The sequence below is a fragment of the Thermocatellispora tengchongensis genome, from assembly GCF_014202315.1.
GTDB classification, from domain to species: domain Bacteria; phylum Actinomycetota; class Actinomycetes; order Streptosporangiales; family Streptosporangiaceae; genus Thermocatellispora; species Thermocatellispora tengchongensis.
Genome location: NZ_JACHGN010000003.1, coordinates 1 through 56,020, shown reverse-complemented (window position 1 = coordinate 56,020; position 56,020 = coordinate 1). Strand labels below are relative to the sequence as shown.

Genomic DNA, 56,020 nt, shown 5'->3' with positions numbered 1-56,020 from the left:
CAAGGTTATCAGCCGCTCGCACACTTCTTGGACCGACGTGTTGACAAGCGTGAGATCGAACTCCTTCTCGGCGGCCATCTCGATCCGGCCGGCCTCCAGCCGGCGGGCGATGACGTCCTCGGGCTCGGTGCCCCGCCCGCGGAGCCTGCTCTCCAGCTCCTCCCACGTGGGCGGGGCCAGGAACACCAGCAGGGCCTCGGGCATGCTCTCACGGACCTGCCGCGCGCCTTGCAGGTCGATCTCCAGCAGGGTGGGGACCCCGGCGGCGAGGTGGTCGAGCACCGGTCGCCGGGGCGTGCCGTAGCGGTTGCCCGCGAACTCGGCCCACTCCAGCAGCTCGCCTTCGGCGACGAGCCGGTCGAACTCGGCGTCGTCGACGAAGAAGTACTCCACGCCGTGGGTCTCCCCCGGCCGGGGCTTCCTGGTGGTCACCGAGACCGACAGCCACACTTCCGGGTGTGCCTGGCGGAGCTCGGCGACGACCGTGGACTTGCCGACGCCGGACGGGCCGGAGAGGACCGTCAGGCGCCGTCCGGATCGCCGCGAGAGGACGTCGATCCCCCCGAAGGTCTCCGCGGACGGCGTATCCGCAGAAGGCATGGAGTCACCGCCACGCGTGCCCGGCCCGCCGCGGACGGCTGCCTCGCGGGACCGGTCCTCGCCGGACCAGGACGTACCGGTCACTCCATACCCCCCGATGAATCCGCCGTTCGACGCCGAGATCAGCTCTCGGCGCCGCCGAACTCGCGCTCCAGCGAAGCCCGCTGGTTCGCTCCGAGCCCGCGCACTCGGCGGGACTCGGCGATACCGAGCCGCTCCATCAACTGCTTGGCGCGCACCTTGCCCACGCCAGGGAGCGACTCCAACAGCGCCGACACCTTCATCTTGCCGATGACGTCGTCGGTCTGACCATCCTTCAGCACCTCAGCCAGAGAAACCGCGCCGTGCTTGAGCCGGTTCTTGACCTCGGCACGCTCACGACGGGCCTTGGCAGCCTTCTCCAGGGCTGCGGCGCGCTGCTCGGGGGTCAGGGGAGGAAGAGCCACGCCGGGTCACCTCGAATTTCTGTCGATGTACTCGGACGGGAAGGGAAACTAGCTGGTCATTGACCTTCAAGCAACGTCAAGGGCCGTTTCTGCCCTCACAAAATCGTCTTCTTCACTCCCGGTGACAAGAAGATCACTCTCGGTGTATCAAAACGCCCTCACCACCGCCATTTCAGGGGGTGGCGATCTTCCGCCGGAGCTGAGCCGCTATGGTTGCGGCTGCGGCTCCCGGATCGGCGGCGGCGGTGATCGGCCTGCCGATCACGAGGAGGTCCGCGCCGTCCGCGAGGGCCTGCTCCGGCGTGGCCACGCGCGCCTGGTCCTGGCTGTCCGCGCCCAGCGGGCGCACCCCTGGAGTGATGAGAACGATGTCGTCGCCGACCTCCTGGCGCACCGCCGCGACCTCCTGCGGCGAGCACACCAGCGCGCCCGCGCCCGCGCCCACGGCCAGGACGGCCAGACGGCGCACGGCGTCGGGGGCGGGCCCCGACAGGCCGATCCCGCCGAGATCGGCCTCCGAGAGCGACGTGAGGACCGTCACGGCCGCGATCCGGGTGTGCGGGGCGGCCTCCACCGCGGCGCGGATCATCGCGGCGCCGCCCGCGGCGTGGACGGTGAGGATGGCGGGACGCAGCCGGGCGACGGCCTTGGCGGCGCCGGCGACGGTGTTGGGGATGTCGTGCAGCTTCAGGTCGAGGAAGACGCTGACCCCGCTGGCCCCGCGCACGGAGGCGATCACGTCGGGCCCGTAGCGAAGGTAGAGCTCCAGCCCCACCTTGACGGTGCTGACATGCGGGGTCACGAGCGCTGCCCAGTGGGCGGCGGTCTCCAGGTCGGGCGCGTCGAGCGCGACGGCTATAGGCGCGGGAGTCACAACGAACTCTCTTCCATGTTCAAAGGATCTGGCGGCACGGTGAAATCGGGCGCGCCCGGCCCGGGTGCCAGGTCGGCGCGGTGCCGGGCGGCGCTCCCCGGCGGCCGGTGCGCCAGGCCGACGGCGTCGGCCAGGCGCTGGAACCCGCGGGCCTGCAGGAGCTCCTCAAGCTCGCGCAGGATGCGCAGGCACGAGTACGGGTCGTGGAACAGGGCCGTGCCCACGCCGACGGCGCAGGCGCCGGCCAGGATGAGCTCGAAGGCGTCCCTGCCCGTCAGCACGCCGCCCACGCCTACGATGGGCACGCCGGGCAGCGCGGCGTGCACCTGCCAGACGCAGCGCACGGCCAGCGGGCGCACGGCCGGGCCGGACAGGCCGCCGGTGACGGCGGCGAGGGAGGGACGCAGGGTCTCGGTGTCGATGCTCATGCCCAGCGGGGTGTTGATCATGGACAGGGCGTCGGCGCCGCCGTCCACGCACGCCCTGGCCACCGCCACCACGTCGGCGACGTCGGGCGAGAGCTTGGCGATCACGGGCACGTCGTAGCGCATCAGCGCGCGCACGGAGGAGATGACCTCGGCGGAGGCCGAGGGATCGCGGGCGAAGACCCGGCCGCGGTCCTCGATGTTGGGGCAGGCGAGGTTGACCTCGACGCCGGTGACGCCGGGCGCGTCGGTGAGGCGGCGGGCCAGCGCGCCGTACTCGTTGACGGTGCCGCCGGCGATGGACACGACGGTGCGCACCGAGCGCTGGGCCAGCCAGGGCAGGTCGCGCTCCAGGAAGGCGTCGATGCCGGGCCCTTGCAGGCCGATGGCGTTGAGCATGCCGGAGGGGGTCTCGGCCATGCGGGGGGTGGGGCGGCCGGCGCGGGGGGCCATGGTGATGGACTTGGTGACGAGCGCGCCGATCCGGTTGAGGTCGAAGAACTGCGACAGCTCCTTGCCGGTGGCCGCGCATCCGGCGGCGGTGGTGATCGGGTTGATCAGCTCCACATGCGCCAGATATGTCCGCATATCAACTGACATTTCGTGTTCCGCCACCCCCGCTCGGCGATCCGGGCGCCCCCAGCGCGTCGAACGGGATCGTCCCCACGTCCTCGAACCTCACCCGCTCGCCCCGGAACACCGGGCCCTCCGCGCACGCCCGCACCATGCGGGTCACGCCGTCCTCGCCGATGACCGGCAGCACGCACGTCATGCACATGCCGATCCCGCACGCCATGGCCTCCTCCACGGCCACCTGCACCGGGATGTCGAACTCGATGGCCACCGCGGTCACCCCGCGCAGCGTCTCCATCGGCCCGCACGCGTACACCACGTCGGCCCGGGTGTCGGCGATCACGCCCGGCAGCACGTCGGTGACCTTGCCGCGCATGCCCAGCGAGCCGTCCTCGGTGGTCAGCGTGGTGGTCTCGCCCATGCGGCGCGCGCGCAGCGCGCCGAACACCCGGTCGGCGGACGCCCCGCCCAGCACGAAGTCCACCCGGCAGCCCCGCTGCTGCAACGCGTCGGCCAGCCCGAACAGCGTGGCCGAGCCGTACTCGCCGCCGACCAGCACACAGGTCACCGGGTCGCGCGGCAGCGGGAACGGCCGCCCGAGCGGGCCGACCAGATCCAGCGTGTCACGCGCGCGGCGCTCGGCCAGCCACGCCGTGCCGGGGCCGCGCACGGTGAAGACGAACTCCACCGTGCCGCCGTAGTCGGGCTTGACGTCGTGGATGGAGAAGGCGCGGCGGGTCAGCATCGACGACTGCGGCCCGCCGACCGCCACCGCCACGAAGTGACCGGGCCGGAACCGCTCGGCGATCCCGGGCGCCACCACCGTCAGCGCATGGTAAGCCTCGACCCGGCGCGTGGTCAGCACCGTGCCCGTCACCTGTACCGGGGTGGTGGCCAGTCTCCTTCACCTCCGCGGGACCGTCAGCCCCTCAGCGCCCGTGCGTGCTCCTGAAGGGACCGTACGCCCACATCACCGCGCACGATGGCCTGTATGCCCTGGACGGCCGCGGCGAGTCCCTGGACGGTCGTGATGCACGGGATGCCGCGCAGCACCGCCGCGGTGCGGATCTCGTAGCCGTCGAGCCGCGGCCCCGACTGCCCGGGGCTGCCGAACGGCGTGTTCACGATGAGATCCACCTCCCCCTCCAGCACCCGCCCGACGATCGTCGGCTCGCCCTGCGGCCCGGGTCCATCGCTGTGCTTGCGCACGATCTTGGCATGTACGCCGTTGCGGCGCAGCACCTCGGCCGTGCCCTCGGTGGCCAGGATCTCGAACCCGAGGTCGGCCAGGGCCTTCACCGGGAAGATCATCGCCCGCTTGTCGCGGTTGGCCACCGACACGAACGCCCGGCCCTTGGTGGGCAGCGAGCCGTACGCCGCCGCCTGCGACTTGGCGTAGGCCGTGCCGAAGACCTCGTCGATGCCCATCACCTCGCCGGTGGAGCGCATCTCGGGCCCGAGCACGGTGTCCACGCCGCGGAAGCGGTCGAAGGGCAGCACGGCCTCCTTGACCGCGATCGGCGAGTCGAGCGGCAGGGTGCCGCCGTCGCCCTCGGCCGGGAGCATGCCCTCGGCCCGCAGCTCGGCGATCCTGGCCCCGGTCATCACCCGGGCCGCCGCCTTGGCCAGCGGCACCGCGGTGGCCTTGGACACGAACGGCACCGTACGGCTGGCGCGCGGGTTGGCCTCCAGGACGTACAGGACGCCGGCCGACATGGCGTACTGGACGTTGAGCAGGCCGCGCACGCCCACGCCGCGGGCGATGGCCTCGGTGGCCGCCCGGATGCGCTTGATGTCGAAGGAGCCCAGCGTGATCGGCGGCAGCGCGCACGCCGAGTCGCCGGAGTGGATGCCGGCCTCCTCGATGTGCTCCATCACGCCGCCGAGGTAGAGCTCCTCGCCGTCGAACAGCGCGTCCACGTCGATCTCGATGGCCTCGTCCAGGAACTTGTCCACCAGGACCGGGTGGTCGCTGGCCGCGCCCGCCCGCTCCATGTAGGTGGTCAGGGTGGCGTCGTCGTAGACGATCGCCATGCCCGCGCCGCCCAGGACGTACGACGGGCGCACCAGGACCGGGTAGCCGATCTCGGCGGCGATCTCCAGCGCCTCGTCCACGGTCACGGCGGTGCCGTGCTTGGGCGCGAGCAGCCCCGCCTCGGCCAGCACCCGGCCGAACGCGCCGCGCTCCTCGGCCAGGTGGATCGACTCCGGACTCGTGCCGACCACCGGCACGCCCGCGTCCTTCAGCGCCTGCGCCAGCCCCAGCGGCGTCTGCCCGCCGAGCTGCACGATCACGCCGACGACCTCGCCGGTCTGCTGCTCGGCGTGCACGACCTCCAGCACGTCCTCCAGCGTCAGCGGCTCGAAGTACAGCCGGTCGGAGGTGTCGTAGTCGGTCGAGACGGTCTCGGGGTTGCAGTTGACCATGACGGTCTCGAACCCGGCCTTGGACAGCTCGAAGCAGGCGTGCACGCACGCGTAGTCGAACTCGATGCCCTGCCCGATCCGGTTGGGCCCGCTGCCCAGGATGATCACCTTGGGCCGGTCGCCCGGCGGGACCTCGGTCTCCTCGTCATAGGTGGAGTACAGGTAGGGGGTCTGCGCGGCGAACTCGGCGGCGCAGGTGTCGACCGTGTTGTACACCGGCCGTACGCCCAGCGCGTGGCGCAGGTCGCGCACCCGCGCCTCCTCGATCCCGCGCAGCTCGCCGATCTGGGCGTCGCTGAAGCCCATCCGCTTGGCCCGGGTCAGCGCCCCGGCCGTGAGCTCGGTGGCCGCGGCCAGCTCGCCCGCGCACGCGTGGATGGCGTAGAGCTGGTCCAGGAACCACGGGTCGATCCTGGTGGCCTCGTGCAGCCGCTCGGCGCTCGCGCCCGCCCTGATCGCCCGCATGACCGTGGCCAGCCGGCCGTCGTGCGGGGTGCGGCAGCGCTCCAGCAGCTCCTCCAGGTCTCCCGGCTCGCCGGCCCAGGAGAAGGACGAGCCCTTCTTCTCCAGCGAGCGCAGCGCCTTCTGCAGCGCCTCGGGGAAGGAGCGGCCGATCGCCATCGCCTCGCCCACCGACTTCATGTGCGTGGTGAGGGTCTGGTCGGCGCCGCGGAACTTCTCGAAGGCGAAGCGCGGCACCTTGACCACGACGTAGTCGAGCGCGGGCTCGAAGGACGCCGGGGTCTCGCGGGTGATGTCGTTGGGGATCTCGTCCAGCGTGTAGCCCACCGCCAGCTTGGCCGCGATCTTGGCGATCGGGAAGCCGGTGGCCTTGGACGCCAGCGCCGAGGACCGCGACACCCGCGGGTTCATCTCGATCACGATCATCCGCCCGGTGGCGGGATCGACCGCGAACTGGATGTTGCAGCCGCCGGTGTCCACGCCGACCTCGCGGATCACCGCGATGGCGACGTCGCGCATGTTCTGGTACTCGCGGTCGGTCAGGGTCATCGCGGGCGCGACGGTGATGCTGTCGCCGGTGTGCACGCCCATCGGGTCGAGGTTCTCGATGGAGCACACGATCACGACGTTGTCGGCCTTGTCGCGCATGACCTCCAGCTCGTACTCCTTCCAGCCGAGGATCGACTCCTCAAGGAGCACCTCGGTGGTCGGCGAGGCGTCGAGCCCGGCCCCGGCGATGCGGCGGAGCTGGGCCTCGTCGTGCGCGAAGCCGGAGCCGACTCCGCCCATGGTGAAGGAGGGCCGCACCACGACCGGGTAGCCCAGGTCGGCGGCGGCGGCCAGGCACTCGTCCATGGTGTGGCAGATCACGCTGCGCGCCGACTCGGCGTTGAGGCCGTGCTCGGCGGCGGTCTTGGCCACGATCTCCTTGAACCGCTCGCGGTTCTCGCCCGCCTGGATCGCCTCGACGTCGGCGCCGATCAGCTCCACGCCGTAACGTTCCAGCACCCCGGCCTCGTGCAGGGCGATGGCGGTGTTGAGCGCCGTCTGGCCGCCCAGGGTGGGCAGCAGCGCGTCGGGCCGCTCCTTGGCGATGATCTTCTCTACGGTGTCGGGCGTGATCGGCTCGATGTACGTGGCGTCGGCGAACTCGGGGTCCGTCATGATCGTGGCGGGGTTGCTGTTGACGAGGATGACCCGGAAGCCCTCCGCGCGCAGCACCCGGCACGCCTGGGTGCCCGAGTAGTCGAACTCGCACGCCTGCCCGATCACGATCGGCCCGGAGCCGATCACCATGACCGACTGGATGTCCGTGCGCTTAGGCACCCTTGTTCCCCTTCGTGCTCGCTCGCTCCATCAGTGCGCAGAACTCGTCGAACAGTCCCGCCGCGTCGTGCGGCCCCGCGGCCGCCTCGGGGTGGTACTGCACGCTGAACCCCGGGTAGTCGAGCAGCCGCAGCCCCTCCACGCAGTCGTCGTTCAGGTTGACGTGGCTGACCTCGGCCCGGCCGTAGGGCGTGTCGAACGGCCGGTCCACCGGCGCGTCCACCGCGAAGCCGTGGTTGTGGGCGGAGATGTCCACCTTGCCGGTACGCCGGTCCTGCACCGGCTGGTTCACGCCGCGGTGCCCGAACCTCAGCTTGTAGGTGCCCAGGCCGAGCGCCCTGCCGAAGATCTGGTTGCCGAAGCAGATGCCGAAGAACGGCTTGCCCGCGGCCAGCACCCCCTGCAACGCCTTGACCTGCGTGTCGGCGGCGGCCGGGTCGCCGGGCCCGTTGGAGAAGAACACGCCGTCGGGCGCGAGGCTCAGGATCTCCTCCGCGGTCGCCCACGCGGGCAGCACGTGCACCTCGCAGCCGCGCTCGGCCATGCGGCGCGGCGTCATCGCCTTGATGCCGAGGTCCACGGCCGCGACCGTGAACCGCTTGGGGCCCAGCGCCGGCACGACGTACGGCTCGCGGGTGGAGACCTCGGCGGCCAGGTCGGCGCCGACCATGCCGGGCGAGCGCAGCACCCGCTCCAGCAGCTCCTCCACCGGCGCCAGCGCGTCGCCGGAGAAGACGCCCGCGCGCATGGCGCCGCGCTCGCGCAGGTGGCGGGTGAGCGCGCGGGTGCCGGGCATGGCGATGCCCACCACGCCCTGGTCCCTGAGGTAGTCGTCCAGGCTCCGGGTGGCCCGCCAGCTCGACGGGACGCGCGCGGGCTCGCGCACGACGTAGCCCGCCACCCAGACGCGGCGCGACTCGGGGTCCTCCTCGTTGACCCCGGTGTTGCCGATGTGCGGCGCGGTCATGGCGACGATCTGGCGGTGGTACGAGGGGTCGGTGAGAGTCTCCTGGTAGCCGGTCATGCCGGTGTTGAAGACGATCTCGCCGAAGGTCTCGCCCGTCGCGCCGTAGGGGGCGCCCTCGAACACGCGCCCGTCTTCGAGCACCAGCAGGGCGGTTGCGTCGGTCACGCGAGCTTCCCTTCGAGAACGGTCGGCCGGCCGCGCAGGAACGTCGCCACGACGCGGCCGGGCAGGGTGAGTCCTTCGTACGGGGTGTTGCGGCTCTTGGAGGCGAACCCGCGCGGATCGACCTCGGTGCGGGCCGCGGGGTCGTACAGGGTCAGGTTGGCCGCCTCGCCCGGCTCGACCGGCCGGCCCTGGCCCGCGACCCTGCCGATGCGCGCGGGGCGGTAGGACATGCGGTCGGCCACCGCGGCCCAGTCGAGCAGCCCGGTCTCGACCATCGCCGCGTGCACCACGGACAGCGCGGTCTCCAGGCCGATCATGCCCATCGCCGCCGCGCTCCACTCGGTCTCCTTGCTCTCGACCGGGTGGGGCGCGTGGTCGGTGGCCACGCAGTCGATGGTGCCGTCGGCGAGGCCGGCGCGCAGCGCCTCGACGTCCTCGCGGGTGCGCAGCGGCGGGTTGACCTTGTAGATCGGGTTGTAGGAGCCCAGCGGCGAGCGCTCCACCAGGTCGTCGGTGAGCAGCAGGTGGTGCGGGGTGACCTCGGCGGTGACGTTCCAGCCCTTGGACTTGGCCCAGCGGATGATCTCCACCGAGCCGGCCGTGGAGACGTGGCACACGTGCAGCCGCGAGCCGACGTGCGCGGCCAGCAGGCAGTCGCGGGAGATGATCGCCTCCTCGGCGACCGCGGGCCAGCCGGTCAGGCCGAGCCGCCCCGACACCGCGCCCTCGTTCATCTGGGCGCCCTCGGTGAGCCGGGACTCCTGGGCGTGCTGGGCGATCACGCCGTCGAACGCCTTGACGTACTCCAGCGCGCGGCGCATCAGCACCGCGTCGGAGACGCACATGCCGTCGTCGGAGAAGACCCGCACCCCGGCCGCGGAGTCGGCCATCGCGCCCAGCTCGGCGAGCTGCCGCCCGGCCAGGCCCGCGGTGACCGCGCCCACCGGGCGCACCTCGCAGTAGCCGGCCTCCTGGCCCAGCCGCCACACCTGCTCCACGACGCCCGCGGTGTCGGCGACCGGGGAGGTGTTGGCCATCGCGTGCACGGCGGTGAACCCGCCCAGGGCGGCGGCCCTGGTGCCGGACTCGACGGTCTCGGCGTCCTCGCGGCCGGGCTCGCGCAGGTGGGTGTGCAGGTCCACCAGGCCGGGCAGGGCGATCAGCCCGTCGGCGTCGATCACGGCGGCGCCGGCGCCGCCGAGGCCGCCGCCGACCTCCGCCACCAGCCCGTCGCGGATCAGGATGTCTCTCGGCTCGCCGCCGAGTATCCGCGCGCCCTTGATGAGGTAGTCGGTCACTGGGTCTCTCCCCCGAGAAGCAGGTACAGGACGGCCATGCGGATGGTCACGCCGTTGGCGACCTGCTCGACGATGGTCGAGCGGGCGCAGTCGGCGACCTCGGCGGCGATCTCCATGCCGCGGTTCATCGGCCCCGGGTGCATCACGATCGCGTCCTCGGGCATGCGGGCCAGCCGGTCGCGGTCGAGCCCGTAGCGGCGGCTGTACTCGCGGGCGCTGGGGAAGTAGGCGGCGTTCATCCGCTCCGACTGCACCCGCAGCATCATCACGACGTCGGACTTGGGCAGCGCGGCGTCGAGGTCGTAGGAGACCTCGCACGGCCAGGACTCCACGGTGACCGGGAGCAGGGTCGGCGGCGCGACCAGGGTGACCTGGGCGCCCAGCGTGTTGAGCAGCAGCACGTTGGACCGGGCGACCCGGCTGTGCAGCACGTCGCCCACGATCGTGACCCGGCGGTCTTCGAGGGTGCCCAGCCTGCGCCGCATGGTGAAGGCGTCGAGCAGGGCCTGGGTGGGATGCTCGTGGGTGCCGTCGCCGGCGTTGACCACGCTGCCGTCGACCCAGTTCGCCAGCCGGTGCGGCGCCCCGGAGGCGCTGTGGCGGATCACCACGGCGTCGGCGCCCATGGCCTGCAGGGTGAGCGCGGTGTCCTTCAGGCTCTCGCCCTTGGACACGCTCGACCCCTTGGCGGAGAAGTTGATCACGTCGGCGGACAGCCGCTTGGCCGCCGCCTCGAAGGAGATGCGGGTGCGGGTGGAGTCCTCGAAGAACAGGTTCACCACGGTGCGCCCGCGCAGCGTCGGCAGCTTCTTGATCGAGCGGTCGGACACCCGGGCCAGCTCGTCGGCCGTGTCGAGGATGAGGGTCGCGTCGTCGCGGCTCAGGTCGGCCGCGGAGATCAGGTGGCGCCTCACTGGTCCTCCTCCCTCTTGATCAGCACGACGGCGTCGCGCCCGTCGATCTCCTCCAGGTAGACCTTCACCTGCTCGCTCTTGGCGGTGGGGAGGTTCTTGCCGACGTAGTCGGCGCGGATGGGCAGCTCGCGGTGCCCCCGGTCGACCAGGGTGGCGAGCTGCACGGCCTTGGGCCTGCCGACGTCGTTGAGCGCGTCGAGCGCGGCGCGGACGGTGCGGCCGGAGAACAGCACGTCGTCCACGAGCACCACGACCCGGTCGTCGATGCCGTCGGGCGGCAGCTCGGTGCGGCCGAGCGGGCGCGCGGGCCGAAGGCGCAGGTCGTCGCGGTACATCGTGATGTCGAGGGAGCCGACGGGCGCCTTGACCTCGCCGAACTGCGCGATGCGCTCGCCGAGGCGCGCGGCCAGGGTGGCCCCGCGGGTGGGGATGCCGAGCAACACGATGTTGCCCGCGCCCTTGGTGCGCTCGATGATCTCGTGCGCGATCCGGGTCAGGGCCCGCTGGATGTCGGGGCCCTCCAGGACCGCCCGGCTGACGTTCCGGGCTTCGGACATGAAAAAATCACCGCCTTTCCCGCCTCACTGGACGGGTCTTAAAGGTTGACCGGCGACCTCACATTACCAGGCACGATTCGCTGCCCCCGGCACCCCCGCCCGGTGCCGTCACCGTCCCCACCAGGCCGTACGCCGGGCACGCCGGCCCGGGTTTAGCCGGTTCCGCACCGGGGACCTCCCCCATGTCGCGCAATAGGGGGTTAAAGGGGGCTAGATGGTTTTCCGCGTGGACTCTGAGGTCGGACGCCTCCGCGAGGTGCTCGTGCACCGTCCCGACCTGGCCCTCAAGCGGCTCACCCCGGGCAACAAGGACGGCCTGCTCTTCGACGACCTGCTGTGGGTGCAGCGGGCGCTGGAGGAGCACGAGGAGTGGCAACGGCTGATGCGCGAGCGCGGCGTCGTCGTACGGGTGCTCAACGACCTGCTGCGCGAGACGCTGGACATCCCCGAGGCGCGCAAGCACATCCTGGACTCCGTCACCGACGAGCACTGGGTCGGCCCGCTGGCCGCCGACGCGATCCGCGCCACGCTCGACGCCATGGACTCCGCCGACCTGTGCACCCACCTGACCGGCGGCATCACCAAGCGCGAGCTCCTGGAGCGCGGCTGCGCCCCCAAGAGCATCGCCTTCCACTCCCTGGGCCTGGACGACTTCGTCCTGCAGCCCCTGCCCAACCACATGTTCACCCGCGACACGTCCTCCTGGATCTACGACGGCGTGTCCATCAACGCCATGCGCAAGAAGGCGCGCAAGAACGAGACCGTCAACATGGAGGCCGTCTACCGCTGGCACCCCCTGTTCGCCTCCGGCTACGACGCCCCCGACGCCGGCGGCTACAACGTCTGGAGCCACGGCACCGCGATGGCCCCCGCCACCATCGAGGGCGGCGACGTGCTCGTCCTCGGCGAGGGCGCCGTCCTGATCGGCATGAGCGAGCGTACCCAGCCGCAGGCGGTGGAGATGATCGCCCGCAACCTGTTCCGCACCGGCTCCGCCCGCCGCATCGTCGCCCTCACCCTGCCGAAGGCCCGCGTGTTCATGCACCTCGACACCGTCATGACCATGGTGGACACCGGCCGCTTCACCAAGTACGCCGGCCTCGGCATGCTGCCCAGCTACACCATCGAGCCCGGCGACACCGACAAGGAGCTGAAGGTCACCGACCACCGCCCGGAGGACATGCACAAGGCCATAGCCGCCGCACTGGACCTGGACGACATCGAGGTCCTGACCGCGGTGCAGGACGTCCACGCCGCCGAACGCGAGCAGTGGGACGACGGCTGCAACGTCCTGGCCCTGGAACCGGGCGTGGTCGTCGCCTACGAGCGCAACACCACCACCAACCACCACCTCTCCTCCCACGGCATCGAGGTCATCCCGATCCGCGGCAGCGAACTGGGCCGAGGCCGAGGCGGCCCCCGCTGCCTGAGCTGCCCCCTGACCCGAGACCCCGCCTGACCCGCCCCCGTCCCACACCGGACCACCCACCCGGACACACCCCCCGCCCCAGGACCGGCCCTGCCCCAGCAGACACGCCCCCACCCCAGGACCCCCCACGGCGGACACGCACCCCAAGCCCAGGACCGCCCCTGCCCGAGCCCCGCCCCCGCCCACCCCGGACCGCCACGGGCCCCCGCGCCGCCGGCGGTCGCCGCCCGGATCACACCTTCGGCCACGGCGCAGCCGCGCCCACACCCGCGCCCCCGCCCCGCCCTCCCCCGAGCTTCGAGCCTCCTCCACACCGGAACACCACCCCGGGGGAAGGGGGCGACGCCCCACACCCGCACCTCGCCCGCAGCCCCACCGACGCCTCGGCCGCGCGCCCAACCCGAACCTCAGCCCCACCTCACGCACGCCCTCGGCCGCGCGCCCAACCCGAACCTCAGCCCCACCTCACGCACGCCCTCGGCCGCGCGCCCAACCCGAACCTCAGCCTCGCCTCACTCACGCCTCGGCGGGCGCCGGGAGGGTGTCCGAAACTCCTTCCGGGTGCGGACGAGCACGATGTGATGATCATCTCACTCGTCGCAGCCCCTTCCCGTGCCCCCGGCGGGACGGATCGTGGCCTTGATCAGCGGCGGAGCGTCCGGAGGGCGGGGGCCCAAAGGGCTGGAGGCAATGGGCGTGGCTGGACAAAAGTGACGATTGAGGCAGAGTCCGCCGGGCCGGATTCGGCATCTTTTTTCCAATCAGCTTGACCTTGAGCGTCCACAGCTTTACCGTCACTGTCCGTAACCACTCCTCGTGGCGATCTGGGGTAAACCCAGCCGCAACGGTCACCGAAGGTGCCTAACCCCGGGCGCTGACCCCCGGTGGTCGGTGCATATGCCACGAGGTAGGACAATCTAGTGAGAGCAGCACATAGAGAGCCGGGGGGCCACAGGATGCCGTCTGAGTATGCCAAGTCGCTGGGTGCACGACTCCGCGCCATTCGCACCCAGCAGGGGCTGTCCCTGCACGGAGTCGAGGAGAAGTCACGCGGACGCTGGAAGGCCGTCGTCGTGGGCTCCTACGAGCGCGGCGACCGCGCCGTGACCGTGCAGAAGCTCGCCGAGCTCGCCGATTTCTACGGCGTGCCGGTCTCCGAACTGCTTCCGGGCGGGGCCGCGCCCAGCCCGCTCGGCCCCACGCCCAAGCTGGTGATCGACCTGGAGCGCCTCGCCCAGCTCCCGAAGGAGAAGGCCGGCGCCCTGGCCCGCTACGCCGCGACCATCCAGAGCCAGCGCGGCGACTACAATGGCAAGGTCCTGTCGATCCGCCAGGAGGACCTGCGTTCCCTGGCCGTGATTTACGACAAGTCGCCCAGCGAGCTGACCGAGGAGCTCATCGGCTGGGGTGTTCTGGACGCCGAGGCCCGGCGCGCGGTCGAGTCCTTCTGATCGGGGCCCGAGCGGCGACGCCTTCGCCCGGCCCTGACTGGCGCTGACTCGCGCCTGACTTCTACCGCTTTCTGCGTCATATGTCCTTTTGATCGGCTTTCGTGGCGCGCGCCGGAAAACACCGCACGCGGCTTCTCCCGCAAACCGGAATCACCCGCGATGGGTGCACCGCTGCCTCGGTGCACCCATCATCTGTGATGTGAGATAAACCCTCGGTAACAGACTTGCTGCATCCGGCGTTCGATGTGGTAGTAACGACTAAACGCGGGGCGGCAAGAGAATTCGGTGGGTATGGCGCGGGCAGCGGATCAACCAGGGGACGGCCGTCGGCGCGCTCCCGGCCGGGCCGCGCACCGGTCCCGGCCCAGCATGGCCCAGAGGCTGCTGCTGCTCCTGCCGTTCGCCGTCATGGCCCTCGTCGCCGTCGGCGACTGGCAGGCGGGCCGCAGCGTCGGTCTGCTGCCACTGCTCGCCCTCGGCCCGGCGTTCGCCTCGGTGGCATGCGACGTGCGGCGTACCGGTCTGGTGGGCGTCATCGCGGTCGCGCTGTGCCTCGCGCTGGGCGCGTACAACGGCAGCAGCCCCCTGCGGCTGCAGGTGGCGCTGGGCGCCATCATCGGCGTCACCCTGACCAGCCTCGTCGCCAGCGCGGCCAGGATGCGGCACGAGCGCCAGCTCGCCGACGTCCGCTCGGTCGCCGAGGCCGCCCAGCGCGTGCTGCTGCGCCCCGTCCCGCGGCGCGCCGGCCCCGGTCTGGGCGTGGCGGTCTCCTACACCTCCGCGGTCGCGGAGGCCCGCATCGGCGGCGACCTGTACGAAGTGGTGACGCATCCGGGCGGCGGCGTACGGGTGATCGTGGGCGACGTGCAGGGCAAGGGCCTGGAGGCGGTCGAGACCGCGGCCATCGTGCTCGGCGCGTTCCGCGAGGCCGCCTACGACGAGCCCGACCTCACCCGCGTGGCCGCGCGCCTGGAGAACGCCCTGGCCCGGCGGCTGACCGGCGAGCAGTTCGTCACCGCCGTACTGGCCGAGGTCGTGGGCGACGACGAGATCGCCGTGCTCAACTGCGGCCACCCCGCGCCCCTCGTGCTGCGCGGCGACGGCAGCACGGAGTTCGCCGAGCCCGAGGAGGAGTCGCCCCCGCTCGGCCTGACCTGGCTCAAGCCCGAGATGCCCACCCCGACCGTGATCGGCTTCGCCCCCGGCGACCAGATCCTGTTCTACACCGACGGCATCATCGAGGCGCGCGACCACGGCGGCGCGTTCTACCCGCTCACCGACCGGGTCCACCTGCTCGCGGGCCCCGACCCCCAGGCCGCCCTGGACTCCCTCCGCGCCGATGTGCTGCGCCACTCGGGCCGCCCGCTGAGCGACGACGCCGCCATGCTCCTGCTCCGCCGCACGGAGCACGAGCCCGCCGAGAACGGCGAGCCCGGCCTGGACGGCGAACGCGCCGCCGCCCTGGTACGCCCCCAGCTCTCCGAGGCGGACACCGACACCCCCCGGAAACCCGACGGCACCGACGGCTGCCCCTCGGCCGCCGCCATCACCACCACCCGTCCCGGCCCACCCCTCCCCGCGGTCACCCTGACCACCCCCTGACCCCGCCACGCTGTGGCCGAGCGCGGTCCCCGAGCAGGACCGCTGCGGCACCGCCCATCACTCTGCGGTCACGCCGGGGTTGGACCCGCAGGGTAGCGGGCCGGTTCGGCCGGTGCCTGCCAGGGCCAGCGGCCCTCCAGCTCCACCTCCAGCGAGAAGCTGAGGAACGTACGCACCAGGACGATCACGGCGAGCACCCCGACGCCGGCGAAGGTCGGGGAGATCGCGACCGTGCGGATGATGTCGCCGGCGACGAGAAATTCGAGCCCCAGCAGGATGGCCCGGCCGAGCCCTTTGCGATACCTCCGGTAGGCGACATGAGCCGGGCGTCGGGCCAGCAGCCGATAGCCGAACTGACACGTCGCCACCACGATCCCCACCACGATGGCGGCGACCCCGGCGAGGTCGATCGTCTCACCGACCGCCTCGATGACGGGTTTCAGATCCACCGGGGGCCGGTTCTCACTGCCCGCCGGCGCTGTCGGTGTCGTCGGACGTCCCGGCGATCTCTTCCTCGGTCCGGTCCGACGTGTTCATGGCTTCCCGCATCGCCTCACCGGCCGACGTCTGCGGCTCGCCGGTGTTGCTCTCCTCGTCCTCCTGCGCGGCTTCCAGAAGAGGTTCGGTGCCGGTCTTGGGCGCGTTCTCGTCAGGAATGGTCATATCGGGCCACTACCCGTCACTGCCTGCTCAAATACAGTGAGCCTTCCACCCTCTGGAATGCGATCGGGTGAAGGACCGGCCTCGACCCCAGCAGCCGTCGTGAAGATGACTGAGTTCCGCCGGCGGGGCATCAGTGAACGGACAGCGGGTGCAACGACAGTGGGCGCCACGCGAGCCGGTTGATCTCGGTCCTGGGAGCGGGTCCGGTCGTGATCGCCCTGCGGGACGGGATGGGAACGGCCCCGGTGCGATGGGAGTGCCGCCCGCTGCCCGGCAGCATGCACGCAACGGCCGGGTCTGGAGCGCGATGCCCGGGCCTGCACCGTTACAGGCGGACGGGCGGATGGCCGATGACCCTGGCGCCCCGGCGGTCGAGCGCGGTCCAGGGTGAGGGTGGAAACGGCCGGTGAGTGGGACGCGGCACGCTGCGAGACGGGATGGGAACGCCCCGGTGCGATGGGAGTGCCGCCCGCTGCCCCGGCAGCATGCACGCACGGCCGCGTCTGCGGGCCGCAACGTCCGGGCCTGCACCGTACAGACGGGACGGTCCTGGTCGCCTGGGGGCGGGGGTGGGGGGTGGGAACGGGGCCGTTACGGGGCGCGTTCCGGGATTGGGTCAGCCGGCCAGGGGGATGGTCGTCGGGAGTGGGGGTTGGCCGTGGACGTTGAGGAGGGTTTCCACGGTGCCGAGGAAGTTCTCGGCCTCGGTGAGGAGTTCGTCGGCGTCGTGGGCGGTGACGGCGTGGAGCATGCCGGCCTCCACCGCGGCGCGCCGGGTGGCGCTGACCGCGAAGTAGGGGGCCCACTCGGCCAGTCTCGGCTCGGCCTCGGGGAGGAGTTCCCAGGCGCTGCGGAGGCGGCGCCTGCGGCCGTCCATGGGTTGGGGGCGGGCGGCCAGGACGGCCGCGGCGGCGCGGAGGGCCGCCAGGTGGGCTGAGACGTAGCGGGTCGCCGGGGTGCGGGCCGAGGCCGCCTGGGCCAGGCAGTCGCGTGCGTCGGCCAGGCGGGCCCGGGCCGTGGGCGACAATCGTGGCCCGCTCATGTCGTTGAGCCTTGGGGTCATGCTGAAGCCTCCCTCGCTCGTGGCGGCTCCCGGTGTCTTCGCCGGTGAGGGCCACTTTGGCAGACGCCACCGACAAATCCTCCGGGCGGCCGGACGAGGAGCTTCCCCTCTCCCCGCCCGGCCGGGCGGCGCCCACTCGTCTCCGCCGACGACGAGGACGCCGCCCACCGCCCTGGGGAACGGGCCGCGAGTCCCGTTCTCACCATCGAACATAATTTCGACCGTTCCTACTGTCAAGCTTCAGCCGAACACAGGTTCGATCAACGGGTGGAGGGCGGCGGCGCGGGCGTCAGCGGCGGAAGGCGCCCCTGACGTGCACCGGGACACCCTTGCCGAGCATGCCGGGGAGGATCTCCGCGACGTGCATGGGCAGCCGTACGCACCCGTGGGAGGCCGGCGCGAGCGGCACCGACAGCGCCCCGTGCAGCGCGATGCCGCCGTTGAAGAAGATGGGGTTGTAGAGCTGCCCGAGGTAGGAGCGGTGCCAGCCGCTCACCCGCCAGGTGGTCTTGTAGTCGCCGGTGGGGGTCCGCGCGCTGCCGCAGAACCGCTGCTTCTTGCCCTGCCAGACGGCGGTCTCGCAGTAGGGGACGTTGCTGCCGGAGGACGTGTGGCTGATCAGCTTCGCCTCGCCCTTCACGTACAGCACCATGATCTGCCTGGTCAGGTTGATCTCGACCCGGGTCGGCCTCCCCTTGGGCACCAGCACCTTGGGCGCCTTGGGGTCCTCCAGGGCCCGCCAGGTGCGGGCGGCGACCGTGCTGGTGGGCGTGATGCCGTTGACCTTCTGGAAGGCCCACACGGCGGACAGGGTGGCGCCGCCGTACCGGCCGTCGATCCTGCCGGGGGGGTAGCCGAGCTCCTTCAGCCTGGCCTGGAGCTGCTTGACCGCGGCCCCCTTGGCGCCGAGCTTGAGCTTCTTGCCGGGGGCGGTGAAGGGTGCCGGTTCCGCCTGCTGCGCCGTCGCGGCGGTCGCGGGCCGGGCAGGCGCGGCGGCCTGCGCGGGGAGTGCCGCGCCCGGCGCGGACAGGAGGAGCGCGCCCGCCGCCGCGATCGCCGCCGTGCCGAGCCGTCGCTTGATCCCCATAGCATCCCCCATACCTTCATCCACCTCTACTTTCTGCATACACCGAAAAAATGGACGATAGCGCAATGACCACGCATTGTGGAGTTCGGTCACCTATCCGTAATCAATGGCTACCGCCGCGGCATGTTGTCTAGGCTGTCCGCGTGCCCGAGAAACTGCATCCGAACGCCGTGAACGTCGCCAACGCCCTGCGGGAGCTGGGCGCGACCGGCGAGATCGTCGTACTGCCCGACTCCGCGCCCACGGCCGCCACCGCCGCGGCCCAGCTCGGCTGCGAGATCGGGGCCATCGCCAACAGCCTGATCTTCGACGCCGACGGCAAGCCGCTGCTGGTGCTCACCAGCGGCGCCCACCGGGTGGACACCGCGCTCATCGCCCGGACGATCGGCGCGCAGAAGGTCAAGCGGGCCACCCCGGAGTTCGTCAGGCAGGCCACCGGCCAGCCGATCGGCGGCGTGGCCCCGGTGGGGCACCCCGCGCCCGTACGCACGCTGGTGGACACCTGGCTGGGCAAGCACGAGGTGGTGTGGGCGGCGGGCGGCCACCCCCACACGGTGTTCCCGACGAGTTTCGACGAGCTGGTGCGCATCACCGGGGGCACCCCCGTCGAGGTGGAGTGACCGGCACCCCGGGCGTACCGGCCTGGAGTCCCTGCTAGTGTGCGAAAAGTGATCGCACTGCGACGCGTCGGGCCCGACGAGTTCGGCGCGGCCCTGGACCGGGCCATCGAGATCTACACCGCCGCGATGCGCCCGCCCGCCGACCAGCTCGCGGGCCGCAAGGGGATCATGCGCACGCACGCCACCTACCCCGACTTCACCTGCGTCTTCGCCGAGCGTCCCGACGGGGTGCTGGTCGGGTTCGCGTACGGGTTCCACGGGCTGCCGGGCCAGTGGTGGCACGACGTGATCCACCGCTCGATCAGCGAGCGCGGCGGCGAGGGCGCGGCGCGGGGCTGGCTGGGCAACGCGCTGGAGATCGCCGAGGTGCACGTGCACCCCGACTACCAGGGCAAGGGCACCGGCCGGGCGATGATGCACAAGCTGTGCGAGGGCCGCCCCGAGCGCACCGCCGTGCTCTCGACCCACGACCAGCCGACCGCCGCCCGGCACCTGTACCACAGCCTGGGCTTCGTCGATCTGCTGACGCAGTTCGTCTTCCCCGGGGGCTACGAGCGCTACGCGATCGTGGGCGCGCCGCTGCCCCTGGTCCGGCGCGAGCAGGACCAGGGGCGTACGCCGCCCGTCTAGGCGCTGATCGACGCCGTGGCGGGCTGGATGCGCCGGAACACCTCGCGGGTCGCGCTGGACCGGTTGAAGGTGATGAAGTGGATGCCCGGGGCGCCCTCGGCCAGCAGCCTGCCGCACAGCTCGGCCGCGTGCTCGATGCCGAGCCGCCGCACCGCCGCCGGGTCGTCCTTGACCTCCTCGAAGCGGGCCGCGACCTCGGCCGGGAACGGCGCCCCGGAGAGCTGCTCGGACCTGGCGATGGTGGAGTACTGCGTGACCGGCATGATGCCGGGGATGATCGGCGTGTCGCAGCCGGCCGCCGCCACGCGGTCGCGCAGGCGCAGGTAGTCGCCGGCGCGGAAGAACATCTGGGTGATCGCGTAGTCGGCCCCGGCGCGACACTTGCGCACGAAGTACTCGGTGTCGGACTCGATCGACGGCGAACGCGGGTGCTTGTAGGGGAACGCCGCCACGCCCACACAGAAGTCGCCCGACTGCTTGATCAGCCGGACCAGCTCCTCGGCGTACAGCACGCCCTCGGGGTGGCGCACCCACTCGCCCATCGGGTCGCCCGGCGGGTCGCCGCGCACGGCCAGGATGTTGCGCACCCCGGCCCCGGCGAAGCGGCCGATGAGGTGGCGCAGCTCGCGTACGGAGTGGTTGACCGCGGTGAAGTGGGCCACGGGCGTGAGCGTGGTCTCGTGGGCGACGCGCTCGACGACGTCCACGGTGCGGTCGCGGGTCGTGCCGCCCGCGCCGTAGGTGACCGAGACGAACGTCGGCCGCAGCGCCTCCAGCTCCCTGATCGCGCGCCACAACTGCCGCTCGCCCGCGTCGGTCTTCGGCGGGAAGAACTCGAAGGAGAACGACCGGTCCCCGGCCGCGAGCAGCTCGCGGATCGTGGGCACGCGGCCGGGAAGTCTGGACGGGCGACCCAAAGCCATGGCTGCCAGAGTACGGTACCCGTGGGGAAAAGCTAAGCCGATGATCCGCGATGCGAGACGCCGCCCTCCGGGAGGGAGTCCGTGGACCAGGACATACCGGACTCCCGTTAACCTCGGAACATGAACACTTCCGCCACCCTGCTGGACACTCTCCGCGCCGAGGTGGACCAATCGCTGCGGAAGTTCCTGGACCTGCGGCGCCCGCTGCTCGCCGACCCCGACCTGGCGCCGCTGCTCCAGGCCGCGGACGAGTTCCTCGCCGGCGGCAAGCGGCTGCGCCCGGCGTTCTGCTACTGGGGCTGGCGCGCGGCGGGGGGCGGCCCCGACCCGGCCATCGTCACCGCCGCGGCCTCGCTGGAGCTGCTTCAGGCGAGCGCGCTCATCCACGACGACGTGATGGACAAAAGCGACCTGCGCCGCGGCATGCCGGCGGCGCACAAGCGCTTCGAGGCCCTGCACGAGCGCTCGGGCTGGCACGGCTCGGCCCGCCGGTTCGGCGAGGGCGCGGCGATCCTGCTCGGCAACCTGCTGCTGCTGTGGTCGGGCGAGATGTGGCGCACGTCCGGGCTGGCCGAGGAGGCCCTGGACGCCGCGATGCCGCTGCACGACCACATGCGCACGGAGCTGATGTGCGGGCAGTACCTCGACCTGCTGGAGCAGGCCGAGGGCGAGAGCACCTTCGAGGGGGCGCTGCGGGTCGCGCTGTACAAGAGCGGGCGCTACTCGGTGGAGCAGCCGCTGCGGCTGGGGCTGACGCTCGCGGCGCGCGGCGAGCTGCCGTGGATGGAGCGGCTGTGCGTGGAGTACGGCCGGTCGGTGGGCATCGCCTTCCAGCTCCGCGACGACGTGCTGGGCGTGTTCGGCGACCCGGCCGAGACGGGCAAGCCGGCGGGCGACGACCTGCGCGAGGGCAAGCGGACGATGCTGATCGCCCGCGCCCTGGGCTCGGCGACGCCGCGCCAGGCGGAGGACGTGCGCGCGCTGCTCGGCGACCCGGCGCTCGACGAGGCGGGGGTCGCCCGCCTGCGCGCGATCATCGAGGAGACCGGCGCGCTGGCCGCGTGCGAGGAGATGATCAAGCGGTACCTCGACGACGCGCTCGCCTCGCTGGAGCAGGCCCCGATCACCCCCGAGTCGCGCCAGGCCCTGACCGGCCTGGCCATCGCCGCCACGGCCCGCCGCACCTGACCCCGGGCCGGGCGTCTACGGGCGGTAGGTGCGCACGTAGTCGACGACCAGCTCCTTGGGGTACGGGCGCCCGCCGGGCGGCCCGGGGAACTCGTAGATCCCGAGCATGAGCTGCATCGGGTAGCCGGGCGACTGGCCGACGGTCCTGACGTGGCGGCCGTCCACGAAGAACGACACCTCGCGCGGGGTCCACTCGGCGGCGTACACGTGGAAGTCGCGGGCGTCGATCGGCAGGGTCTCCACGGTGAAGTCGTCGGTGATCGACGGGTCGCCGAAGGGGTGCAGGCCCATGCCGACGCGGGTGGCCCCGGGACCGACGTCGCGGCCGAAGATCTCGCACACGCAGATCTCGGCCGACCGCTCGGGCGAGTCCTCGTAGCCGATCAGCCACAGGGCCGCCATGGAGCGCGGGTCGTCGGTGGTCCTGGCCCGCATCTCGGTCCGCCCGTACATGGGGGTGTGCAGCCGGACGTTGCGCTGCGCCTCGCGCACGACCGCGCCCGACCCGCGCCCGTGCTGGCCGACGGTGCTGCCGACCGGCCCGGCGAACACCCCCGTCTGCAGCGACGACACGCGCAGCTCCCCCTCCAGCTCCGGGCACCACGGCGGCTGGTCCTCCTCGATCCGCAACCTCAGCAGGCCGCCGCCGACGCGGTACCGGGCCGCGGCGGCGGCGCGGGTCGTCCACTGCGGCAGGTACGCCGCGACCCACCGCCTGTCGTCGAGGCGGTCGCCGTCGAAGGTGTCCTCGAAGTCCGGCTCGCGCACGCCTCCCCCTTCCTCGCCACGCCGTCATTACCGTAGCACGTTAGCTCATGACGAGAGCCGGGGCATAGGCTGCGGGCATGACCGTGACCTCGCCGCTGGTGCCGTCCCCGGCCGCCGAACTGGTGCTCGGCTTCGTCAACACGCGGGCGCTGCGCGGCGGCCGGGAGCGGCTGGACGACGCCGCGTCGTTCCGGGAGTGGCTGACGGAGGCGGGGCTCGCCGGGGCCGGCGCGCAGGTCACGCCGGACGACCTCGCCTCGGCGCGGGAGCTGCGGGAGGCGCTGATCGGGGTGCTGCTGTCGCACGCGGGCGAGCCGGTGCGCGAGGCCGACGAGGCGTGCCTGCGGCGGTTCGGAAGGCTGCACCCGGTGCTGCCCCTGGTCGGGGCCGGCGGGGCGGCGCTGGAGCCCGCGGAGGACGGCGTGGCGGGCGCGTTCGGGCGGATACTCGGCGCCGCCGCCGAGCTGGCCCTGCTGGGCACCTGGAGCCGGGTGAAGGCGTGCCGCAACCCGCCCTGCCGGCTCGGCTACTACGACCGCTCGCGCAACCTGGCGGCGGCCTACTGCGAGGCCCGTACGTGCGGCGCCCAGGTGGCGGCGCGGGCGTACCGGGCGCGGCGCGCCGGGGCCGCCGGGTGAGCCATCAGCCCCCCAGGGCCGGGGCCGCCGGGTGAGCCGTCAGCCCCCAGAGCCGGGGCAGCCGGGTGAGCCGTCAGCCACCCCGGGCCGGGGCGGCCGGGGGCGAGCCGTCCGCCACCCCTGGCCTGGGTCGCCGGGTGAGCCGCCGGCGATCCCCCGGTCAGCCTGCGGCGGCCAGCCTGGAGGCGAACTCCGCCGCCGCGGCGCGCGGGTCGTCGGCCTCGGTGATCGCACGCACCACGACCACCCGGCGCGCGCCCCACGACAGGACCTCGTCGAGGTTGCGCAGGTCGATGCCGCCGATGGCGAACCACGGGCGTTCGGTGCGCAGCCCCGCGGCGTGCTTGAGCAGGCCGGGGCCGGGCGCGGGGCGCCCGGCCTTGGTCGGGGTGGGCCACACCGGGCCGCAGCAGAAGTAGTCGCTGCCCGGCTCCACCGCCGCCGCGGACGCCTCGTCCGCGGAGTGGGTGGAGCGGCCGATCAGGATGTCCTCGCCCAGGATCTCGCGCGCCACGGGCACGGGCAGGTCGTCCTGGCCGAGGTGAAGGATGTCGGGCCGCGCCACGTACGCGATGTCGGCCCGGTCGTTGACGGCCAGCAGCGCCCCGTGGCGGTCGCAGGCGTCGCGGAAGACCTCCAGCAGTTCCAGCTCCTCGCGCGCCTCCAGGCCCTTCTCGCGGAGCTGGAGGATGTCCACGCCGCCGGCGAGCGCGGCGTCGAGGAACTCGGCCAGGTCGCCGCGCTCCCTGCGGCCGTCGGTGCACAGGTACAGGCGGGCGGAGTTCAGGCGCTCCGCCCGCGTCGTACGGCTGCCGGTGCGGGACGTGTGGCCGGGGTCAGAACGCAAGGGCCTGGGCCCGGCGCTTGACCTCGGTGTGCCGGCCGGCCGCGATGGCCTCGACCGGGGCGCCCGGCAGCGAGGGGTCGGGTGTGAACAGCCAGCGCAGGGATTCGACGTCGTCGTACCCGGCGTCGGCGAGCACGGTCAGGGTGCCCGGAAGGCCCTTGAGCACGTCGTCCTTGCCGAGGAACGCGGCCGGCACCTGGGGTTCGCCGCCGTCGCGGCGCACCCCGATCAGCTTGCGGTCCTTCAGCAGTTGCTTGGCGCGCCCGGCGCTGACGCCGAGGCGCTTGGCCACCTCCGACAGCGGGAGCCACTCGCCCACGAGCTCGTCGGTCTGCCGGTCTATCTGTGCAACAGAAAGCGTCACGAATCCACCACTACCACGACTGACGTCCCACCAAACACCCTTCGGGCCCGATCAGGCCACCGAACAGTCGCGCAACGTTATCGCGGGGTCCATCAGCCGTTCCACATCGAGTCTTTGCCCGCCCTCGACCAGCCGCCTGCCCTGGACCAGGTCGCGCGGCCGGTCCACGGTGAGGATGGCGGCGAGGCGGTCGTCGGCGGTCAGCCAGCAGATCGCCCACTTGGGGTCGGCGGCGGGGTCGCCGCGCAGGACGCGCCTGGCGGCGGCCTGGTGGTGCCCGGCGTACTGGACCATGTGGCCGAACTGCTCGGACCAGAAGTAGGGCACGGGGTCGTACACGGCGTCCTCGCCGAGCAGCGACGCCGCGGCGACGTCGGGGGCGCCGAGCGCGGTGTCCCAGTGCTCGACGCGTAAACGGGTGCGGAAGCGGCGCGACCACCAGGCGGCGCAGTCGCCCACGGCGACCACGCCGGGCAGGGAGGTGCGCAGGTGCTCGTCGGTGACCACGCCGTTGTCGAGCCGGATGCCCGAGCCGTCGAGCCAGCCCACCGCGGGCCGCACGCCCACGCCGGTGACCACGACGTCGGCCTTGAGCGGTGTGCCGTCGGCCAGGGTGATCCCGTCCGGATCGACGGTGGCGACGCGCGTGGACAGCAGCAGCCGCACGCCCGCCCGTTCGTACCAGGGAATCGTGTACGCGCCCGTCTCCGCGCCCAGCGCGACCGCGAGCGGCGCGTCGCCGGCCTCGACGACGGTCACCTCGCAGCCCGCCTTGCGCGCGGCGGTGGCGACCTCCGCGCCGATCCAGCCCGCGCCGACCACCGCGACAGCGGGGCCGCCCGCGAACAGCTCGCGCAGCGCGAGGGCGTCGTCGATGGTGCGGAGCACGTGCTGCGGGCCCTCGCCGCGCAGCCTGATGGGAGTCGCGCCCGTGGCGATGACCAGCCCGTCGTAGGGCAGCTCGCCCTCCGTCGTCTCGACCACGCCGGGCCGCAGTCCCTTGGCGGACACGCCCGGCCGGAATCCCACGTCCATAGCATCGAGGTCGGACTCGACGAACGTCGAGTCGGCCTCACCCGCGAGCACGGCCTTGGAAAGGGGCGGCCGGTCGTACGGCCGGTGCCGCTCCTCGCCGATCAGAGTGATCCTGCCGCCGAACCCGTGGGCCCGGAGGGCTTCGACGCTTCGCACACCGGCGAGACCGGCCCCCACCACCACGACATGATTCACAACTCACGACCCTAAGTCGGCTCCATCGCAGAGCGCCAATGGCGTTTCGATGACAAGAACGCTAATTCATTCGCACAACCGGCAGGAGGCGGCGTGCAAGGTGCGTCTTGTCCCCATCTATGGTGATATGTGGACAAGACGCACGGGAGTCCGGACGTACCGGGCTGAGAGGAGGGCTGTCACGGCCCTCGACCGTATCGGAACCTGATCCGGGTCATGCCGGCGAAGGGAGCGCAGTGGAGCCGGAGATCACCGACCGAGACGACGACCGGCGCGACGATCAGCGCGGCGGCGAACGCGACGACGGACGCGACGAAGAGCGCGACCAAGAACGCGGCGAACTGCCCGGCGAAGAGCGGGGCGAACAGCGCGGCGAGCGGCCCGGCCGAGAACACGGCGAACGGCCCGGCGAGCGGCCCGGCGGACAGCGCGGCGGAGAACGCGGCGAACGGGCCGACCAAGAACGCGGCGGACGGCAGGGCGCGCCACAGGGCGGCCGGATCGGCGGGCGCTTCGACGCGGTCGTGGTGGGCGGCGGCGTGGTGGGTCTGAGCACGGCCTGGCGGCTGGCCGGGCGCGGGCTGAGGGTCGCCGTCGCCGACCCGGCCCCCGGGTCGGGGGCCTCGCACGCGGCGGCGGGCATGCTGGCGCCGGTCAGCGAGGTGAGCTACACCGAGGAGCCGCTGCTGCGGCTCGGCCTGGACTCGCTGGCCCGGTGGCCCGCCTTCGCCGCCGAGCTGAGCGACGAGAGCGGGCTCGGCCTCGATCTGCGCCGGGACGGGACCCTCGACGTCGCCTTCGGCGCCGACGACCTCGCGCTGCTGGGCGAGCTGGGCGCGTTCATGGAGAAGCTGGGGCTGCGGGTGGAGCGGCTGACCGGGCGCGAGTGCCGCCGGATCGAGCCGATGCTCGCCCCCTCCGTACGCGGCGGGCTGCTGGCCCCCGAGGACTCCTGGGTCGATCCGCGCCGCGTCGTACGGGCGCTGCTGGCCGCCCTGGACGGGCGCGGCGTGCCCGTGCTGCGGGAACGGGCGGCCGAGCTGACGGCGGCCGGCGACCGCGCCGCCGGCGTCCGGCTGGCGGACGGGCGGACGCTCGCGGCGGAGCACGTCGTCCTGGCCACCGGCGCCTGGGCCGGGCCCGGCGGCGTGACCCGCGGCGGGCTCGCGGGCGTGCCGCCCGGGGTGCTGCCGCCGGTGCGGCCGGTCAAGGGCCAGATCATGCGCCTGCGCTCCCCCGAGCCGCTGCTCGGCCACTGCGTGCGCGGCACGGTGCACGGCTCGCCGGTCTACCTCGTCCCGCGCGGTGACGGCGAGCTGGTACTCGGGGCCACCCAGGAGGAGCTGGCCTTCGACACCCGGGTCACCGCGGGCGGGCTGTGGGAGCTGCTGCGCGACGCGCGCGAGCTGGTGCCCGGCATCACCGAGCTTGAGGTGGCCGAGACGATCGCCGGCCTGCGGCCCGGCACGCCGGACAACCTGCCCCTGATCGGCCGCACCGCGCTGCCCGGCCTGCTGCTCGCCGCCGGGCACCACCGCGGCGGGGTCCTGCTCGCGCCGCTCACCGCGGAGACCGTCGCCGGGCTGGTCGCCGGCGACGGGCCCGCCCTGCCCTCCTGCTCACCCACGCGTTTCGAGAACGTCGAGGAAACCGCACCATGAACGTGACGATCAACGGGGCGGCGTACGAGCTGCCCGACGGGGCGACGGTGGCGCACGCCGTCCAGGCGCTGACCCAGGCCACCAGCGGCATCGCCGTGGCCGTGAACGACGAGGTCGTGACGCGCGGCGCGTGGTCGTCCACGCCGCTGACCGAGCGCGACCGGGTCGAGGTGCTGACGGCGGTGCAGGGAGGATGAGCGCGATGGGGACGACGGCGACGACGGCGACGCACGAGGGCGGCGCGGACGAGCTGGTGATCGCGGGGCAGAAGTTCTCCTCGCGGCTGATCATGGGCACGGGCGGGGCGCCGTCGCTGGAGGTGCTGGACCAGGCGCTGGCCGCCTCCGGCACCGAGCTGACCACGGTGGCCATGCGGCGGCTGGACCCGTGGCAGCGCGGCTCGGTGCTGGACGTGCTGCGGGCGCGCGGCATCCAGGTGCTGCCCAACACCGCGGGCTGCTTCACCGCGGGCGAGGCGGTGCTCACCGCCAAGCTGGCCAGGGAGGCGCTGGGCACCAACTGGGTGAAGCTGGAGGTGATCTCCGACGAGCGCACCCTGCTGCCCGACCCGATCGAGACCTTCGACGCGGCCGAGCGCCTGGTCGCCGACGGCTTCGTGGTGCTGCCGTACATCGGCGACGATCCGGCGCTGGCGCGCAGGCTGGAGCAGGCCGGGTGCGCGGCGGTGATGCCGCTCGGCGCCCCGATCGGCTCCGGGCTCGGCATCCGCAACCCGCACAACATCGAGCTGATCGTGGAGGCGGCGTCCGTGCCGGTCGTCCTGGACGCCGGCATCGGCACCGCCAGCGATGCCGCGCTGGCGATGGAGCTGGGGTGCGACGCGGTGCTGCTCGCGACCGCGGTGACCCGCGCCCAGCACCCGGAGCTGATGGCCGCCGCCATGCGGGCCGCGGTGGAGGCGGGCCGCCTGGCCCGGCTGGCGGGCCGCATCCCCCGCAGACGCCACGCGCAGGCGTCGTCACCGATGACGCCCTGAGCCCGGTTCCGGACATCCGGAAAGGCCGCGAGGGGTGCCGGGACGCGTCCAGTGGGAAACTTGGGGTTTCCCGGGGAACGGCTCGGCATCGGTTTGGGCTGGCCGCGCCATCCGGAGGCCAGAACGCCCGTAAACTCGGGCAGGTGGACACGACGCTTGCGGACCCCCTCGTCGGGCGCCTTGTCGATGGGCGCTACCGCGTCGAGTCCCGGATCGCACGGGGCGGCATGGCCACGGTCTACGTCGCCCTGGACATCCGGCTCGACCGCACGGTGGCCCTGAAGGTGATGCACCGCTCCCTCGCCGAGGACCCGGCGTTCGTGCGCCGGTTCATCGGCGAGGCCAAGTCCGTGGCGAGCCTCTCCCACCCCAACGTGGTCCAGGTCTTCGACCAGGGCACCGACGCCGACATCGTCTACCTCTCGATGGAGTACGTCCCGGGGCGCACGCTGCGCGACGTGCTGCGCGAGCGGGGCCGGCTGCGTCCGCGCGAGTCCCTGGAGATCATGATCCCGGTCCTCGCCGCGCTGGGGGCGGCCCACCAGCAGGGCATGATCCACCGCGACGTGAAGCCGGAGAACGTGCTGCTCTCCGACGACGGCCGGGTCAAGGTCGTCGACTTCGGGCTGGCGCGCGCGGTCGAGGCGAGCAACCAGACCCGCACCGGCGTCATGATCGGCACGATCGGCTACATGGCGCCCGAGCAGGTCACCAAGGGCGCGGCCGACGTGCGCAGCGACGTCTACGCCGCCGGCGTGATGCTGTACGAGCTGCTGGTCGGCCGCCCGCCGTACGAGGGCGAGAGCCCGATGGCCATCGCCTACAAGCACGTGCACGAGACCGTGCCGCCGCCCTCGTCCCTGGTGCCCGGCACCCCGCCGCAGCTCGACACCCTGGTGGCCGCGGCGACCGCCCGCGAGCCCGAGGCCCGGCCCGCCGACGCCACGGCGATGCTGGTGGCCGCGGTCGAGGCGCACCGCACACTGCCGCAGGACACCACCCCGCCCGTCTCCCCCACCGCCGCCACGTCCCTGTACGACTCGGGCCCGATGGCCGCGGGCGCGCCGGGCTCGCTGCCGCCGCCGGCCGGGTCCCCCGCCTCCGTGCCGCCCCCGCCGGGGCACGCCTCGGCCGCGCCGCCGGTCGCGGGGCCGAGCCACACGCTGATCCAGCCGCGTACCGAGATGATGACCGGGCCCGCCGAGCCGGGCGGGCGCGGGCGGCGCTCCCGCTCCGGCGGCGAGCGGCGCGGCCCGCGGCCGAGCTGGTTCCTGGTCGGCCTGGCCGCGTTCATGGCCGTCGCCGTCGGCCTGACCGGCTGGTACTTCTCCCAGGAACGCGCGATCGCGGTGCCCGAGCTGCTGGGCAAGAACCTGACCGTGGCCAAGACCGAGGCCGAGGGCCGCGGCTTCGTGGTGGTCATCGGCGAGGGCGTCAACGACGACAAGGTCCCCGAGGGCAACGTGCTGCGCACCGATCCGGCCGGGGGCTCGGAGGTCGAGCCGGGCAGCAGGCTCGTCCTGATCCCCTCGCTGGGGCCCAAGCTGGTCACCGTGCCCAACGTGCAGGGCCTGTCCGAGGGCGACGCGAAGGCCCGGCTGGCCGAGGCCGGGCTCGTGCCCGACGACGTGACCCGGATCGCCAACGAGACCGTCCAGCGCGGCCTCGTCCTGCGCAGCAGCCCGCAGGTGGGCGCGAAGGTCAAGGAGGGCAGCAAGGTCGACATCGTGCTCAGCGCCGGCCTGCTCACCCCCGACGTGATGGGCCTCCCCCGCGACCAGGCCGAGCAGTTCCTGCGCGAGCAGGGCTTCAACGTCCAGGTCATCGAGCAGGCCGACGACGCCCAGCCGTGCACGGTGATCGCCCAGGAGCCCAAGGCCAAGTCCGAGATCGACAAGGGCGCCCTCGTCAGCCTGACCGTGTCCCAGTGCCAGCAGGAGTGGCACTGGCCGTGGGAGAACAACGACGAGAACGCCAACGACGACACCACGTTCAACGTCATCCCCAACGTCCTGTACAAGAACGTGCGTGACGCCCAGCAGGAGCTGCGCGCGGCGGGCTTCCGGGTCAAGACCCGCAAGTTCTACGGCCGCGGCAGCGAGCGGGTCCGCGGCCAGCGCCCCATCGGCGGCGAGGCCCCCGTCGGCACCGAGGTCACCATCTGGCACTAGGCGCCAGGGGCACGTGCCCCTCACGGATCGCCGTCCTACGCGGGCGGCGATCCGTGATCCGGGTCGCCGTGCAGGCGCAGGCGGGCCAGGCCGCCGTCGGGGTAGATGTCGAGCCGCACGTGCGTGGCCGGGCGGGGGGCGGGCAGGCGGAAGCGGTGCGGGGTGTCGGGCTGGAGCCGGGTGCGCGGCAGCAGCTCGAACCACGCCGACGGGTCGTCCGGCGCGGAGACGCGGGCGTCCAGGCCCGACAGCGCGGCGGCGGCCGGGGAGTTGTGCACCAGGTTGGTGGTGTCCAGCTCGGCCACCCGCACGGTCCCGGGCACGCCCAGGCGGACGACGAGCCAGTCGTTGCCGCCGTCGCGGCGGCGCGCGGTCTCCCAGCCCTCGGCCTGGTGGCGGGCCAGGCCGGGCGCGATGACGTTGTTGGGCGAGGAGTAGAACTCGTCGGAGCAGGCGGTGACCAGGCCGCCGTTGTGCAGCGCGGCCAGATCGACGGCCATGCCCTCCCACACCGACAGGTCGGGGACCACCTCGCCGTGCACCCGCAGCCGGGCCACACCGCCGTCGGGGTGGATGTTGAGCCGTACGTGGGTGTAGCGGCGCGGGTCCTGTACGCCGAAGGCGTTCTCGGTGTCGCCCGCGATGGGCGAGCGGGGCACGATCTCGGTCCACTCGGCGGCCTGGAGCTCGGCCACCGAGGGGTGTCCGGCGACCGCGCACGCCTCCACCGAGGCGTACGGGGGGTAGTTGCCGGTGAACCAGGCGGTGTCCACCACGACCCCGCGCACGACGCCGGGCATGCCGAGGCGCACGATCGCCCAGTCGTGGCCGGGCTCGCGGCGGCGGCGGGTCTCCCAGCCGTCGTACACCTGGCCCTTGGCGCCGAAGGTGTGCGGGCGGAACTCGGGGCGTCCGGGACGGATCAGGTTCTCGCGCTCGGCGAAGGACTCGTCGTTGGCCGCGACCACCGCGCCGCCGTACGTGCGCAGGGCCAGGTCGGGCAGCCGGGTGAACGCGGTCACAGCAGGGCTCCCAGGGGCTTCTCGCCGGTCACGCGCCGCCCGCGCAGCCAGGTGGCGCGGACGACGCCGGTGAGGGTGCGGCCGTCGTAGGGAGTGATGGGGTTGCGGTGGTGCAGCGCGGTGGCGTCCACGACGAAGTCGGCGCCGGTGTCGAAGGCGACCAGGTCGGCGTCGTTGCCGGGCGCGATGGCGCCCTTGCCGGCGAGCCCGGCCAGCGCCGCGGGGCCCTCGGCCATCCAGCGCACGACGTCGCGCAGGCCGTACCCGCGGCCGGACGCCTCTGTCCAGATCGCGGACAGGCCGAGCTGGAGCGAGGACACCCCGCCCCAGGCTGCGGCGAAGTCGGGCACCTTCAGGTCGGGCGTGGACGGCGAGTGGTCGGAGACGATGCAGCTCAGTACGCCCGCGGCCAGGGCGTCCCAGAGCGCGTCGCGGTTGGCGGCCTCGCGGATGGGCGGGCAGCACTTGTACTCGGGCCCGGCGACCTCCTCGGCGGTCAGCGTCAGGTAGTGCGGGCAGGTCTCGGCGCTGATGGGCACGCCCCGCGCCCGCGCCGCGGCCAGCGGCTCCAGGCAGGCGGCCGAGGAGACGTGCAGGATGTGCGCGCGGGCGCCGGTCTCGCGCACGGCCGCGATGACCTCCTCGACCGCGCGGGCCTCGGCCTCGCCCGGCCGCGAGGCCAGGAACTGCGGGTACGTCGGCCCGGCGGGCTCGGCGAGCAGCCGGGGGTCCTCGGCGTGCACGACCATCAGCCCGCCGAAGGAGGCGATCTCGCGCATCGCCTCGCGCAGGCCCGCGCCGTCGAGCGGCGGGAACTCGTCCACGCCCGACGGCGACAGGAAGCACTTGAAGCCGTACACCCCGGCCTCGTGCAGGCCGCGCAGCCCGGCGGCGTTGCCCGGGATCGCGCCGCCCCAGAAGCCCACGTCCACGTGGACCTGCCCGGCCGCCGCCGCCCGCTTGACCTCCAGCGCGGCGACATCGACGGTCGGCGGCAGCGAGTTCAGCGGCATGTCCACGATCGTGGTCACGCCACCGGCCGCCGCGGCCCTGGTGGCGGTGGCGAAGCCCTCCCAGTGGGTGCGCCCCGGCTCGTTGACGTGCACGTGGGTGTCCACCAGGCCGGGCAGCAGCGCCACGTCGCCGAGGTCGGCCGACTCGGCCGCCTCGGGCGGCGGCGCGTCGTACGGGAGCACGGCGGCGATCCTGCCGTCGCGCACCGCGACCGCGGCGGGCCGCTCGCCGTCGCCGAGCACCGCCCGCCGCGAGCGGACCACCAGGTCATACCGCATGCGCGCCCCGGACCCTCTCGGCCACCAGCCGCTCCAGCAGCGGGCCCGCCTCGGCGATGCACCGGGCGGTGTCGGGCTCGATGTCGGTCAGCGCGTACGCCGCGACGATCCCGGCCGCGCGCAACTCCTCATCGCCCAGCGTGCGCCGCCCGCACACCGCGACCACCGGCACGCCCGCCTTGACCGCGCGCGCCGCCACCCCGGCCGGGGCCTTGCCGCGCAGCGTCTGCTCGTCCAGGGCCCCCTCGCCGGTGATCACCAGCCGGGCGCCCTCCAGGTGCTCGGCGAAGCCCAGCAGCTCCAGCAGGTACTCGATGCCCGGCCGCACCTGCGCGCGCAGGAACGCCAGCGCGGCGAAGCCCACTCCCCCGGCCGCGCCGGCGCCCGGCTCGGCGGCAACGCCCATGCTGCGGACGATCCCGTCGTGCTCGGCCGCGCCGACCAGGCCGTGGGTGTGCGCGGCGACGGCGGCCAGCCGGGCGAGCCCGGCCTCCAGCACCCGTACGTCCTCGGAGGTGGCGCCCTTCTGCGGGCCGTAGACGGCGGCGGCGCCGTGCGGGCCGAGCAGCGGGTTGTCCACGTCGCTGGCCACCACGAACTCCACCCCGGCCAGCTCGGGCAGCAGCCCGGCGGTGTCGATCGCGGCCAGCGAGGTGAGCGCGCCGCCGCCGGGCGGCAGCTCGGCCCCCTCGGCGTCCAGGAAGCGCACGCCGAGGGCGGCCATCATGCCGGTGCCGCCGTCGGTGCACGCGCTGCCGCCCAGGCCCAGCACGACCCGGCGGGCGCCGCGGCGCACGGCGGCGGCGATCAGGTCGCCGGTGCCGCGCGAGGTCGCGGTCAGCGGGGCGAGCCGCACGCCCTCGTGCGCGCCCGGGACCGCCGCCTGACCCGGGCCGGCCTCGGCGGGCGGCAGGCGGCGCAGCCCGGACGCCTCGGCCAGCTCCACCACGGCGGTCGGCGGGGCCTCGCCGTCGCCCGGGTGCCAGGCGTACGCGGCGGTGATCCGCTCTCCGGTCGGGCCGGTGACCTCGGCCTCGATCCGCGAGTAGCCGAAGGCCACGACCGCGTCCACGGTGCCGTCGCCGCCGTCGGCGACCGGCAGGCACACGGACCGCACCTCGGGGCCGAGCCCGGCGGCCACCCTGCGGGCCACCTGCGTGGCGCTCAGCGACCCTTTGAACTTGTCGGGGGCGATAACCACATGTCCGTTGCGCCCGGACGTCTCAGCCAAACCTGCTCCCTGGTGGACAATGGTGGGGCACGCCGTCCTGCCCGGTGCGAGCGGGCAGGACGGCGTGCCCGTCGCGAGAATCGTGGTCCATCATCACATCCGCCGCCCACGGGGATCAGCCCGGCTCCGCCGCCTGCCGCAGCAGCCGCCGGTGCGCCTCAGCGCCGGCCCGCGCCGGGGTGCCGCCGTCGATCGTGCGCAGCTCGCCGTCCTCGACCACCGTGGCCCCGCCGACCAGCAGCCGGGCCAGCGGCGGCGGGCTCCCGTACACCAGCGCCACCACCGGGTCGTCGATGGCCGCGTGGTAGCCGTCCACCCGCCACACGGCGATGTCGGCCAGCCTGCCCGGCTCCAGGGTGCCCAGCTCGTCCTGGCGGCCCAGGCACCTGGCCCCGCCCGCCGTGGCCATGGCCAGGGCCTCGCGGGCGGTGAGCGCGGCCGGGCCGTACCTGGCCCGCTGCATCAGCATGGCCATGCGCACCTCGCCCACCAGCGGCGTCATCTCCGCCGAGGCCGCGCCGTCCACGCCGAGCCCGATCGGCGCGCCGGCGCGCAGCAGCTCCGAGGCCCGCGCGATCCCGGCGCCGAGCCGGGCGTTGGAGGACGGGCAGTGGGCCGTCCCCGTGCCGGTGGCCGCGAAGCGCGCCACGTCCTTCTCGCGCAGGTGCACGCAGTGGGCCAGCCACACGTCCGGGCCGAGCCAGCCGAGGTCGTCGAGGTACTCCACCGGGGTGACGCCGAACTGCTCCCGGCAGTGCTCCTCCTCGTCCAGGGTCTCGGCGAGGTGGGTGTGCAGGCGCACGCCGCGGGCGCGGGCCAGCTCGGCGGAGGCGGTCATCAGCTCGCGCGAGACCGAGAACGGCGAGCAGGGCGCGACCGCGACGCGCAGCATCGAGGAGTACGACGGGTCGTGGTAGGCCGCGATGACCTCCTCGGTGTGCGCGAGGATCGCGTCGATGGACTCCACGACCTCGTCCGGCGGCAGCCCGCCCTGCGACTCGCCCCGGTCCATCGAGCCGCGGCAGGGGTGGAAGCGCAGCCCGACCCGGCGCGCCGCCTCCACCTCGGCGGCGAACAGGTCGCCGCGCCCGCTGGGGAAGACGTAGTGGTGGTCGGTGGAGGTGGTGCAGCCCGACAGCGCCAGCCAGCCCAGGCCCGCGGTGGCCGCGCCGTGCACCACCTCGGCGTCCATGCGGGCCCAGACCGGGTACGACGCGACCAGCCACTCGAACAGCGTGCCGTCCTTCGCCAGGCCCTGGGTCGCCCACTGGTACAGGTGGTGGTGGGTGTTGACCAGGCCCGGGGTGACCACGCAGCCGCGCCCGTCGATCCGCTCGCCCCCGCCCTCGTACGCGCCGGGGCCGACGGCCGCGATCCGGTCGCCCTCGATCACCACGTGACCGTCCGGGATCTCCTCGCCGGCGACCGGCACGACGTAGGCGCCCTCGATGACCAGCGTCATGCGGCGCCCGCCTTGCGCGCCGCCGCCAGGCGCACGGCGTCCAGGATCTTCTCGTAGCCGGTGCACCGGCACAGGTTGCCCGCCAGCGCCTCGCGGATCTCGGCGTCGGACGGGCGCGGGTTGCGCTCGATCAGGTCGTGCGCCTGCACCAGCAGGCCCGGGGTGCAGAAGCCGCACTGCACCGCGCCCGCCTCGACGAACGCCTCCTGCACCGGGTCGAGCCGGTCTCCCTCGGCCAGGCCCTCCACGGTGCGCACGGCCCGCCCCTCGGCCTGCCCGGCGGCGACCAGGCAGGCGCACACCGGCACGCCGTCCAGGTAGACCGTGCAGGAACCGCACTCGCCCTGCTCGCAGGCGTTCTTGGAGCCGGGCAGCCCCAGCCGCTCGCGCAGGACGTACAGCAGGCTCTCGCCCTCCCACACGTCGTCCACGGCCTCCGCGCGGCCGTTCACGGTCACGTTCAGGCGCATCGCTCCGCCGCCTTCCGGTAGTCGTTCCAGGCCCAGGTCAGGGTGCGCCGGGCCAGCACCGCCAGCGCGTGCCGCCGGTACGCCGCCGTGCCGCGCACGTCGTCGATCGGCGAGGCGGCGGCGCTCACCAGCTCGCCGAACCGGGCCGCCACCGGCGCGGGCAGGCCGGAGTCCCAGTCCAGCTCGGCCGCCAGGTACTCCTCGGCCTCGGCGGCCCGCAGCGGGGTCGGGGCCGCCGAGCCGACGCCGGTGCCCACGCGCCGCTCTCCCGGGTGCAGCGCGACCGCGACCGAGCACACCGCGATCACCATCGCGTTGCGGGTGCCGACCTTGGCGAAGTACTGCGGGCCCGCCGCCGGGCGCACGTGGACGGCACGGATCAGCTCGTCGGGGGCGAGCGCGTTGCGCTTGACGCCGAGGTAGAACTCCGCGGCCGGGATCATCCGCACCCCGCGCGCGGCGCTCTCGGCCTCGATCACCGCGTCGCCCGCCAGCAGCGGCGGGTGCGCGTCGCCGGCGGGGGACGCCGCGCCCAGGTTGCCGCCGACGGTGCCGCGGTTGCGGATCTGCGACGAGCCGACCGTCCGGCTCGCCTGGGCGAGCCCCGGCAGCCGGTCGCCCAGTTCGGCGATCAGCCGCGCGTACGTCACCCCGGCGCCGATCCGCAGCACGCCGTCGCGCTCGGACCACTCCGCCAGCTCGGCGACCGGGGTCAGGTCGAGCAGCGCGGGCGGCCTGCGCACGTCGAAGTTGATCTCCACCATGACGTCGGTGCCGCCCTGGATCGGCACCGCGCCGGGCTGCGCCGCCTTCGCGGCCAGGGCGTCGACCCAGGTCGTGGCCCTGATGAAGTCCATGCTCCCCCTCCTCCTCAGTCCCACGCGTACGCCGCGGGCGGCGCCTCGTCGTCCAGCACGTGCCCCTCGATCAGCCCGTACGGGCGGTCGGCGGCGTAGTAGACCTCGTTGTCGTTGTCCATGCCGAAGGGCGTCAGGTCCACCAGGAAGTGGTGCTTGTTCGGCAGCGCCAGGCGCACCTCGCAGACCTCCGGCCGTTCGGCCAGGACCCGCGCGCCCATCGCGTACAGGGTCTGCTGGAGGGACAGGCTGTGGGTCTGGGCGAAGGCGGCCAGCAGGTGGTGGCGTACGGCGGCGTAGGACGCGCCGTGGTCGGCGGTCGCGCCCCGGTGCCGCCAGGAGGCCGTGACGGCGGTCGCCAGCACCCGGTCGGTGGTCTCGGCCAGCGTGGTGTACTCGTCGCGGGCGAACCCGTGGAACTCCGACCCGGTGGAGTTCAGCACCACCAGGTCGCGCACCCCCGACACCACGGTGGAGGTCCCGTCGGCGTCGCAGTGGACCAGGCAGGTGCGCACCTCGCTCCCGTCGCGGACGAAGGAGTGCGGCGGGCCGCCGGGGATGCGGCGCCAGGCGTACTCCTCGATCGCGACCCGCGCGTGCCGGATCGCGGGCTGGGAGTCCACGAAGTGCCGGGCCAGCAGCAGCGCGAACTCCTCGATCTCGCCGATGCCGTGCTTCTTGGCGAAGGCGTAGACGGTGTTCTTCTGCGTGTCGGTGGGCAGCACGGCGGAGTTGTCGCCGGTGAGGTGGACCGCCTCCATCTCGCCCGACAGCGAGACGCTCACGTTGCAGTCCTTGACGTGGTGGGTCTCACCCTCGCGGGTGACCCGCACCACGCGGGTCTCCGCCTTGCCGTAGCGGTTGGGTCCGAGAACGACGGCCACCTTCTAGCTCCCTCGGTACGTCGAGTAGGAGAACGGGCTGAGCAGCAACGGCACGTGGTAGTGGTCGTCGCCGGCGGCGACGGTGAAGGCGATCACCACCTCCGGGTAGAAGGTCGGCGCGCCGCGCCCGGCGAAGTACTCGCCGGTCGCGAACACCAGCCGGTGCGTGCCGGGCCCGGCCCGCCAGCCCCGGACCCGGCCGTCGTCATCGGTGCGACCCTCGGCCAGCACGGCCCCCGACGCGTCCTCAAGCCGCACCGCCACCCCGGCCGCCGGAAGCCCGAGCGAGGCGTCGAGCACATGCGTGGACAGCCCGCTGACGCCGCCCACGTCACTCATGTCGCTCACGCCGCCGTCTCCTCCGCCAGTCGCCGTAACCGGATCTCGGTGATCTTGGCCAGCTCCTCCCGTACGACCCGCCGCTCGGCGTCCTCGTCGTTGCCCAGCCGGGCGCGCAGCCGCTCCAGCATCTCCCCGGCGGTCAGGCCGGTGGCGCAGACCAGGTACACGTGCCCGAACCGCTCCTCGTACGCCCTGTTGCCCGCGGCCAGCTCCGCCAGCACCCGCGCGTCCGCGCCCGCGGCGCCCGCCTGCTCCCGCCGCGACCAGGCCGCCTCGCGCCCCGGGCCCCGGGCCCGCTCCCCGATCCTGGGATGGGCGGCCAGCGCCTGCAGCACCTCCGGCCACTCCAGACCGGAGACGGCGGCGCCGGCGGCGTCCAGCAGCGCGGCGACACCGGCGTACGGCCGCCCGGCGGCCACCCGGGCCGCGAAGGCGGAGGAGGCGCAGCACGCCCGCAGCTCCGCCTCGGCGGCCCCGGCGGGCATGGCGTTGAAGCCCGCCAGCCACCCGCCCGGCGCAGATCCATCAGACATGGCACTCAGTAGACACACCCGGCCCCCGCCGGGTCCAGCAGCGCAAACTCCGAACCGGGCCGCGCGTCACCCCCGCCGGTTTGTGGCAACCTCCAACCGGCCCGGCGCGGCCTCCTCGCCCCGGCCGGCCCATAAACTGGCATCCATCATGAGCGTTACTCCTTCCATCGGCGGGCACGTCATGGTCACCGGGGGCCTGGCGACCGGCGGCCTGAAGTACATGGCCGACATCGGCGCCGAGATGATCCAGGTGTTCGTGTCCAACCCGCGCGGATGGGCGCTCGCCGCGGGCGACCCGGCGCAGGACGCCAAGCTGCGCGAGGCCGGCGTGCCCACGTTCGTGCACTCGCCGTACCTGGTCAACCTGGGCTCGCCCAACCCCGACACCCTGGAGAAGTCGGTCGAGACCGTACGCCACAGCCTGCGCCGCGGCGCCGCCATCGGCGCGCTGGGCGTGGTCATGCACACGGGCTCGGCGGTGAGCCAGCCGCGCGACACCGCCATGCGCCGGCTCCGCGAGCACCTGCTGCCGCTGCTGGACGAGATCCCCGAGGACGGCCCCGACCTGCTGCTCGAACCCATGGCCGGCCAGGGCCAGATGCTGTGCGCGACGGTGCAGGACCTCGGGCCGTACCTCGACGCGCTCGACTTCCACCCCAGGGCCGGCATCTGCCTGGACACCTGCCACGCCTTCGCCGCCGGCCACGACCTCACCACCCCCGCCGGGGTGACCGAGATGCTCGACGCGCTGCACGACATCGCCCCCGGCCGCCTGAAGCTGATCCACGCCAACGACTCCAAGGACGTGTGCGGCTCCAAGAAGGACCGCCACGAGAACATCGGCGCCGGCCACATCGGCGCCGCCGCCTTCGCGGAGCTGATGCGCCACCCGGTCTCGGCCCACGTGCCGCTGTGCATCGAGACCCCCGGCAAGATCGACAAGCACCGCGAGGACATCGAGCTGCTGAAGAAGCTCCGCGACTCCTGACCCAGGCCCCAGGCCCCGCCACGTGCACGACATGTGGCGCCCCGCCGCTCGGGTGTGTGCGCGGGGGGCGTACCGCACACCCCGTATCCGCCGACCGTAATCCGGCGCGGCGTGACGGGACGCCCGCCCAGCGATCCGGCCGCCCCCGTAGGCCGGATCACGGTACGGCTCCGCGGCCCTCCGCAGACGTCCCGCCACGCCGGAGACCGCCGGGCCCCTACCCCCCCGGTAAAGGCCCGACGGCCGGACGACCCCCAGGCCGTCCTTCGACACCGCGCACCAGGTCCATCCGAGCCCTGCCGGCTCTTGTCCCCCCCGATGCGACGGATTCGGCTCCGACTCCCGAAACATTACGGTCACGATCATGAAGCGCGAAACCCGCTTTACGACCGGCGCGCTCAACGGTAAGTAGCCATCGATGTACGGAGCGTCCCACCCCGGCGAACGGTCACCCCCACACGACGAACGGTCCTCCCACCGCTTTCACCCACCCCCTCCGCCCACCCCCTCACGCCCGTCCCTTCCCCCACATGCGCAACACCGCCCGCCTCGCCATGCCCTACGCCACACCCAGTCGGCGCCGCCGAGTCTGGGCGCGCGCGAACGGCAGCGTGCCGTGCGAGGTGCCTCGGGCCGGCCCACCCACCCCGGCGCCCTTGAGGGGTGAGCGCAGCACAGGACGAGGTGGACAGGGCGGGCCGGGAGCCTCCCAGGCGGCAGGGTACGGCGGGGCAGTCTGCCACGCGAGCGGCGTGCGGCCACCTGGTGCCGGTAGCGGACACCGTCGTGTCCGAGTGACACGGTGACACCGGACCGGTCGACTCCCGTGGGCGGCGCCGCAGCGTGCGCCTTCCCGGTGCACAGGCGGACGGCGGGCGACGGACGGCGGATGGACGGCGGACGGGCGGCGGGCAGCGGGCAGCGGATGGACGGCGGACGGCGGGCAGCGGATGGGCGGCGGGCGGCGTCAGGCGCCGGCACGCGCCACCTGTCGCCTGCGGAAGACTGCCTGGGCCGCCAGCGGATACCACTGCCTGGATTCATCGACACGGCTCTGCCGGTCCCACACAGCACGCCTCTGTCCGGCGCTACGGCACGCCTTGTCGGTGGCTGTGTGGGGTGGCTTGGGCGGCCGGCCCAGGCACCTTACCGGCCGGTTGCGCCCTTGCACGGTCTCCCCGCCCCAGGCCCCCTCACAGACCTCGCGCTCCCACCTCAACCCCGCCCGCCGTGGCCTCAACCCATCGGCCACGGCCCTCCGGCGGACACCGGCCCACCACCGCGCTCGCCACGGCGACGCTGAGGGCCACGCGAATGGGGGGAGCCAGGCCGACGCCCAGCAAGGCCGCCTCCGGCACGCTGCGGGCTCCAGACCCCTCCATGCCCCCGCCCCAACCCCTACCGGCCACGACCCCACCAGGCACCGGCCCACCATCGCACCCTGCCCCACCCGGCAACACCCTGGAGGCCACGCGACCGGGGTGAGCCAGGCCGACGCCCAGCAGGCCCCCAGCCACGGGCTCCGGAGCCCTCCCAGCCCTCCATGCCCCCGCCCCAATCCCCCACCGACCGCGTGCACGCCGACGCCTCCCTGGGCCAGCGGGTGACACCGCAGGCAGGGCATGCCGCGGCATGGGACGGGGGCGTGTGCATGCCGTGGCACGAGATGGGGGCCCGTGCATGCCGTGGCACGAGATGGGGGCCCGTGCATGCCGTGGCACGAGATGGGGGCCCGTGCATCCCGCGGCACCAGATGGGGGCCCGTGCATGCCGCGGCACCAGATGGGGGCCCGTGCATCCCGCGGCACCAGATGGGGGCCCCTGCATCCCGCGGCACCAGATGGGGGCCCGTGCATGCGGTGGCTCTCGACGGCGGCGTGCTGTGTGGGTGGCTTGGGCGACCGGCCCGACCGGCCCGGCCGGCCCACGCGCCTCACCGGCCGATTGCGCCCTGCACGGCCTCCCCGGGCTTTCAGGTCCCCTCACAGACCTCGCGCTCCCCCCCCGCGTGGCCTCTATCCCATCGACCCCGGCCCACTGGCGGACACCGGCCCACCACCGCGGTGGGCAGCGGGCGGGCAAGGGGGCCCGCGTCGGGCGAAGGCCGGCCCTCGAACGAGTGCCGAAGGGGGCGGCCGGGGGTTCAGGAGGAGGGGGGTGGGGGGGTGCGGAGTTGGCGGATCAGGGTTTCGCGGACGTGGCGGGTGTGGCGGCGGCTGACCGGGAGGGTTTCGGTGCCGACCTGGACGAGGGTGCGGCCGGACTCCTGGCGGAGTTCGGTGACGTGGCGGACGGCGACCAGGGTGCTGCGGTGGATGCGGAGGAAGCCGGAGTCGGACCAGCGGCGTTCCAGGGCGGCCAGGGACATGCGGACGAGGTAGCTGCCGTCGCCGGTGTGGAGGCGGACGTAGTCGCCCTTGGCCTCGGCGAACCAGACCGACTTCATGGTGACGAAGCGGGTGCGGCCGCCGAGTTCGACCGGGATGATGTCCTCGGCGGCGGGGCGGGCGCCGGAGGTGGCGACGGCCTCCAGGCGGCGTACGGTCTCGGCCAGCCGGGCGGCGGCGACCGGTTTGAGCAGGTAGTCGACCGCCTCCAGTTCGAATGCCTGCACGGCGCAGTCCTCGTGGGCGGTGACGAAGACGAGCTTGGGCGGGGCGGGGAAGCCGCCGATGAGGCGGGCCAGGTCGAGACCGTCCAGGCCGGGCATGCGGACGTCGAGGAACACGCCGTCCAGGCGCTCGCCGGTGGCGATCATCTGGACCATGTCCTGCAACGCCGTGACGCCGTCCTTGGCGGTCGCCACGTGCTCGATTCTGGTGTCCTGCCGCAGCAGGTAGGCAAGTTCGTCCAGGGCCGGGCCCTCGTCGTCTACCGCCAGAACGCGCAGCATGTGACAACGCTGCCGCGTGATCGCACAGATCGCAACCGGATCGCGACACCTCGTATGCGGCCGGTCACGATGAGCTATCCGCTATGGGGGGCCGTCGCCGGGTTCCTCCTGATAGGAGTAGCGCTGCTCGCGCCATGGGTCGCCGATGTTGTGGTAGCCGCGGTCCTCCCAGAAGCCGCGGCGGTCCTCGACCATGTACTCCACCGCGCGCAGCCACTTGACGCTCTTCCACGCGTACAGGTGGGGCACGACCGCGCGCACCGGGAAGCCGCGCTCGGGGGCGAGGGGCTTCTCGTCCAGCTCGGTGGCGAACAGGGCGGCCTCGAAGTCGCTCATCCTGATGTTGGCGCTGTAGCCGTACTCGCCCCAGAGCATCACGTGGCGGGCCTCGGGGGCGGGCGGCACCGCGCTGAGCAGGGCGGTCGCGGGTACGCCGCGCCACTCGTTGCCCATGAGGGAGAACTTGGTCACGCAGTGGAAGTCGGCGATGAGCGTGACCCGCTTGAGCGCGGCGAACTCGGGCCAGGTGAAGCGGTGCTCCTCGCCGGAGGCGGTCGCGCCGAAGACGCTGAAGGTCCAGGTGTCGGGCCTGAAGGTGGGCACCCGCCCGTAGTGGATCACCGGCCGGCCCCGCGGGACGTACTGACCCGGCGGCAGGCGGCTCTCCTCCCGTGGAGTTTCGGGCATCTCCACCGGCAGCTCCCCTCGCCGTTCCGGTCGTGTTCCGGGCACGAACGCCATCCTGCCACCGTCCGGCGCGCCGCTCCGACCCGGGCAGGGGTCTGGCGGTACATGCGGGTGCGCTAGTATTGCCCGCGATGCGTACCGCGTTCTGGTTTTGGTATGGCGACGGGCCCGAGGGTCGGACCGTTCGCCTCAGAATGCTGCGCTGACAGCAGACGAGCGAAAGGCCCCGGGTCCGGCAGGACCCGGGGCCTTTCGCTTTTTCCGGCTGACGCACCGGCCGACACACCGGTGAGCAGCCGCAACGACGCCACATCGGCGCCACATCGACAAGGGAGACGGGAATGGTCATCGTCATGGCCCCGGAGGCCGGCCAGCAGGACATCGACGCGATAGTCGAGCTGGTCGGCACGGCCGGCGGGAACGCGTTCGTCAGCCGCGGCGTGAGCCGTACGATCATCGGGCTGGTGGGCGACATCGAGCAGTTCTCCGCGCTGAACCTGCGCGGCATGCCGGGCGTCGCGGACGTCATGCGGGTGTCCACCCCGTACAAGCTGGTCAGCCGGGACAACCATCCCGACCGGTCCACGGTGCGCGTGGGCGGGGTGCCGATCGGGCCCGACACGGTGACGCTGATCGCGGGGCCGTGCGCGGTGGAGACGCCGCAGCAGACCCTGGAGGCCGCGGAGATGGCCAAGGCGGCCGGGGCGACGCTGCTGCGCGGCGGGGCGTACAAGCCGCGCACCTCCCCGTACGCGTTCCAGGGGCTGGGCGAGGCGGGCCTGCGCATCCTGGCCGACGTGCGCGAGGCGACCGGGCTGCCGGTGGTGACCGAGGTCGTGGACGCGCACGACGTGGACCTGGTGGCCTCCTACGCCGACATGCTCCAGGTCGGCACGCGCAACGCGCAGAACTTCGCGCTGCTGCAGGCCGTGGGCGGAGCCGGCAAGCCGGTGATGCTGAAGCGGGGCATGAACGCCACCATCGAGGAGTGGCTGATGGCGGCGGAGTACATCGCGCAGCGCGGCAACCTGGACATCGTGCTGTGCGAGCGCGGCATCCGCACCTTCGAGACCGCCACCCGCAACACGCTGGACGTCTCGGCGGTGCCGGTGGCGCAGCGGCTGTCGCACCTGCCGGTGATCATCGACCCGTCGCACTCGGGCGGGCGGCGTGACCTGGTGCTGCCGCTGACCCGGGCGGCCATCGCGGTGGGCGCCGACGGGGTGATCGTGGACGTGCACCCGCATCCGGAGCAGGCGCTGTGCGACGGGCCGCAGGCGCTGGTCAACGGCGACCTGCGCGAGCTGGCCCGGATCATGCGGCAGTTCCCGCCGCTGCTGGGCCGTACCGTGGCCACGGCGAACCCGGCCGCGAGCGGTGATCTACTCATGAGTAACTGAGTACGGCGGCGCATGCGCGCCGCCGCCCGCGGCGCGCATGCTCGTGGCCATGAGCAGCAACGTGAGCAAGGCGGTCCGGCCCGCGAACACGGGCGCGTTCTTCCTCCAGGCCGTGGTGTCCTTCGCCGTCTCGGCGGGCGCGATCGGCCTGGGCATCGCCTACCTGCCGGTGGCGGCCTGGGTGCGGGCCTTCCTGGCGGTGGGCACGCTGTACCTGGTCACGTCCACCTTCACGCTGGCCAAGTGCGTACGCGACCGCCAGGAGGCGTCGGAGGTCACCACCCGGATCGACCAGGCCAGGCTGGAGAAGCTGCTGGCCGAGCACGATCCGTTCAAGCCCGTGTGAGCGGCGGTCACTCCTGGAGCTTGTACTCCTGGATGGAGTCGGCGAGCTGCACGGCGAGGTCCTCGGCGTCGAGACGGCGCTCGATCTGCTTCAGGTCCTCGATCTTGGCCCGGGTCTCGGCCCGGCGGGGGGCCAGGAGGGTGCAGCAGTCCTCGTCGGGCAGCTCGGAGATCTCCAGGGTGCCGATCCGGCGGGCCTCGGCCATGATCTCGGTCTTGTCCATGCCGATCAGCGGGCGCAGGATCGGCAGATCGACGGCGTTGTCCTGGGCGGTGATGTTCTGCAGGGTCTGGGAGGAGACCTGGCCGAGCGAGTCGCCGGTGATCAGGGCGCCGGCGTGGATGCGGTGGGCGACCTCCTCGGCGGTCTTCAGCATCAGCCTGCGCTGGGCGATGACCGCCAGGCGGTCCTGCCCGGACGCCTTGATCGACTGCTGCGCCTTGCCGAACGGCACCACCCACAGCCGGGAGCGGCCCTGGAACCGGTCCAGCGCGCGCACCAGCGCGTACGCCTTGTAGATCGACTCGGAGGTGGTGAACGGGATGCCGGAGAAGTGCAGGAAGTCGACCCGCATGCCGCGCCGCATCATCCGGTACGCCGCGACCGGCGAGTCGATGCCGCCCGACATCAGCACCAGGGCGCGCCCGCTCATGCCGACCGGGAGCCCGCCCTGGCCGGGGATGCCGTCGGTGAAGACGAACACCTCGTCGCGGTCCACCTCGATGAACACGGTCAGCTCGGGGTCGCGCAGATCGACGGGCAGGCCGTAGATGTCGTTGATCTCGCCGCCGACGAGCCGGTCGAGCTCGTTGGAGCGCAGCGGGAAGCGCTTGTCCCTGCGCCGCGACCGTACGGCGAAGGTGGCCTTGCGCTGGATCTCCTCGCGGCCCTCGACCAGCGCGAGCGCGGCCTTGGTGACCGCCTCGGGGGTCTTGGCCACCCGCCAGGCGCGGTGGATCCACACCAGGCCGGGCACGTCGGCGACCCGCCTGGCGACCTTGTCGGCGGTCTCGACGGTGGTGCCCGCCGGGAGGAACACGGCGATGACGCCGTGCCGCTGCCGCACGTCGGGGGTGAAGTCGAACTCGCGCAGCGCGGCCCGGATGTTGGCCTGGAGCCTGCGCTCGAAGATCTCGCGGTTGCGCCCTTTCAGCACGACCTCGCCGAGCTTGAGCAGCAGGCACGGCTCGCCCAGAGCCGAGCCGGTGCTCACCGGCGCGCCCTGCGGCGCGCCGGCGGAAGTGCCTGCGGACATGGGGTTACCTCCGGCGTACGTCGTGCCCCCGTCACTTTAGCCGCGCCTGGGCGCTTCTCGTGCCGCTCAGCCCTCGTCCAAGCCGCGTTCGATGGCATATCTCACTAACTCGATACGATTGTGCAGTTGCAGCTTGTTCAGGGTGTTCTGCACGTGGTTCTGCACGGTGCGGTGCGAGAGCACCAGGCGGTCGGCGATCTGCTTGTAGGACAGTCCCTTGGCGACCAGCCGGAGCACCTCGGTCTCGCGCTCGGTGAGCCGGGGCCCGTCGTCGCCGGACCCCGAGCCGGTCCGCGCGGCCAGGCGGCGGTACTCGCCCAGGACCAGCCCGGCCAGGCCGGGGGTGAACACGGCGTCGCCCTCGGCGGTGCGGCGCACGGCGTCCAGGAACTCCTCCCGGCCGGCCGACTTCACCAGGTATCCGGACGCGCCGGCCTTGACCGCCTCCAGCACGTCCTCCTGCTCGGCGCTCGCCGACAGCACCAGCACCCGCGGCGCGGGCTCCGCCGCCATCAGGCCGCGCATGACCTCCACGCCGGTCATGTCGGGGAGCTGGAGGTCGAGCACCACCACCTCGGGGCGCACGGCCGCGGCCACCCTGACGGCCTGCCGCCCCTCCCCCGCCGTGGCCACGACGTCGTAGCCGGCCTCGGCGAGGTCGCGCGCCACTCCGTCGCGCCACATCGGATGATCGTCCACCACCATGACCCGCAGCCCGTCGCCCACGGCCGTCATGCTAGCCCTCCCGTCGTCCGCGGCCGGCGGGGGTCCGGCCGGGGTCACGCTCGCGGACACGGCCGGGAGCAACGCGGGCACGCCCGGAGGAACCGCCGGGAGCGCTGTCGCGGGGCACGGGCAGCACCAGCTCGACCTCGGTGCCCTGGCCGGGCGTGGAGACGATGGCCACCCGGCCGCCGAGGTCGGCGATCCGGCCGCGGATGGACTGCGCGACGCCGAGCCTGCCCGCCGCGGCGGCCTCCTCCAGCCGCCCTTCCGGGATGCCGGGCCCGTCGTCGCGGACGGTCACCGTCACCACGTCGTGCCCGGGGTCGCCCGGCTCGATCTCGGCGAGAATCCAGGCGCGGGCGTCCTCGCCGCAGTGCCTGCGCACGTTGTCCAGGGCCGCGGCCACGGCGGCGGCGGTCTCACGGGCGGTCTCGGCGGGCATCGGGATCGGGGTGGCCGGGGTGGAGACGGTCACGCCCGCGCCGCCGTGCCGGCTCAGCGCCTCGCGCAGGTCCACCATGCCGCCCTCTCCGTCCGCGTCCCCCTCACCGGGGTACGGCGCGCGGCGCACGGGGGCGCCGGGCGGCGTGGCGCGGGGGCGGGTGCTCACCAGCTCGCGCAGCGCGGCCTCCTGCTCGCCCGCCAGCCGGCCCAGCTCGGCCGCCTCACCGCCGATCTCCAGCCCGCGCCGCTGCACCAGCGCGAGCACCTGGAGCACCGAGTCGTGGATGCCCCGGGCGAGCCGCTCGCGCTCCCTGGTCGCCGCCTCGATCTCGGCGGCGCGCTGCATGCGCGCCTCCGCCTGCTTGGCCAGGCGGGCGACGTGGCCGATGAGCACTCCGGCCAGGAACAGCAGCACGGTTCCGTTGACGGAGAACGAGGCGAGGCCGAAGGTGCCCAGGTCGTGCACGCCGCGCAGGGACAGGTCCACCGCGGCCACGATCGCCGCCCCGGCGGCCCCGGCGCGGCGCCCGCCGTACACGGCCCAGGCCAGCACCGGCGCGCCCATCCAGGTCGCGGTGATGGGCAGCGAGCCCGCCTGGTAGGGGCCCTGAACGTGCGGGGTGGCCAGCAGGCAGCCGACGGTGACGAGCATGTCGATCACGAGCAGCGGCCGGCCGCGCAGCCCCTCGATCGCGTAGGCGTAGGTGGCGGCGAGGGTCCACAAGCCCATGATTCCGATCACCAGCCAGCCCAGCAGCGGCTCGCGATAACCGTCGGCGCGTACGAGCAGCAAGGCCGCGTACGCCAGGGAAACGACGCGGAACACGGCGATCGCCCGCCAGAACGGCACCTCTATTCCCGCTGACCCCGCCTTTTTCACCGATCACTCATTTCCCGGTACATGACTTCCGTTAGTCAAATGATCAGGTCAGAGACGTGACCCCGGCTCATGTTCTCCGCCATACTGCGCTAAAAGCCCTCACTTCACAGAATGTCCGTCTCATGTCGCATATCAATCACTTTTCCGCCGGGGCCCTCACACCGGTGCTCGCCTACATCATGTCGAGCATCGGCTGCATGCTCGGCCTGCTGCTCGCCTCCCGGGCGCGGGGAACGGAAGGCGCGTCCCGAATACGCTGGCTGCTCGGCGCCGCGCTGTCCATCGGCGGCACCGGCATCTGGGTGATGCACTTCATCGCGATGATGGGCTTCCAGGTCGCCGGCACCCAGATCCGCTACGACGTGTGGCTCACCGCGGCCTCGGCCGTGCTCGCGGTCGTCGTGGTCGGCGCGGGCATGGTCCTGGTGTCGTACGGCGGCGCGCGCCTCGCGCCGCTGCTCGGCGGCGGCCTGCTGACCGGCCTGGGGGTGGCCGGCATGCACTACCTGGGCATGTACGCGATGCGGATGAACGCCCACCTCGACTACGACCCGCTCGTGGTCGCCCTGTCGGTGCTGATCGCGGTCGTGGCCGCCACGGTCGCGCTGTGGTTCACGCTGCGCGTGCGCGGCGCGCTCGCCACCGGGGCCGCCGCCCTGATCATGGGCGTGGCCGTGAGCGGCATGCACTACACCGGCATGTTCGCCATCTCGGTACGGCCCGGCGAGTCGCACGGCACACCGGCGGGCGCGGAGGGCATCGACTTCCTGCTCCCGATGATCGTCGGGATCAGCCTGCTCACGATGGCCATGCTGCTGACCGTGCTGCTGTCGCCGAGCGAGCGGGAGTTGCGCAACGAGGCCGAGCTGATGGCCCGGCTGCGCGAGAACGCGAACAGCGGCGCGAACAGCGGCGCGAACGGCGGCGTGAACGCGGCCCGCGGCGATGGCGCGTCCTACGGGAGCGGCGCGCCCCACGCCGGCGGCGCGTTTCCCGGCGACGGCGCGGCGGGAACGGCGGCGGGGCATCCGGCCGAGCCGCCGAACCCGATGTTCCAGCCGCGTTCGCGTCCGCGGTGAAATTCAGCCGGAATATGGGGAAACTCCGGGCTAATTCCACCCCGCGAAGTGCGTACGGCCCGCCGCCACGCGGGCACGGGCCGTACGCGAAATCGGATCACCGCGGAAACGATCAGCCGAAGAAGACTCAGCCGAAGAAGACCTCGGCTTCTTCGTAACGCGAGACCGGCACGGTCTTGAGCTCCTTGGTCGCCTCGTCCAGGCCGACACGGACGATCTCGGTGCCGCGCAGCGCGACCATCTTGCCGAAGTCGCCGTCGTTGGCCGCGTCGATGGCCTGGAGCCCGAACCTGGTGGCGAGCACGCGGTCGAACGCGGTCGGGGTGCCGCCGCGCTGGATGTGGCCGAGCACGGTGGTGCGGGCCTCCTTGCCGGTGCGCTTCTCGATCTCCTGCGCGAGCTGGTCGCCGATGCCGCCCAGGCGCACGTGGCCGAACGCGTCCAGTTCGCCGGTCTGCAGGGCCATCTGGCCCTCCAGCGGGTGGGCGCCCTCGGCGACCACGATGATCGGCGCGTAGCGGGTCTTGAACCGGCTCTCGACGTACTCGCAGACGCGGTCGATGTCGAAGGGCTTCTCCGGGATCAGGATCACGTTGGCGCCGGCCGCCATGCCGGCGTGCAGCGCGATCCACCCCGCGTGGCGGCCCATGACCTCGCAGATCAGGGCGCGGTGGTGCGACTCGGCCGTGGTGTGCAGCCGGTCGATCGCCTCCATGGCGATGTTGACGGCGGTGTCGAAGCCGAAGGTGTAGTCGGTGGCGTTGAGGTCGTTGTCGATCGTCTTGGGCACGCCGATGACGTTCACGCCGCGGTCGTAGAGCTGCTTGGCGACGCCCAGCGTGTCCTCGCCGCCGATGGCGATGAGGGCGTCGACACCCGACGACTCCAGGTTGCCGCGGATGCGGTCCACACCGCCGTCGATCTTCATAGGATTGGTGCGTGAGGAGCCGAGGATCGTTCCACCACGGGGCAGGATCCCCCGCACCGCCTGGATGTCCAGCGGCATGGTGTCGCCTTCGAGCGGGCCGCGCCATCCGTCGCGGAAACCGACGAACTCGTGGCCGTACACGCTCACGCCCTTGCGGACGACCGCACGGATCACCGCGTTGAGGCCGGGGCAGTCGCCACCGCCTGTGAGCACTCCAATACGCATCCGGGTTTCCTCTCAATGGGTTACACAGCCAGACTCTATGAAAAGAGCGGCACGGCCGATGTGGGTCTCCGACCCTCCCGACCCAGGCATTGTGCCCCAGGTCGCACCAATGGTCTAGACCAACGTGAGGAGTGTCGATGAGTGTTCTGGCGATCGACGCGGGCACGACCGGGGTCACCGCGCTGGTGGTGTCCGGCGACGGGCGGATCGAGTCACGCGGCTACCGGGAGTTCGCCCAGCACTTCCCCCGGCCGGGCTGGGTGGAGCACGTGCCGGAGGAGATCTGGCAGGCCACGCTGGCCGCGTGCCGCGAGGCGCTCGACGCCGCCTCCTCCGCGCCCGGCTGCGTGGGCATCACCAACCAGCGCGAGACCGCGGTGCTGTGGGACCGGGCGAGCCTGGCCGCGCCGCGCCCGGCCATCGTCTGGCAGGACCGGCGCACGTCCGGCGTGTGCTCCCGGCTGCGCGAGGAGGGGCACGAGCCGAGGGTGGCCGAGCTGACCGGGCTGCGGCTCGACCCCTACTTCACCGGCACCAAGCTTACCTGGCTGGCCGAGCACGACCCGCGGGCGTGGGCGGGCGTCACCTCCGGCAGCACCGTGCTGGGCACCGTCGACTCCTACCTCATCGCCCGGATGACCGGCGGCGCGCGGCACGTCACCGACCCGTCCAACGCCTCGCGCACCCTGCTGTACTCCCTGGAGGAGCGCGGCTGGTCGGAGGAGCTGTGCGCGCTGTTCGGGGTGCCGATGACGGCGCTGCCGGAGATCGTGCCCAACTTCGGCGAGATCGGGCGCACCGACCCGGCGGCGTTCCTCGGCCTCGACCTGCCGGTCAGCGGGGTGGCCGGCGACCAGCAGGCGGCGCTGTTCGGCCAGACCTGCTTCGAGCCCGGCGACGTGAAGTGCACCTACGGCACCGGCTCGTTCGTGCTGATCAACACCGGTTCCGAGATCGTGCGCTCCGAGGCCGGGCTGCTCACCACCGTCGCCTGGCAGACGCCGTCCGGTGAGATCACCTACGCGCTCGAAGGCGCGATCTTCGTGACCGGCGCCGCCGTCCAGTGGCTGCGCGACGGGCTGGGCCTGATCAACACGGCCGCGGAGTCGGAGGCCGTCGCGCGCACGGTGCCCGACTCCGGCGGCGTGGTGTTCGTGCCCGCGCTCACCGGCCTCGGCGCCCCCCACTGGGACGCCGACGCCCGCGGCGCCATCCTCGGCATCACCCGCGGCACCGGCCGGGCCCACCTCGTGCGGGCGACGCTGGAGGCCATCGCGTTCGAGGTCCGCGACGTGGTCGAGGTCATGACCGGCGCCGCCGGCCTGCCGGTGCCGGTGCTCAAGGCCGACGGCGGCGCCAGCGCCAACGACCTGCTGATGAGCATGCAGGCCGACCAGCTCGGCGTGCCCGTGGAGCGCCCGGTCGTGCAGGAGACCACCGCCCTCGGCGCCGCCTTCCTGGCCGGCCTGGGCGCGGGGCTGTGGAGCAGCGCCGACGAGCTGCGCAAGACCTGGCGCCTGGACCGGCGCTTCGAGCCCGGCGGGCGCGACGACGACTCCTACGCCCGCTGGCGGAAGGCCGTGACCCGCGCCTCCGCCTGGGCCTGAGCGGCGGGCACGCGCGCTCAGAAGTCGGGGTCGAACAGCACGCAGCTCGGCGTCGGCAGGTCCAGGGTCTCCTCCGGGGCCTGCGGCACACCGCGGTGCAGCGGCAGCACGGTCACGGCGTCGGAGTGCTGGCAGGCGACGTACATGCGGTCCCAGGCGGTGGCGAAGTGGCGCGGCCACGCGCCGCCGCAGGGGGTCTCGGCCACGTGCGACAGGTCGTCCGCCCGCAGCGTGGTGATGGTGTCGGGGCCGCGGTTGGCGACGTAGACGTGCCGGCCGTCGGGCGAGACCTCCAGGTGCGAGGGCAGGTTGGCGGCCCCGCTCGCGCCGGCCCGGCCCACCGCGACCTCGGTCCACGACTCGTCGTAGGCGCGGACGCTGCCGTCCAGCTCGCCGCTGACGTACCAGCGGCCGGCCAGGAACGCCATGTGCCGCGGCCCCATGCCCGGCGACACGCGGACGTGGCCGGCCGGGTGCGGCGCGATCTCGTCGCCGACGGAGTAGCGGCGGATCTCGTCGGTGCCGAGGTCGCTGACGTACAGCGTGCCGTCGGGGCCGAAGACGACCTGGTGGGCGTGCGGGCACTCCTGCCGCTCGGGGTCGGGGCCGGTGCCGGTGTGCCGGAACAGACGCGGCTTGCCGACCATGGCGCCGTGCTCGTCGAGCCGGTACGCGCCGAGCGTGCCGTCGCCGTAGTTGGCCACCGCGAGCCAGGCGCCCTGCGGGTCCACGGCGAGGTGGCAGGGTTGCGCCCCGCCGCTCGGGCGGGTGGCCAGATGCGCCAGGGTCCCGTCGGAGTGGCGGGCGAAGGCGGAGACGGTGCCGTCCGCGCCCTCGCCCACCGCGTACAGGACCGGGAGGCGGGGGTGCAGGGCCAGGAACGACGGCGCGGAGGCCGTCGTCCTGGCCAGCTCGACGAAGCGTCCGTCGAGCTCCTTGCGCAGGCTGGTGATGCCGGTACCGGAACCGCCGGCGCCCTGCGTGTATCCGCCGATGTAGATCAGTCGAGTGCCCACAACCGCCGAAGGTAGCGGAGATTGTGCTCACGCTGCGCGCCGCCCCCGCCCTCGTGTCCGTTCCACGGCCACACGGAGATCTCCTTCGGGCCCGCCCAGTGGTTGTAGGCGGCGAAGACCGTGGAGGGCGGGCAGATGTCGTCCATCAGCGCGACCGAGTACACGGCGGGCACCGTGCCGCGGGCGGCGAAGTTGACCCCGTCGAAGTACGACAGCGTGCGCAGCACCCGCTCCTCGGCGTGCCGGTGGGTGGCCAGGAAGCGGACCAGCTCGGCGTACGGGTCGCGGTCGGTGATCTCGATCGCGCGGCGGAAGTGGGTCAGGAACGGCACGTCGATCAGCGCCGCCGCCACCGAGGGACGCAGCGCCGCCGCGGCCTGGGCGATGCCGCCGCCCTGGCTGCCGCCGGCGACCACGATCCGCCCGGCGTCCACGGCCGGGTGCGCCGCGGCGACGTCCACCGCGCGGGCGGCGTCGGCGAACACGCGGCGGTAGTAGTACGTCTCGGGGTCCATGATGCCGCGGGTCATCATGCCCGGCGCCTGGGCGAAGTCGCCGCCGTCGGGGTCGGCGGTCGCGCCGGGGCTCTGGTGGCTGGCGCCGCCCTGGCCGCGGGTGTCCACCACGAGCACGGCGTACCCTGCGGCCGGCCAGACCGTGTGGTCGTGCGCGTGGCCACGCCCGCCGCCGTACCCGATGAACTGCACCACGCACGGCACGGGCCCGCCGGCTCCGCGCGGCACCAGGAACCAGGCGTTGATGCGGTGCCCGTGCCAGCCCGCGAACGCGGTGTCGTAGACGTCCACCGAGCCGAGGCCCGCGTCGTACGGCGTGAACTCGGCGGCCAGGTCGAACGCCTCGGCCTCGGTGAGCGTCCGCTTCCAGAAGTCGTCGAAGTCGGCGGGCTCGTCGCGGTCGGGACGGTAGGCGCGCAGCTCGGGCAAGGGCAGGTCGAACAGTGGCAAGGCATCTCCAAACATCGCGGACTAGCCGCATCGTGTCATATGACGGAATCAACGTGGCGACAGGAACGGGAGAGATCATGAGAGTCCTGGTCACGGGGGCGGCGGGCCGCATCGGGCGGGCCGTGCTCGCCCTGCTGGCCGAGCGCGGAATCCCCGCGCACGCGCTGACGCTGGAGGACCCGGGCGGCCTGCCCGCCGAGCGGGTGATCAGAGGCGACGCGGGCGACGTGAAGGCCGCCCGCGCGGCCGTGGCGGGCGTGGACGCGGTGATCCACCTGGCCGCGATCCCGGTGCCGACGCTGAACCCGCCGGAGGAGGTGTTCGGCAACAACACCCTGGCCACGTTCACGGTGCTGGAGCAGGCGGGCGCGGCCGGGGTGCGCCGGGTGTGCCTGGCGAGCTCCTACGCGATCACCGGGCTGCCGTTCGCGGCCGGGTGGCTGCGGCCGGCGTACCTGCCGGTGGACGACGACCTGCCCTCGCAGGCCGAGGACCCGTACGCGTTGTCGAAGCAGGTGGACGAGCTGACGGCCCGCATGATGGCCCGGCGGCACGGCATGGGCGTGATCGCGCTGCGGCTGCCGTTCGTGGGCGGGCGGGATGGGCGGCTGCGCGCGTTCGCGGCGGAGTGCGCCGAGGACCCCGGCCTGGCGGCGTCGAGCATGTGGGCGTACCTGGAGACGCGCGACGCCGCCCGCGCCTGCCTGGCGGCGCTGGACGCGGTGCGGCCCGGCGAGGTGCACGCGGTCCACCTGGCGGCCCCGCTGACGCTGGTGCCCTATCCGACCGAGCCCCTGTTGCGCCGCTACTACCCGGGCGTGGAGGTACGCCGCCCGCTCCCCGGCAGGGCGGTTCCCATCGACACCTCGCGCGGCGACCGGCTCTTGGGCTTCCGCCCGGAATATCGCCTTCCTCTCGTGGACCGCGAGCTGCCCGAGTGATACCTTTGACTCCGTCAAGCAATTCGTTGAGGAGAGCAAGGATGCAGGATCGCGTGGCGGAGATCAGGGCGTTCAACCGCTTCTACACCGGTGTCATCGGGCTGCTCCAGGGCAACATGCACGACACGCCCTACTCCCTCACCGAGGCGCGCGTGCTGTTCGAGCTGGGCACCCGGGGGCGCGCGGAGGCCGCCGAGCTGCGGCGCCTGCTCGGCCTCGACGCGGGCTACCTCAGCAGGATCCTCACCCGCTTCGAGTCCGAGGGCCTGGTCGCCAAGGAGCGCTCGGCCGCCGACGCCCGCCGTCAGGTCATCACGCTCACCGCCGCCGGGCGCGAGATGTTCGGGGTGCTCGACCGGCGCTCGGTCACCCAGATCGCCGAGCTGCTCGCCAAGGTCCCCGAGGACGACCAGGACAGGCTGGTGGCCGCCATGCGCACCATCCAGCGCGTCCTGGGCGACACCGGCCGCCCCGCCGTCCCGTACGTCATCCGCCCGCCCCGCGCCGGAGACCTCGGCTGGGTGGTGCACCGCCACGGCGCCCTGTACGCCCGCGAGTACGGCTGGGGCCGCGAGTTCGAGGCCCTGGTCGCCCGCATCGTCGCCGACTACGTGGCGAACCTCGACCCCGCCCGCGAGTCGGCCTGGATCGCCGAGGTGGACGGCGAGCCCGTGGGCTGCGTCTTCTGCGTCCGCAAGGACGACGAGACCGCCCAGCTCCGGCTCCTCCTCGTCGATCCCGCCGCCCGCGGCATGGGCATCGGCGCCCGCCTGGTGGACGAGTGCCTCCGCTTCGCCCGGGAGGCGGGCTACAAGCGCATCATGCTCTGGACGAGAGACGCCCTGGCCAGCGCCCGCAAGATCTACCTCGCGGCCGGCTTCGAGCTGGTGGAGGAGTACCCGGGCGAGGAGGCCGGCAAGCCCGTGGTCGAGCAGATCTACGAGCGAGAAGTGTAGCCGCCACCGCCTGGGTAGCGTCCCAGACCCCGGGGGCGCCGCGACCGGACGCGAACGGCCGGCGCCCCCGGCTCAGGCGCCCCTACGGGGGCGCCTTGTGCCCGGGTGGGCGGGTTTCCCAGAAGGGTTCGGTGACGGGGTTGTGGTGGCTTGGGCGCGGGTCGTGTCTGGAGGAGGAGCGCAGGGAGCGAAGCGACCGGAGCGACGAGGGAAGACACGACCCTG

General features: G+C 73.2%; 55 protein-coding genes (1 of these 55 cut by a window edge). 18 read left to right on the top strand and 37 right to left on the bottom strand.

The window, feature by feature from the left end; all coding sequences use genetic code 11:
* The 10 genes from gmk to pyrR all read right to left on the bottom strand — a co-directional run.
* Nucleotides 1–600, bottom strand: the 5' portion of a protein-coding gene (gmk, locus tag HNP84_RS06705) for a guanylate kinase (RefSeq protein ID WP_185048525.1). 12 nt of this gene lie to the left of the window's left edge; 600 of the gene's 612 nt are visible here — the first part of the coding sequence; its start codon is at nt 598–600; the stop codon falls past the left edge of the window.
* Nucleotides 601–722: 122 nt separating this feature from the next.
* Entirely contained in the window at nt 723–1,046 is a 324-nt protein-coding gene (gene mihF, locus HNP84_RS06700) for an integration host factor, actinobacterial type (protein WP_185048524.1), read from the bottom strand.
* 172 nt (nt 1,047–1,218) lie between these two features.
* The gene (gene pyrF, locus HNP84_RS06695) at nt 1,219–1,920 is read right to left on the bottom strand and encodes an orotidine-5'-phosphate decarboxylase (RefSeq protein ID WP_185048523.1); all 702 of its coding nucleotides are present in this window, start codon (nt 1,918–1,920) and stop codon (nt 1,219–1,221) included.
* Nucleotides 1,917–2,945 (bottom strand): dihydroorotate dehydrogenase, encoded by a 1,029-nt coding sequence (locus HNP84_RS06690; RefSeq protein WP_185048522.1) that lies wholly within the window; start codon nt 2,943–2,945, stop codon nt 1,917–1,919. The genes pyrF and HNP84_RS06690 overlap by 4 nt, the downstream gene beginning before the upstream one ends.
* On the bottom strand, nt 2,935–3,816 hold the full coding sequence (locus HNP84_RS06685; protein ID WP_185048975.1) for a dihydroorotate dehydrogenase electron transfer subunit: 882 nt from the start codon (nt 3,814–3,816) through the stop codon (nt 2,935–2,937). Before HNP84_RS06685 ends, HNP84_RS06690 begins: the two co-directional genes overlap by 11 nt.
* 23 nt (nt 3,817–3,839) lie before the next feature.
* Nucleotides 3,840–7,133, bottom strand: coding sequence for a carbamoyl-phosphate synthase large subunit (gene carB / locus HNP84_RS06680; protein ID WP_185048521.1), 3,294 nt, complete (start codon nt 7,131–7,133; stop codon nt 3,840–3,842).
* Nucleotides 7,126–8,265: a glutamine-hydrolyzing carbamoyl-phosphate synthase small subunit gene (carA, locus tag HNP84_RS06675; RefSeq protein WP_185048520.1), complete on the bottom strand. Its 1,140-nt coding sequence runs from the start codon at nt 8,263–8,265 to the stop codon at nt 7,126–7,128. The genes carB and carA overlap by 8 nt, the downstream gene beginning before the upstream one ends.
* Nucleotides 8,262–9,563, bottom strand: a complete 1,302-nt coding sequence (locus HNP84_RS06670; RefSeq protein ID WP_185048519.1) for a dihydroorotase — start codon at nt 9,561–9,563, stop codon at nt 8,262–8,264. Before HNP84_RS06670 ends, carA begins: the two co-directional genes overlap by 4 nt.
* On the bottom strand, nt 9,560–10,477 hold the full coding sequence (locus HNP84_RS06665) for an aspartate carbamoyltransferase catalytic subunit (protein ID WP_185048518.1): 918 nt from the start codon (nt 10,475–10,477) through the stop codon (nt 9,560–9,562). The genes HNP84_RS06670 and HNP84_RS06665 overlap by 4 nt, the downstream gene beginning before the upstream one ends.
* Complete coding sequence (gene pyrR, locus HNP84_RS06660) at nt 10,474–11,034, bottom strand: bifunctional pyr operon transcriptional regulator/uracil phosphoribosyltransferase PyrR (protein ID WP_185048517.1); 561 nt, start codon at nt 11,032–11,034, stop codon at nt 10,474–10,476. The genes HNP84_RS06665 and pyrR overlap by 4 nt, the downstream gene beginning before the upstream one ends.
* Before the next feature lie 214 nt (nt 11,035–11,248).
* Between pyrR and HNP84_RS06655 the strand changes: the two genes are divergently transcribed.
* From HNP84_RS06655 to HNP84_RS06645, 3 genes are all read left to right on the top strand, one after another.
* A complete protein-coding gene (locus HNP84_RS06655; protein ID WP_185048516.1) occupies nt 11,249–12,493 on the top strand; it encodes an arginine deiminase in 1,245 nt (414 codons plus the stop codon).
* 926 nt (nt 12,494–13,419) lie between these two features.
* The gene (gene bldD / locus HNP84_RS06650; RefSeq protein ID WP_185048515.1) at nt 13,420–13,914 is read left to right on the top strand and encodes a transcriptional regulator BldD; all 495 of its coding nucleotides are present in this window, start codon (nt 13,420–13,422) and stop codon (nt 13,912–13,914) included.
* Between the two features lie 369 nt (nt 13,915–14,283).
* Nucleotides 14,284–15,516, top strand: a complete 1,233-nt coding sequence (locus HNP84_RS06645; RefSeq protein WP_221335964.1) for a PP2C family protein-serine/threonine phosphatase — start codon at nt 14,284–14,286, stop codon at nt 15,514–15,516.
* A 68-nt stretch (nt 15,517–15,584) separates the two neighbouring features.
* On the opposite strand, the gene HNP84_RS06640 is transcribed toward HNP84_RS06645, so the two are convergent.
* The 4 genes from HNP84_RS06640 to HNP84_RS06625 all read right to left on the bottom strand — a co-directional run bounded on the left by HNP84_RS06640 (nt 15,585) and on the right by HNP84_RS06625 (nt 18,329).
* Nucleotides 15,585–15,965, bottom strand: a complete 381-nt coding sequence (locus tag HNP84_RS06640) for a DUF1622 domain-containing protein (protein WP_185048514.1) — start codon at nt 15,963–15,965, stop codon at nt 15,585–15,587.
* A 13-nt stretch (nt 15,966–15,978) separates the two neighbouring features.
* Nucleotides 15,979–16,179, bottom strand: coding sequence for a hypothetical protein (locus HNP84_RS06635; RefSeq protein ID WP_185048513.1), 201 nt, complete (start codon nt 16,177–16,179; stop codon nt 15,979–15,981).
* A 616-nt stretch (nt 16,180–16,795) separates the two neighbouring features.
* Nucleotides 16,796–17,242: an SAV_6107 family HEPN domain-containing protein gene (locus HNP84_RS06630; protein ID WP_185048512.1), complete on the bottom strand. Its 447-nt coding sequence runs from the start codon at nt 17,240–17,242 to the stop codon at nt 16,796–16,798.
* 289 nt (nt 17,243–17,531) lie between these two features.
* Nucleotides 17,532–18,329 carry a L,D-transpeptidase family protein gene (locus HNP84_RS06625; protein WP_185048511.1) on the bottom strand — a complete coding sequence of 266 codons (798 nt, stop codon included), beginning with the start codon at nt 18,327–18,329 and terminating at the stop codon, nt 17,532–17,534.
* A gap of 143 nt (nt 18,330–18,472) precedes the next feature.
* Between HNP84_RS06625 and HNP84_RS06620 the strand changes: the two genes are divergently transcribed.
* Together HNP84_RS06620 and HNP84_RS06615 are read left to right on the top strand one after the other, a co-directional pair.
* Nucleotides 18,473–18,949, top strand: coding sequence for a YbaK/EbsC family protein (locus tag HNP84_RS06620; protein WP_185048510.1), 477 nt, complete (start codon nt 18,473–18,475; stop codon nt 18,947–18,949).
* 48 nt (nt 18,950–18,997) lie between these two features.
* The gene (locus tag HNP84_RS06615; protein ID WP_312924016.1) at nt 18,998–19,579 is read left to right on the top strand and encodes a GNAT family N-acetyltransferase; all 582 of its coding nucleotides are present in this window, start codon (nt 18,998–19,000) and stop codon (nt 19,577–19,579) included.
* Here the strand turns inward: HNP84_RS06615 and metF are convergent.
* Entirely contained in the window at nt 19,576–20,502 is a 927-nt protein-coding gene (gene metF / locus HNP84_RS06610) for a methylenetetrahydrofolate reductase [NAD(P)H] (protein ID WP_185048509.1), read from the bottom strand. The two genes, HNP84_RS06615 and metF, sit on opposite strands and share 4 nt — an antisense overlap.
* Before the next feature lie 120 nt (nt 20,503–20,622).
* On the opposite strand from metF, the gene HNP84_RS06605 reads away from it, so the two are divergent.
* Nucleotides 20,623–21,690 carry a polyprenyl synthetase family protein gene (locus HNP84_RS06605; RefSeq protein WP_185048508.1) on the top strand — a complete coding sequence of 356 codons (1,068 nt, stop codon included), beginning with the start codon at nt 20,623–20,625 and terminating at the stop codon, nt 21,688–21,690.
* Nucleotides 21,691–21,705: 15 nt separating this feature from the next.
* Here HNP84_RS06605 and HNP84_RS55870 read toward each other — a convergent pair whose 3' ends face one another.
* Nucleotides 21,706–22,458 (bottom strand): glycoside hydrolase family 16 protein, encoded by a 753-nt coding sequence (locus HNP84_RS55870; RefSeq protein ID WP_185048507.1) that lies wholly within the window; start codon nt 22,456–22,458, stop codon nt 21,706–21,708.
* A gap of 77 nt (nt 22,459–22,535) precedes the next feature.
* Here HNP84_RS55870 and HNP84_RS06595 point away from each other — a divergent pair, with 77 nt between their 5' ends.
* Nucleotides 22,536–23,096, top strand: a complete 561-nt coding sequence (locus HNP84_RS06595) for a CGNR zinc finger domain-containing protein (protein WP_185048506.1) — start codon at nt 22,536–22,538, stop codon at nt 23,094–23,096.
* A 160-nt stretch (nt 23,097–23,256) separates the two neighbouring features.
* Here HNP84_RS06595 and thiE read toward each other — a convergent pair whose 3' ends face one another.
* The 4 genes from thiE to HNP84_RS57045 all read right to left on the bottom strand — a co-directional run bounded on the left by thiE (nt 23,257) and on the right by HNP84_RS57045 (nt 25,998).
* On the bottom strand, nt 23,257–23,943 hold the full coding sequence (gene thiE, locus HNP84_RS06590; protein WP_185048505.1) for a thiamine phosphate synthase: 687 nt from the start codon (nt 23,941–23,943) through the stop codon (nt 23,257–23,259).
* Nucleotides 23,933–24,307, bottom strand: coding sequence for an Rv2175c family DNA-binding protein (locus tag HNP84_RS06585; protein WP_185048504.1), 375 nt, complete (start codon nt 24,305–24,307; stop codon nt 23,933–23,935). Before HNP84_RS06585 ends, thiE begins: the two co-directional genes overlap by 11 nt.
* 51 nt (nt 24,308–24,358) lie before the next feature.
* Nucleotides 24,359–25,537, bottom strand: coding sequence for an NAD(P)/FAD-dependent oxidoreductase (locus HNP84_RS06580; RefSeq protein WP_185048503.1), 1,179 nt, complete (start codon nt 25,535–25,537; stop codon nt 24,359–24,361).
* Between the two features lie 179 nt (nt 25,538–25,716).
* Nucleotides 25,717–25,998: a hypothetical protein gene (locus HNP84_RS57045; RefSeq protein WP_425585952.1), complete on the bottom strand. Its 282-nt coding sequence runs from the start codon at nt 25,996–25,998 to the stop codon at nt 25,717–25,719.
* A 39-nt stretch (nt 25,999–26,037) separates the two neighbouring features.
* On the opposite strand from HNP84_RS57045, the gene thiO reads away from it, so the two are divergent.
* From thiO to pknB, 4 genes are all read left to right on the top strand, one after another.
* Nucleotides 26,038–27,198 carry a glycine oxidase ThiO gene (gene thiO / locus HNP84_RS06575; protein WP_185048973.1) on the top strand — a complete coding sequence of 387 codons (1,161 nt, stop codon included), beginning with the start codon at nt 26,038–26,040 and terminating at the stop codon, nt 27,196–27,198.
* A complete protein-coding gene (gene thiS / locus HNP84_RS06570; protein ID WP_185048502.1) occupies nt 27,195–27,395 on the top strand; it encodes a sulfur carrier protein ThiS in 201 nt (66 codons plus the stop codon). Before thiO ends, thiS begins: the two co-directional genes overlap by 4 nt.
* 5 nt (nt 27,396–27,400) lie before the next feature.
* Nucleotides 27,401–28,195: a thiazole synthase gene (locus HNP84_RS06565; protein ID WP_185048501.1), complete on the top strand. Its 795-nt coding sequence runs from the start codon at nt 27,401–27,403 to the stop codon at nt 28,193–28,195.
* A 143-nt stretch (nt 28,196–28,338) separates the two neighbouring features.
* On the top strand, nt 28,339–30,366 hold the full coding sequence (gene pknB / locus HNP84_RS06560) for a Stk1 family PASTA domain-containing Ser/Thr kinase (protein WP_185048500.1): 2,028 nt from the start codon (nt 28,339–28,341) through the stop codon (nt 30,364–30,366).
* A 35-nt stretch (nt 30,367–30,401) separates the two neighbouring features.
* Here the strand turns inward: pknB and alc are convergent, their stop codons facing one another.
* The 9 genes from alc to uraD form a co-directional block, all read right to left on the bottom strand.
* Nucleotides 30,402–31,388 carry an allantoicase gene (gene alc / locus HNP84_RS06555; RefSeq protein WP_185048499.1) on the bottom strand — a complete coding sequence of 329 codons (987 nt, stop codon included), beginning with the start codon at nt 31,386–31,388 and terminating at the stop codon, nt 30,402–30,404.
* Entirely contained in the window at nt 31,385–32,680 is a 1,296-nt protein-coding gene (gene allB, locus HNP84_RS06550) for an allantoinase AllB (protein ID WP_185048498.1), read from the bottom strand. The genes alc and allB overlap by 4 nt, the downstream gene beginning before the upstream one ends.
* Entirely contained in the window at nt 32,670–33,911 is a 1,242-nt protein-coding gene (locus HNP84_RS06545) for a glycerate kinase (protein WP_221335963.1), read from the bottom strand. Before HNP84_RS06545 ends, allB begins: the two co-directional genes overlap by 11 nt.
* Nucleotides 33,912–34,026: 115 nt before the next feature.
* Nucleotides 34,027–35,373, bottom strand: a complete 1,347-nt coding sequence (locus tag HNP84_RS06540; RefSeq protein ID WP_185048497.1) for an 8-oxoguanine deaminase — start codon at nt 35,371–35,373, stop codon at nt 34,027–34,029.
* Nucleotides 35,370–35,843 carry a (2Fe-2S)-binding protein gene (locus tag HNP84_RS06535; protein ID WP_185048496.1) on the bottom strand — a complete coding sequence of 158 codons (474 nt, stop codon included), beginning with the start codon at nt 35,841–35,843 and terminating at the stop codon, nt 35,370–35,372. Before HNP84_RS06535 ends, HNP84_RS06540 begins: the two co-directional genes overlap by 4 nt.
* Complete coding sequence (locus HNP84_RS06530; RefSeq protein ID WP_185048495.1) at nt 35,834–36,700, bottom strand: FAD binding domain-containing protein; 867 nt, start codon at nt 36,698–36,700, stop codon at nt 35,834–35,836. Before HNP84_RS06530 ends, HNP84_RS06535 begins: the two co-directional genes overlap by 10 nt.
* A gap of 14 nt (nt 36,701–36,714) precedes the next feature.
* On the bottom strand, nt 36,715–37,584 hold the full coding sequence (gene pucL, locus HNP84_RS06525) for a factor-independent urate hydroxylase (protein WP_185048494.1): 870 nt from the start codon (nt 37,582–37,584) through the stop codon (nt 36,715–36,717).
* A 3-nt stretch (nt 37,585–37,587) separates the two neighbouring features.
* Complete coding sequence (uraH, locus tag HNP84_RS06520) at nt 37,588–37,923, bottom strand: hydroxyisourate hydrolase (protein ID WP_185048971.1); 336 nt, start codon at nt 37,921–37,923, stop codon at nt 37,588–37,590.
* A gap of 5 nt (nt 37,924–37,928) precedes the next feature.
* A complete protein-coding gene (gene uraD / locus HNP84_RS06515) occupies nt 37,929–38,459 on the bottom strand; it encodes a 2-oxo-4-hydroxy-4-carboxy-5-ureidoimidazoline decarboxylase (RefSeq protein WP_185048493.1) in 531 nt (176 codons plus the stop codon).
* 148 nt (nt 38,460–38,607) lie between these two features.
* Here uraD and HNP84_RS06510 point away from each other — a divergent pair, with 148 nt between their 5' ends.
* The gene (locus HNP84_RS06510) at nt 38,608–39,447 is read left to right on the top strand and encodes a deoxyribonuclease IV (protein WP_185048492.1); all 840 of its coding nucleotides are present in this window, start codon (nt 38,608–38,610) and stop codon (nt 39,445–39,447) included.
* 2,143 nt (nt 39,448–41,590) lie between these two features.
* Here the strand turns inward: HNP84_RS06510 and HNP84_RS06505 are convergent.
* Nucleotides 41,591–42,340 carry a LytR/AlgR family response regulator transcription factor gene (locus tag HNP84_RS06505; RefSeq protein ID WP_185048491.1) on the bottom strand — a complete coding sequence of 250 codons (750 nt, stop codon included), beginning with the start codon at nt 42,338–42,340 and terminating at the stop codon, nt 41,591–41,593.
* Between the two features lie 81 nt (nt 42,341–42,421).
* The gene (locus HNP84_RS06500) at nt 42,422–43,027 is read right to left on the bottom strand and encodes a molybdopterin-dependent oxidoreductase (RefSeq protein ID WP_185048490.1); all 606 of its coding nucleotides are present in this window, start codon (nt 43,025–43,027) and stop codon (nt 42,422–42,424) included.
* A 341-nt stretch (nt 43,028–43,368) separates the two neighbouring features.
* Here HNP84_RS06500 and aroF point away from each other — a divergent pair, with 341 nt between their 5' ends.
* Nucleotides 43,369–44,427, top strand: a complete 1,059-nt coding sequence (gene aroF / locus HNP84_RS06495) for a 3-deoxy-7-phosphoheptulonate synthase (protein ID WP_185048489.1) — start codon at nt 43,369–43,371, stop codon at nt 44,425–44,427.
* A gap of 49 nt (nt 44,428–44,476) precedes the next feature.
* Nucleotides 44,477–44,773, top strand: coding sequence for a YiaA/YiaB family inner membrane protein (locus HNP84_RS06490; RefSeq protein ID WP_221335962.1), 297 nt, complete (start codon nt 44,477–44,479; stop codon nt 44,771–44,773).
* 7 nt (nt 44,774–44,780) lie between these two features.
* Here the strand turns inward: HNP84_RS06490 and thiI are convergent, their stop codons facing one another.
* The 3 genes from thiI to macS form a co-directional block, all read right to left on the bottom strand.
* Nucleotides 44,781–46,028 (bottom strand): tRNA uracil 4-sulfurtransferase ThiI, encoded by a 1,248-nt coding sequence (thiI, locus tag HNP84_RS06485; RefSeq protein ID WP_185048487.1) that lies wholly within the window; start codon nt 46,026–46,028, stop codon nt 44,781–44,783.
* A gap of 66 nt (nt 46,029–46,094) precedes the next feature.
* The gene (locus HNP84_RS06480; protein WP_185048486.1) at nt 46,095–46,763 is read right to left on the bottom strand and encodes a response regulator; all 669 of its coding nucleotides are present in this window, start codon (nt 46,761–46,763) and stop codon (nt 46,095–46,097) included.
* A 1-nt stretch (nt 46,764) separates the two neighbouring features.
* Nucleotides 46,765–48,078 (bottom strand): MacS family sensor histidine kinase, encoded by a 1,314-nt coding sequence (macS, locus tag HNP84_RS06475; RefSeq protein ID WP_185048485.1) that lies wholly within the window; start codon nt 48,076–48,078, stop codon nt 46,765–46,767.
* Between the two features lie 122 nt (nt 48,079–48,200).
* On the opposite strand from macS, the gene HNP84_RS06470 reads away from it, so the two are divergent.
* Nucleotides 48,201–49,157, top strand: a complete 957-nt coding sequence (locus HNP84_RS06470; protein WP_185048484.1) for an MHYT domain-containing protein — start codon at nt 48,201–48,203, stop codon at nt 49,155–49,157.
* A gap of 127 nt (nt 49,158–49,284) precedes the next feature.
* Here HNP84_RS06470 and HNP84_RS06465 read toward each other — a convergent pair whose 3' ends face one another.
* Nucleotides 49,285–50,310, bottom strand: a complete 1,026-nt coding sequence (locus HNP84_RS06465) for a 6-phosphofructokinase (protein WP_185048483.1) — start codon at nt 50,308–50,310, stop codon at nt 49,285–49,287.
* Nucleotides 50,311–50,447: 137 nt separating this feature from the next.
* Between HNP84_RS06465 and glpK the strand changes: the two genes are divergently transcribed.
* The gene (gene glpK / locus HNP84_RS06460; RefSeq protein ID WP_185048482.1) at nt 50,448–51,917 is read left to right on the top strand and encodes a glycerol kinase GlpK; all 1,470 of its coding nucleotides are present in this window, start codon (nt 50,448–50,450) and stop codon (nt 51,915–51,917) included.
* 17 nt (nt 51,918–51,934) lie between these two features.
* Here the strand turns inward: glpK and HNP84_RS06455 are convergent, their stop codons facing one another.
* Together HNP84_RS06455 and HNP84_RS06450 are read right to left on the bottom strand one after the other, a co-directional pair.
* Complete coding sequence (locus HNP84_RS06455; RefSeq protein WP_185048481.1) at nt 51,935–52,933, bottom strand: lactonase family protein; 999 nt, start codon at nt 52,931–52,933, stop codon at nt 51,935–51,937.
* Entirely contained in the window at nt 52,918–53,898 is a 981-nt protein-coding gene (locus HNP84_RS06450) for an acetylxylan esterase (protein ID WP_185048480.1), read from the bottom strand. The genes HNP84_RS06455 and HNP84_RS06450 overlap by 16 nt, the downstream gene beginning before the upstream one ends.
* Nucleotides 53,899–53,975: 77 nt before the next feature.
* Here HNP84_RS06450 and HNP84_RS06445 point away from each other — a divergent pair, with 77 nt between their 5' ends.
* Both HNP84_RS06445 and HNP84_RS06440 read left to right on the top strand, forming a co-directional pair.
* Nucleotides 53,976–54,839, top strand: coding sequence for an NAD-dependent epimerase/dehydratase family protein (locus tag HNP84_RS06445; RefSeq protein ID WP_185048479.1), 864 nt, complete (start codon nt 53,976–53,978; stop codon nt 54,837–54,839).
* Between the two features lie 41 nt (nt 54,840–54,880).
* On the top strand, nt 54,881–55,795 hold the full coding sequence (locus tag HNP84_RS06440) for a bifunctional helix-turn-helix transcriptional regulator/GNAT family N-acetyltransferase (RefSeq protein ID WP_185048478.1): 915 nt from the start codon (nt 54,881–54,883) through the stop codon (nt 55,793–55,795).
* The last annotated feature ends 225 nt before the right edge of the window (nt 55,796–56,020 follow it).

Bases quoted from the DNA above. Each gene is read 5' to 3' on its own strand.
- HNP84_RS06505 (WP_185048491.1), bottom strand. From the start codon at position 42,340: ATGCTGCGCGTTCTGGCGGTAGACGACGAGGGCCCGGCCCTGGACGAA.
- HNP84_RS06645 (WP_221335964.1), top strand. From the start codon at position 14,284: ATGGCCCAGAGGCTGCTGCTGCTCCTGCCGTTCGCCGTCATGGCCCTC.
- HNP84_RS06655 (WP_185048516.1), top strand. From the start codon at position 11,249: ATGGTTTTCCGCGTGGACTCTGAGGTCGGACGCCTCCGCGAGGTGCTC.
- HNP84_RS06535 (WP_185048496.1), bottom strand. From the start codon at position 35,843: ATGCGCCTGAACGTGACCGTGAACGGCCGCGCGGAGGCCGTGGACGAC.
- HNP84_RS06565 (WP_185048501.1), top strand. From the start codon at position 27,401: ATGGGGACGACGGCGACGACGGCGACGCACGAGGGCGGCGCGGACGAG.
- HNP84_RS06440 (WP_185048478.1), top strand. From the start codon at position 54,881: ATGCAGGATCGCGTGGCGGAGATCAGGGCGTTCAACCGCTTCTACACC.
- thiI (WP_185048487.1), bottom strand. From the start codon at position 46,028: ATGTCCGCAGGCACTTCCGCCGGCGCGCCGCAGGGCGCGCCGGTGAGC.
- HNP84_RS06500 (WP_185048490.1), bottom strand. From the start codon at position 43,027: ATGCCCGAAACTCCACGGGAGGAGAGCCGCCTGCCGCCGGGTCAGTAC.
- allB (WP_185048498.1), bottom strand. From the start codon at position 32,680: ATGCGGTATGACCTGGTGGTCCGCTCGCGGCGGGCGGTGCTCGGCGAC.
- glpK (WP_185048482.1), top strand. From the start codon at position 50,448: ATGAGTGTTCTGGCGATCGACGCGGGCACGACCGGGGTCACCGCGCTG.
- HNP84_RS06605 (WP_185048508.1), top strand. From the start codon at position 20,623: ATGAACACTTCCGCCACCCTGCTGGACACTCTCCGCGCCGAGGTGGAC.
- HNP84_RS06630 (WP_185048512.1), bottom strand. From the start codon at position 17,242: ATGACCCCAAGGCTCAACGACATGAGCGGGCCACGATTGTCGCCCACG.
- uraH (WP_185048971.1), bottom strand. From the start codon at position 37,923: ATGAGTGACGTGGGCGGCGTCAGCGGGCTGTCCACGCATGTGCTCGAC.
- HNP84_RS06540 (WP_185048497.1), bottom strand. From the start codon at position 35,373: ATGACGCTGGTCATCGAGGGCGCCTACGTCGTGCCGGTCGCCGGCGAG.
- HNP84_RS06625 (WP_185048511.1), bottom strand. From the start codon at position 18,329: ATGGGGATCAAGCGACGGCTCGGCACGGCGGCGATCGCGGCGGCGGGC.
- HNP84_RS06635 (WP_185048513.1), bottom strand. From the start codon at position 16,179: ATGACCATTCCTGACGAGAACGCGCCCAAGACCGGCACCGAACCTCTT.
- HNP84_RS06490 (WP_221335962.1), top strand. From the start codon at position 44,477: ATGAGCAGCAACGTGAGCAAGGCGGTCCGGCCCGCGAACACGGGCGCG.
- HNP84_RS06510 (WP_185048492.1), top strand. From the start codon at position 38,608: ATGAGCGTTACTCCTTCCATCGGCGGGCACGTCATGGTCACCGGGGGC.
- bldD (WP_185048515.1), top strand. From the start codon at position 13,420: ATGCCGTCTGAGTATGCCAAGTCGCTGGGTGCACGACTCCGCGCCATT.
- HNP84_RS06465 (WP_185048483.1), bottom strand. From the start codon at position 50,310: ATGCGTATTGGAGTGCTCACAGGCGGTGGCGACTGCCCCGGCCTCAAC.
- thiS (WP_185048502.1), top strand. From the start codon at position 27,195: ATGAACGTGACGATCAACGGGGCGGCGTACGAGCTGCCCGACGGGGCG.
- aroF (WP_185048489.1), top strand. From the start codon at position 43,369: ATGGTCATCGTCATGGCCCCGGAGGCCGGCCAGCAGGACATCGACGCG.
- HNP84_RS06690 (WP_185048522.1), bottom strand. From the start codon at position 2,945: ATGTCAGTTGATATGCGGACATATCTGGCGCATGTGGAGCTGATCAAC.
- uraD (WP_185048493.1), bottom strand. From the start codon at position 38,459: ATGTCTGATGGATCTGCGCCGGGCGGGTGGCTGGCGGGCTTCAACGCC.
- HNP84_RS06470 (WP_185048484.1), top strand. From the start codon at position 48,201: ATGTCGCATATCAATCACTTTTCCGCCGGGGCCCTCACACCGGTGCTC.
- HNP84_RS06530 (WP_185048495.1), bottom strand. From the start codon at position 36,700: ATGGACTTCATCAGGGCCACGACCTGGGTCGACGCCCTGGCCGCGAAG.
- HNP84_RS06480 (WP_185048486.1), bottom strand. From the start codon at position 46,763: ATGACGGCCGTGGGCGACGGGCTGCGGGTCATGGTGGTGGACGATCAT.
- HNP84_RS06445 (WP_185048479.1), top strand. From the start codon at position 53,976: ATGAGAGTCCTGGTCACGGGGGCGGCGGGCCGCATCGGGCGGGCCGTG.
- metF (WP_185048509.1), bottom strand. From the start codon at position 20,502: ATGGCTTTGGGTCGCCCGTCCAGACTTCCCGGCCGCGTGCCCACGATC.
- HNP84_RS06595 (WP_185048506.1), top strand. From the start codon at position 22,536: ATGACCGTGACCTCGCCGCTGGTGCCGTCCCCGGCCGCCGAACTGGTG.
- pyrR (WP_185048517.1), bottom strand. From the start codon at position 11,034: ATGTCCGAAGCCCGGAACGTCAGCCGGGCGGTCCTGGAGGGCCCCGAC.